This is a genomic window from Flavobacterium sp. Root901, from assembly GCF_001429765.1.
Taxonomy (GTDB): Bacteria; Bacteroidota; Bacteroidia; order Flavobacteriales; family Flavobacteriaceae; genus Flavobacterium.
Map to the genome: position 1 here is coordinate 115344 of NZ_LMJB01000009.1, position 57671 is coordinate 173014.

Sequence of the window (57671 nt, forward strand, 5' to 3'; positions counted from 1 at the left end):
ATGATGCCATGCATCTGCTGCAAGAGCTGAGCTGTTTGTTTCTTTGCTTCTTTTCATTACCAAACGATACGAGTATTCTTTCCAAAGAATTATAGCTCCCAGAACATATAAGGTCCAGGATTTTGGCAAATCATGTGAAGATTGAATGTTGGCAATACTTTCATAACCAATAATAGTAGCCGAAGTAATTAAGAACCCAACTACCAAAAAAGTAATTAAAGGTTCTGCCCGCCCGTGACCATACGGATGGTTTTCATCTGCAGGTTTATTGGAATATTTGATTCCGAATAAAACCAGACAGGATGAAAAAATATCAGCTGTCGATTCGATCGCATCTGCGATTAAGGCGTATGAATTGCCAAAAAAACCTGCCAAACCTTTTATCAAGGCTAAGCAGGTGTTTCCGGCTATACTAAATATAGTAGCTTTTATAGCTTTTTTTTCATCTGTCATTTAGACTATTTTTTTTGCCGCGATACACTAATTACATAATTTTTTACTGCAATTAGTGTAATCGCGGCTAACAATTATGCTCTGATAATTTTAGCTCCAATTGCTCTTAAACGCTCGTCGATACGTTCGTATCCACGGTCAATTTGTTCAATGTTTTGAATAGTGCTTGTTCCTTTTGCAGAAAGCGCAGCAATTAACAATGAGATTCCCGCACGTATATCAGGAGATGACATTGTGGTTGCTTTTAATTGAGATTCAAAATTATGTCCCATAACCACAGCTCTGTGCGGATCACACAACATGATTTTTGCTCCCATATCAATCAATTTATCCACGAAGAACAAACGGCTTTCGAACATTTTTTGGTGAATTAAAACATCGCCTTTTGCCTGCGTTGCCACAACTAAAACAATACTTAATAAATCCGGTGTAAATCCTGGCCATGGCGCATCGGCAATGGTTAAGATTGAACCGTCGATATCTGTTTTTACTTCATAACCATTGGTGTGTGCAGGAATGTAAATATCGTCGTTACGTTTTTCGATTGTAATTCCTAATTTTCTAAAAGTATTTGGAATTAAACCTAAATTTTCCCAGCTTACATTTTTAATCGTAATTTCGCTTTTTGTCATAGCTGCAAGACCAATCCAGGAACCAATTTCGATCATATCCGGAAGAATAGTATGCTCGCATCCGCCTAGGCTTTCAACACCTTCAATAGTCAATAAGTTAGAACCAACTCCAGTGATTTTTGCTCCCATAGAGTTTAACATTTTACATAACTGCTGTAAATAAGGCTCACAGGCAGCATTGTAAACTGTAGTTTTTCCTTTTGCTAAAACAGCAGCCATTACAATATTTGCTGTTCCGGTTACAGAAGCTTCGTCAAGAAGCATATCTGTTCCCTGAAGTCCTTCTTCAGGAGTTTCTACTCCGTAAAAATGATCTTCTCTGTTATATCTGAATTTTGCTCCAAGGTTAATAAACCCTTCAAAGTGTGTATCTAATCTGCGGCGTCCAATTTTGTCACCTCCCGGTTTCGGAATATATCCTTTTCCAAAACGGGCTAAAAGCGGTCCAACAATCATAATAGAGCCACGAAGCGCTCCGCCTTCTTTTTTGAAAGCTTCTGTTTCTAAGTATCCAACATTTACCTCATCGGCCTGAAACGTAATCGAACCCGGTTCATTGCGTTGAATTTTTACACCCAAATTACCCAGCAATGTGATTAATTTATTGATGTCTATAATATCAGGAATATTATTAATTTTTACTTTCTCACCGGTCAGCAGCACGGCGCATAAAATTTGTAATGCCTCATTTTTTGCTCCTTGCGGAGTGATTTCTCCTTTTAAAGGAGTTCCTCCTTCGATTTTAAAAATTCCCATAGATCTTGTTTAGGTTCTAAGGTTCTGAGATTCTAAGGTTCTGAGGTCTGAGCCAAAATCTTAGCATCTTAGTCCCTTAGCATCTTAGCTCCTTTTATTTTTGATTATTGTTTTTTTGAAAATTCTTTTGCTTACCGCCTTTGTTGTTATTGTTTTTGTTGTTTTGTGTTTTTGTCTGTCCGGCCGGTGTAATTTTATTTGAAACACGTTTATTGGTACGCATTAAATCTGTTGTGTTCAACAATTCTTCTGTACTGTGCAGCAAATTAATTTTCCCTCCTGACAATTCATATAAATGCTCAAAAATCACATCATCTTTTACGGTGTCTTTATTCCAGCTCAAAAATGATTTTTTCATGTGGTTGGCAATTACCATTACCAATGCATTTTTCATTTCGCCTTCTTCCCATTTATTGGCAACATCAATCATATATTTAATGTTATTGCCGTAAAATCTGTATTTTGGAAAATTCTGCGGATATTGCAAAACATCTGGTTTTAATTCTAAAACCTCTCTTGAAGGAATTGGATAAGGAGATTCTACATTCAATTTAAAATCAGACATGATAAACAGCTGATCCCATAATTTATGTTGAAAATCCGGCACATCGCGCAAATGCGGATTTAAGCTTCCCATAACCTGAATGATATATTTTGCGGCTTTGTTGCGCATTTCATCATCTTCGATTGCAGTAGCCTGATCGATCAGTTTTTGTAAATGACGACCATATTCCGGAATAATCAAACGCTGTCTTTCAGAATTGTATTCTAAATTGTAAACAACATCACTTGCGGCTTCTCTTTTATATTTTTCGTTCATAAGTTATAATGAAACTATACCTTCAATTGTAGAAACTTCTTTGTATTTACCAATTATCTCATCAGAGCTGTGCATGGTTACATCTACAGAAACGCTGGTAAATTTACCTGTTTTAGATTTTGTTGTTTTAATAACTGCGCCCATTCTGTCAAAAGCTTTTTCAACACGCTCCACATTATCTCCCACAGACGGCACAATAAACTTGTACAAATATTCTGCTGGCCAACTGTTTGCGTTATCTAGTTCGACTTTTAATCTTTCGTAAAATTCGGCTGTATTTTTTTCTTTATCGTTCTCCATTCGTAATTAAAAATAAACGCAAATATACGGTTTTGATTTCAGATTTCAGATTTTAGATTTTAGATTTTTTGACCCAAAAAAATTAGTGTTTTTTTGTCACTCCCGATAGCTATCGGGATCACGAATTTGCACTAATTTTTTTCAACTAAAATTCAATTTCCCGAATTTTATTTATCTTGGCTAATCAATACAATTAGAATTAGCGAAATTCGTGAAATTCGTGGCGAAAAAACTCTGCGTCTTTGCGACTTTGCGAGATTAAAACCTCTTTACAATGAAAAAAATCCTTTTACTTTTTATCGCACTTATAACCAATGCAATTCAGGCACAAGAAGTCAAAACCATAACCTATTTTCAAAACGACACTTTAAAATTAGATTTAGATTTGTATCTGCCAAAGAAAAAATCTAGCGAAAAAATTCCGCTGATTATGTTTGCTTTTGGCGGCGGATTTTCTGGCGGAGAACGCACAAGCGAAAAAAACTTTGGTTTGTTTATGGCCGAAAACGGCATTGCAGTTGCCAGCATTTCCTATAGTTTATATATGAAAGGAAAAGATTTTGGCTGTAAAGGAACATTGACAGAAAAAATAAAAGCGATTCAAATTGGTGTAAGCGATATGTGGCAGGCGACAGCTTTTTTGATTGAAAATGCCGATAAATATAATCTTGATACTTCAAAAATCTTTATTTCGGGAATTAGTGCCGGGGCTGAAATTGGTTTTCAGGCTTCGTTTTGGGATTATAAACTGATGAATTTATATAAAAATAACCTACCTGAAAGCTTTAAATACAAAGGCTTTATTGGAGGTTCGGGAGCGATTCAGGATATAAATCTGATTACAAAAGAAAAAGCGGTTCCGATGTTACTGGCTCACGGAAACAATGACGATACAGTTCCTTATAGCGCAGGATCTCATCGTTCGTGCCCGACTAACGCTTCAGGCTGGCTGATTTTGTTTGGATCTTATGCCGTTTACAATCAAATGAAGGATTTAAACAAAGATATTGAACTGATTACTTTCTGCGGCGGCGGACATGAATTTTCGGGTTATCTTTTTCATCAGGGGCAGCAATATGTTCTGGATTTTGTGAATGACGTTTTAAAAGGAAAGAAATTTGAATCGCATTTGATTGTTCCGACTAATAAAAAAGGAAATGGCAACTATTTGTTTTGTGATTGATTTTTTAAACAATTCAGGCTGGATTGAAATCCAGCCCTACAAAATATTTGTATTCCTTCGAAACTAAAAAAAAAGAGCTAAAAGCTCTCTAAATATTATAGAGCTGGATTTCAATCCAGTTTTCTACAAAACATGGTTTTATCCTTCAAAACTAAAAAAAAGAGCTAAAAGCTCTCTAAATATTGTAGAGCTGGATTTCAATCCAGAACACCTTAACCACCAAAAATGCCAAATTATTCGCTTATGATAAATATTCTTTTTAATTACGAATAAGTTTAGGTAAATTTGCGCTTTATTTTTAGAATAGTGCAAAAACAAATCATAGTACTCATTGGCGGTCCTGGTACGGGAAAATCTACGCTTATAAACGAATTAGTCGCTCGTGGCTATTGTTGTTACCCTGAAATTTCAAGAGAAGTTACACTCGAAGCCCAGAAAAGAGGCATCGAGCAATTGTTTCTGGAACAGCCATTATTGTTTAGCGAAATGCTGCTGGAAGGACGCATTCAGCAATTTGAAAATGCCAAAAATGAGCCTGATAATATCGTTTTCATAGATCGCGGTATTCCCGATGTTGTAGCCTATATGGACTATATTGGCGATAAATATCCAACACATTTTACAAAAGCGTGTGAGGAGTACAAATATTCTAAAACTTTTATTTTACCGCCTTGGGAAGAAATTTATCAGAGCGACACAGAGCGTTATGAAAATTTTGAACAGGCATTGGAAATCCAGGAACACTTAATTGAAACGTATAAGAAATACGGTTACGATTTAATTGAGGTTCCAAAAGATACGGTTGAAAACAGAATTCTTTATATCTTAGACAAAATTTAGCAGCCGGTTTTAAAGTTGCAAAACTAGAAACTGATTTCTAAATTTTTAACTTTAAAACACAGGCCATGCAGGACGCTCAGGAAATTCTTTTTAAATACTGGAAACATTCCGGTTTTAGACCTCTGCAAAAAGAAATTATTGATTCGGTTTTAGAAGGTCAGGATACATTTGCCCTGCTGCCAACCGGAGGCGGAAAATCAATATGTTTTCAGGTCCCGGCCATGATGCGAGAAGGGATTTGTCTGGTCATTTCTCCTTTAATTGCCCTGATGAAAGATCAGGTGATGAATCTTCAAAAAAGAGATATTAAAGCCATTGCACTTACGGGCGGCATTCATACAGAAGAAATCATTGACCTTTTGGACAACTGCCAATACGGAAATTATAAATTCCTTTATCTTTCTCCGGAACGCCTTCAGTCTGACTGGATTTTAGAACGCATTAAAAATCTTCCTATCAATTTAATCGCTATAGACGAAGCACATTGTGTTTCGCAATGGGGCCATGATTTCAGACCTGCTTATTTAAAAATTTCTGAACTTAAAAAATACTTTCCTAAAATTCCTTTTTTAGCTTTAACCGCTACTGCAACACCAAGAGTTGTAGAAGACATTAAAACCGAATTGGGATTAAAAGATACCAAACTTTTCCAGCAGTCTTTTGAAAGAAAAAATATTGCGTACATGGTTTTTGAAGTCGAAGATAAATTGTATCGCGTCGAGCAGATTTTGAAGAAAAATCCACAGCCTTCTATTATATATGTACGAAACAGAAAATCTTGTTTAAATATGTCAACCCAACTGCAATCGTTAGGTTTTAGAGCAACATATTATCATGGCGGACTTTCGGCACAGGAAAAAGATAAAAATATGCAGTTGTGGATGTCAGAACAAGCACAGGTTATTGTCGCGACAAATGCGTTTGGAATGGGCATTGACAAAGACAACGTTAAAACAGTTATTCATACACAGCTGCCGGAAAACCTGGAAAACTATTATCAGGAATCCGGACGCGCGGGAAGAAACGGCGAAAAAGCATTTTCGGTTTTATTGTTTAACAATTCAGATGCCAATCAAACAGAACAGCAATTTATAAATGTTCTTCCAGATAAAAAATTCCTTAAAACCATGTATGTTAAGCTCTGTAATTATTTTCAGATTGCTTATGGCGAAGGTTTAGACGATTCGTATTCTTTTAAAATGAATCATTTTTGCAATAAATACGATTTTCCTACTTTAAAGACATATAATGCTTTGCAGTTTTTAAACCAACAGGGAATAATTACGATGTCTCAGGAATTTTCAGAAAAAGTAATAATGCAGTTTTTAATTGAATCGAAAGAAGTAATTCGATATATGAGCCTGAATCCGAATGATGAGGAAATTATTCTGGCCATTTTGAGAACGTATCCCGGCGTTCATGAAATGAAAACTCCGCTAAATCTTACTTTAATTGCCAAAAAATCAAATCACACGGAAGAGCAGGTAACGGCTGTTTTAGAAAAATTAAAAGAAAAAGAAATTATAGAATATAAATCTAAAAATAACGATGCAACGATTTTATTCAACGAAGTCCGCGAAGACGATTTAACTATAAACAGGGTTTCTAAATATCTGGAAAAACAAAACAAATTAAAACGCGACCAGCTTTCGTCTGTGCTTTATTATATAAAAGAAGACAAAACCTGCAAGAACCGATTGGTTTTGGATTATTTTGGCGAAGAAACAAAATCAAATTGCGGGATCTGCTCCTATTGTATTACTCAAAAAGGGAAAATCACAGAAGCCGATTCGATTGCTGATAAAATTCTTCACTTATTAAAAGCAACTGCCTTAACTTCGCGGGAAATTCAAAATCAGATTAAATTAGATGCTAAAGATGTTGTTCTGGTTCTTCAGGAATTACTGGAAAACAATCACATCATTATTTTGGCAAATAATAAATATACTTTAAAATCATAATGGAAAAATTACGAATCATATTTATGGGAACTCCGGAGTTTGCAGTTGGCATTCTGGACACCATTATTAAAAACAATTACGAAGTTGTCGGCGTTATTACAGCTGCAGATAAACCGGCAGGACGCGGACAAAAAATAAAATATTCGGCTGTTAAAGAATATGCACTGGCAAACAATCTTACCTTATTACAGCCGACAAATTTAAAAGACGAAAGTTTTTTAGCCGAATTGAAAGCTCTAAATGCCAATTTACAAATTGTAGTTGCTTTTAGGATGCTTCCAAAAGTAGTTTGGGAAATGCCAAGCTTAGGAACTTTTAATCTTCATGCTTCCTTACTGCCAAACTATCGCGGTGCGGCGCCGATAAACTGGGCCATTATTAATGGTGAAACCAAAACCGGTGTTACTACATTTTTTATCGATGATAAAATCGATACCGGGGCAATGATCTTAAATTCTGAAATCGCGATTGAACCATCAGAAAATGCAGGACAGCTTCACGATCGGCTAATGCATTTAGGCAGCACAACTGTTATTGATACTTTAAAAGTAATTGAAAACGGAAATGTCAGCACAACTATTCAGGAAGACAACTCTGAGATTAAAACAGCCTACAAACTCAACAAGGAAAATTGCAAAATCGACTGGACAAAATCCGGAGAAGAAATCAATAACCTGATTCGTGGTTTATGCCCCTATCCTGCCGCGTGGTGTTTTCTAAAAGATAAGGATGAAGAATTAAATATTAAAATATACGAAGCTAAATTGGTTTCAGACAGCCATTCTTATGAAGCCGGAACCCTGATCAGCAGTAAAAAAGAAATAAAAATTGCAATAAAAAACGGCTTTATTCAGTTATTAAGTCTACAATTACCAGGAAAAAAGAGAATGCAGGTGGCAGAATTGTTAAACGGAATAACTTTTTCTGATAGCGCAAAGGTCTATTAAGGTCAGTAAAACAGGGGTTTCTACCTGATTTTGATCGATAAACAACACGCTTTATGAACAAAAAAAACAAGTTATCAACAATTATTGCTAAAATTAAAGAAAACACTTGCACGCAACGGATTTCCTACTAAATTTGTGTATTAACAATTTTTTTTAACCAACAATTAATAACTAATTATTATGAACAAATCAGAATTAATCGATGCTATCGCTGCTGATGCAGGAATTACAAAAGCTGCGGCAAAATTAGCTTTAGAGTCATTTTTAGGAAATGTAGGGACTACTTTGAAAAAAGGCGGAAGAATTTCATTAGTAGGTTTCGGATCTTGGTCAGTATCTGCGAGAGCTGCTAGAGACGGTAGAAATCCTCAAACAGGAAAAACTATCAAAATTGCTGCAAAAAATGTAGTAAAATTCAAAGCTGGAGCTGAATTAGAAGGTGCAGTGAACTAAGTAAGAAAGTTCTCTAAACTAAATAATATAATTAAAACCCTTCTTCTGAAGGGTTTTTTTGTACGGTTTAACGATTTTTTTTGTGAATTTAAAAATTTTATGATTAAATTTAATAAAAATTGTAACCGTATGATTTCAGAAAAATTAAAAAAAGGACACCTGCTTATTGCCGAGCCTTCAATAATTGGAGATTTATCATTTAACAGATCGGTAATTTTATTAGCAGACCATAACAAAGAAGGATCAATAGGTTTTATCATTAATAAACCATTAAAATACACCATTAATGATTTAATACCTGAAATTGATGCCAACTTCAAGATATATAACGGAGGCCCAGTTGAACAAGACAATCTGTACTTCATTCACAATATTCCTGACTTAATCCCAAATAGTGTTGAGATTTCAAATGGAATTTATTGGGGAGGCGATTTTGAATCAACCAAAGACTTAATAAACGACGGAGCGATCAGTAAGAATAATATTCGCTTTTTCTTAGGTTATACCGGTTGGGACGAAAATCAGCTTGAAAATGAAATGCAGGGCAATTCCTGGATCATTGCCGATAATAATTATAAAAATAAAATTATCGGAAAATCAACCACTCATTTCTGGAAAGAACAGATTATTGAGCTTGGAGGTGATTATGTAATTTGGTCAAATGCACCTGAAAATCCTTATCTGAATTAATTTTCAGATATGGATTCATTTAGTTTCTGCACTAATAAATGGGCCAGATTACTTGTAAACTCTTTTTTTCGATACTTGGTTATCGGCTGTATCCCTGTGATTACATTTGTCAGGAATAATTCATCTGCTTTTTGAAGATCAAACGGTGAAATTATTTCCTCAATTACTTCTATGCCCTCTGTTTTTTTAGCCAAAGCCAGGATTTGTTTGCGCATAATACCATTTAAACAGCCTTCAGAAATTGGGGGTGTAATTAGTTTTTTGCCTGTAAGCATAAATAAATTTCCCTGTAAAGCTTCTACAACATTTTTGGTGTCGTTTATTAAAATACAATTCGCCAGTCCGTTTTCGTGGGCAAAAATACTCCCGGTAACATTAATCATTTTATTAGTCGTTTTGATGGACGATAATAATTGTTTTGTTACATAGAAATCTTTATATAAATCTACTTCATATTCAGCTTTATTTAACACATAAAAAGTATTGTCCAGAGCTGCTGCATGAATTAAAAATGAAATATCATTTGTTTTGGGAAGGTATAAACCGCCGTCATTTCTAAAAACGGTTATTCTGGCTCTTGCCGAAGAAGTAATATTTTTTTGCTGAACCAGATTTAAAATCTGCTCTTCAAAATATTCCATTGTAAAATTCATCGGAATTTCCATTCTCACAACCCGCATCGAAGCCATTAACCTGAAATAATGATCTTCCAGAAACAAGATTTTATTGTTGATAATTTTTACCGTTTCAAAGACACCGTCGCCGTATAAAAAAGCACGATTTTGTGTTAGTAAATTTTCTTCTTGTGCAATGTTTCCGTTAAAATTGATCATAAAAAAACCCTGAATTTTGTTCAGGGCAAATATAAGGCATAAAATAGACTTTTACTAAACAGAACCTATAAGATGTTTTAGGTCTGAGATTTGATTCTCCCACAATTGTTTAGCCTCTCCTACTTCTTCTTTTTCAGCAAAATCAACTACCATTAATGAAACATCTTTAGTTAACTCATCAACTAAAATATGCAGTTCAAAAAAGTATTCAGTATCCTTACTGCTTTCATCAACCCATTTGAATTTTACTTTTTCACCTGTTTTTTTAGAAGCAAGACGTGCTTTTTCCTGCGAATCATTCCAGATGAAAGTAAAAAATTCACCTCTTGAGTTAACATTGTCAGCAAACCATTCTGATAAACCTGACGGAGTTGATATATATTGATACAATAATTGTGGCGAAGAATTGATCGGAAACTCGATTTCGTAACGTATTTTTGAATCCATGTGCTACTTTTAATTTTTTCGAAATATAAGAATATATGTCCAAAAACAATGCGTTTTTAAAAATATTTTTTTTTCTTCATTTTATTCTTGTAAGCTTTAATATTATTTCTATCTTTGCACCCGCAATCAGGAATTCATGATAGCAGTCCAGGCGAGGTAGCTCAGTTGGTTAGAGCGCAGGATTCATAACCCTGAGGTCACGGGTTCAACTCCCGTCCTCGCTACAAGGTAAAAAAAACATCACTTTATAAAGTGATGTTTTTTTATTTATAATACTTTGTAATTATACTAAAATTTGTGGTTTACATTTTATATAACTACTTTTAAAATAACATTTTACTAACGTAATTTATAACCAATAATGGATATAGTTAAATTTAAAATTACATCAAAAACGATAAAAGTAGAAGTACGCAATTCGAATAATTATGTTTTCAATTTCAATACGGCTTTAGACATTGCAAAAGAAGACAAAGATGTTTTATTAAAACTATACAATGCGTTAGATCTCCTTTTTAAAAAAGAAACACCAAGCGAAATAAAAAACTATATTTCGCCTAACCAGACCAATATTCTGGATCAGATTTCTGATATTGACAATTTAGAACCGGAAAAATAAATCAGTCCATAAGTCTGTACCATTATTATTTTTAAGTGGACATTGGCACTCGGTATTTAACGATCGGAATACGAACATTTATTGATCCAAATAATCCTAAAGATCTTCCAATTGTTGCTGCATTGCAAAATGCAATTAAAATTGATCAAAAAGAGAATTTTTACAATACCAAACCGGGATCAGGTCACCCAATACAAAGTTCGGGATTCGTTAATAGAAGCATCTAAAAAACCCTTAAATATTTCTATTTAAGGGTTTTCTTTTTTATATCAAATAAAAAAATTTCAGAATAGTTTTTAATCAAATCGCTCCTTGTACTTTTTAAATAAAGTATTCATTACTAAAAGCACTACTCCAACGCCAAGTAAAACCAATGCTCTGATAAGGAAATCGGCATTTGATAAGTCGAAAAACATCAGTCGGATGACACAGACACCAACTAAGGAAAGTGATACATAACGGAAGTATTTTTCTTTTAAAATAATTCCGAGTATTAATAACCCCAATGATTCCAGAATCCAGAAGAATGTTAAAATTCCTTTATCAAACGAAAGAAACAAAAACAATCCTATACTAAAAGTCGCTGGATAAATAATAATGCTGTTTCTAAACTTGAAATCTTCTATGTATTTGTAAATAATAAAAATGTACAATGCTAATAGTGCAAATATGATGATATAAACAAATTCAAATCTTGATTCGAAATAATTGAAACTCACAAACGCTAAATGAAAATTGGCCAGCAAATAGTAAACAATACTGATTTCTTTTTTGTTTCCAATTTTTTTATAATAAAGTAATAGGTTTACAATTGCCGTTGCTGCCCAAAATACCGGAAGCCATTTATGCTCTAATTGCGAGAACATAATAATAGAAAGCCAAATGTTTATGACAATCTGATAATCGATCTTTAGTGACTTAATAAACTCTTTTTTACGAATAAGAAAAACGAGAACGATCAATAGAACAATGGCCGAAAGTTGTAAAACCCAATCCATCAAAGTAAAATTGTTTTTTTGTTTGATGCTGTAAAAAACCGAAGCTAAAATAGATAAAGAACCAATCACTATAACTGATTCTGAAGCCAGTTCTATTTTTTTGTACAAAATCAGTACGAAATTCAGGATTGCCAAAAGCATAAATATCACCGGTAAATAAGACATCTCTACCTGAGCAAATAATAAAATGATGATCCATAAATTTTGAATGATAGGCAAAATGGCGCTATACATTTTCCCTTCTTCCTTTGAGCTTTTTAATTGCAGCCAGCTGTAAATAACAGATAATAAAATACTAATTGTTTCTGTAATATATAATGTATTTTTATTCAAAAGATAATCTTTTCCGGAAACAGCCAGGAAAACTGTCAGAAGCACAGAACCAATTAAAAATAAAAATGAGTAAACATTATAGCGTTTAATTCTTTCAACTTTTTGAAAAACCCAAAATGTTAATACTGCTAAAACTCCTAAATAAACCGAAATGTAATTGCTCTCGATACAAGAAAATCCAAATACTAATGCGTTGAAAAGTATAAATTCTGAATTTATACTATTATAATTTCCCCAGACAGGGATGACTTCATTTGTCTTATTTCTAATTGTATCTGCAAATAAGAAATACGTTTCGATAACAGAAATTCCAACAGCTATTAAACCAATTTCGGCAGTATTTAAAAACTGGGTTTTGTACGCAAACAAAAAGCTTCCTGCTATCGATAATCCCAGACAGAAAAGATAAAGCAAAGCCTGATTACCGGCAGCAAGCGTTTTTCGTTTAAACTGAATCCATAAAAATTCGTGATTTAATAACGCAATACCAAACAATCCGAAAATCAAAGCAATATGGTAATCACCCACATATCTATGCAAAACTGAAATAAATAATGCATTTATACCAACAATACCAATGGTTTTTATAATGCGTTCATTTGTATAAAATAATTTTACAAACCAGTTAAAAGTTATTACAGCGATGATCCCAAGAGCAAAAACAATGTCCAAATTAGATTTTTGCTTGTTAACGATTAATACTAAACCTGTAATAATAGTAATAATTAAAAAAGTAAATCTTCCTAAATCAAACGTATTGGTTTTGAATTTGAATCGTAAACCACACCACAATAAAGCCAAAAATATCAACGGATAATAAAACGAAAATTCGATGGTGTGATACCAGCTTACAAAAAACAATAGGGAGAAAAGAACTGAGAAAATTCCGTTTAAACTCAAATCTTTCTTCATCACAAAAGCATCTATTTCTAAAAACTCTTTTTTTACAGCACAGAAAACTGGAACTATCAGCGTTATCAAAGTCAGAACAATCAGCGTTGCAAAAGTATTTGTAATATTGATTTGAAGAGAATATGGACTGATATGCAAAGTAAAAAAGCCCAGGATTATTAAACCTAAAACATGATTAATACCTAAAAATATTTTATGCAGTAAAGTTTCGCCGCTTTTGTAAACGATAAATAAGCAAGCAATAACCAAAAAGTACAATATACAGGCAATAACATCAAAACCAACTTTCCAGTCATTTAGCATAACGGCCGTTAATGCAAAAAGCACGAACGAAACCATTCCGTCTAAATGATACAGCCAAAAAATCTTTTTCTTTCTGGCAAAAAGTGCGGCGAAAAGGCATAGAATTCCGGCTGCGAAGAGAACAAATATTTTAATTTTGCTTCCGGTTGAATGCAAAATTAAACCTGAAGCAAACAAAATCCAGTTAGTAAGATGCGTTATAAATGCAATTCGGTCAAAATGTGTATTCGCATAAATGCTGCGGTATTGCATATACATGCAGCTTACAGAAACGAGGATAATACCAAATATGGCAAACATATTCTGAGACGGACTTAAAACATGATTTCCTTGTGTAAACCAGAGATCAAATATGATAAAAGCCGAAATAACAATTAGTAAATGATATTCCCATTTTTCTTTAAAAGACAAAATAATTCCTGCTGTCGCGGTTAAAGATGCCAATAAAAAGGTAATTAAAAGTTTATCGGGAATGACGCATAAAACTAAAATGCTCAAAATAACATGCAGCGATAAAAAAGTTTGCTGCCTTATGATATAGCCTACAAATAAATTAATTGCAATTCCAATTCCCATCAGAGAATATGCAAGCGGAATACTTTCTACAAATGTAAGCGCCGGAATTTGTGATGCACCGAAACATCCAAACAAAAATAAACTTGCTCCGGCACTTCGAAGCCACAGTCCGGTTTTAAGCCATTTTTCTTTTTTCTTTAAGAAGTAATACGACCCGGCCAAAACTCCGGCATAAATCCAAAGAATTAAAACACGGAACATTGGTGAAACTTTTAAAGCTGTATAAATACTCAGATAACCAATTCCTAAAACCATAATTGCGGTTCCTAAAATACCAGTCCAGTTTTCGGCAAACTGCTGTTCTATTTTTTTTATAAAGATTGAAAAAGCACTTTCTACATAGATTTCTTCTTCTTTATACTGAGGTTCTGTTTGAGTTTCTGCCGGAAGAACAGAATGTTCAAAATCTGATGATTCTGAATCTTGTTCTTCGATATTTTTATTGGTATCGTAAACCGGAACTGCCGATGAATCGAAACTTAAAACAGGTTTTTCTGCAATTTCCTGATTTATAACAGGATCTTGAATAAACTCTTCAAGATCAACAACTGGATCCGAAATGATTTGAGGAGAAATTTCGGCAACGGGTTCTGAAACTATTTCAACTTCCTCTATTTTAGTTATTAAATCTTCCCGGCTTAAACCAGATTGAACAATGTGTTTTTTGATTTCATCAATTTGACTTTTTAATGAATTATAATCTTCCCTGCTTTTTCTGTAAAGAGAATCCAAATTGTCATTTTCTTCTTTTATTTTCGAAAAATTATTAAATAAGACTATAACACAAACAAATAAGATAAATAGAATAAAGTTCACCATAGTTTAATTTTATTTTACAAATGTAAGAATTTACACTTTTTTTTTACGCTGCCGAATTTTGTTCTAAAATAGAATAGATTTTTGGAATATTAAGTTTTTATCCCATTTGCTTTCAAATTAAAATTTATCAGATTTCTATAAGAAGAAAATCACCACATTTATTGTAACATTTTTCGATATCAGCGTCAAACTTTAAAATTAAATTACGGTTCTTTGTAACTTATTACATTCGGAATTTGAAATTGGTCATTTTTCCGATACAATAATATTGAACCCAGTGAGTTTTGACTAGATAAAACTAGCTGCGATATTTTCGTTATGGACAATAAAAAGTTTATTTTAAGTTTGAAAAAAGGTAATGAAGCAGCCTTCAAAGAGGTTTACTTCAGCTACTACGACAAACTGATAAATATTGCCAAACGTTTTGATCTTACTGTACTTACTCCGGAAGACTTCGTTCAGGAAAGTATTTTACGGTTATATAATAAAAGAGAATTGCTCAATGAAGATGTTTTGTTTGACAAACAATTATACACTATTTGCAAAAACATCCTCATCAATCATGTTAACAGAGAAAACAAAATAGTTCAGCTTAATCCTTCTCAGACTGAAATTGTACAGGAAGAATCTGACTCAGGAATATTTGAGGAAAGACAAGAAAAATTATATAATTTCATTAATCAGCTTCCTGAACAGCAGCAAAAAATATTTACTTTACACAAACTGGAAAACCTTAGCTATAAGGAGATTGCAGAAATTACGGATCTTTCTGAAAAGACCATTGCCAATCATATTTATCTCGCCAGTAAATTTATTCGAAAAAAAATCGCAGATCATTAGGAACTTTTTTGTTCTCGTTTGTTATATCTAAAAACGACGACAAAAAATGCATATTGAAGCGTATAAAACGAATATCAGAACAAAAAAAGACGCAAGTCATATTGTGGTTCTTTTACAGTTCATTATATCTGATTGTATTATAAATTTTGATTTTAAAAATCGGGAACGAATTTTAAAAATCGAAACCAACAGAGAAATCCAGGAAATGGTTTATAGTGTTTTTAATAAACAAGGATTTTATTGCAAAAAACTTTAAAACCGAAAGGTCATGGATAAAGAAAATTTAGACGAAGAATTAAAAAAATTATGGGATGAAATTCCGGTACCGCACTCAGAAAGCACAAAAGAAGCTTCCTGGGAAGAATTTCGCTCTAAAGCTTTTGTTCCGAAAAAACGGAAAATTAAAATCTGGCGCTATTGTGCCGCCGCTGCTGTTTTACTTTTTGTACTTATTGGAACAGGAATTTATTTTAATTCTGAATCTATTACAGAAAACGGGCTTGCTGCGGCCACAAACGTAATTAAAAATACTACTTCGAAAATAAAATTTGTAGTCTTACCCGATGATTCAAAACTAGAATTGAGTCCGAATGCTAAGATTTGCTACGGAGATAATTTTGCGGTAAACAGAAAAATTGAAGTAGACGGGCAAGTGTATTTTAAAGTTAAAAAAGACAAAAAACATCCTTTTCAGGTTTTTTCTAATGAAACTATCACGACAGTTTTAGGAACTTCATTTACCGTAAACGAAACTGAAAACGAGGAAGTAATGGTGGAACTTTTTGAAGGAAGTGTTCAAATGAATGTAAAAGGACAGGATCAAAAATGGATTTTGAAACCGGGACAAAAATTTACTTATGCCAACCAAACGATTTCAGTAACAGAATTCAGCCGTTTTATTGATTTTGAAAATGAAAACTTATCTGCCGTGAGTGCTTATATAGAGAAAAATTACGGTTATAAAGTAACGCTTCCGCAAAATTATCAGAATCAAAAAATTACTATTCGAATCAATAAAAAAGAAGATTTAAAAACAATTGTACAATTAATCTCAGAAATGTATAACCTAAACTTTGAAATAAATGAAGATTTAAAACAGATTGCTTTTCAATAAGAAAAGAAAAAGGATGTAAGCCGCGAAACTCCACATCCTCCTCATATTCAGGATAACACGAGGTTATTCCATATAATAATATTCAAAAATACAAAATTTCATGAAGCATATAATTTCGGCATGCTTTTTTTTATTCAGTTTATCTATGTCTGCCCAGGATGTTACGGTAACTGTAGATCAAAACGTAACCTTAAAAGAATTCTTTAAACAAATTGAAAATCAAACCGATTTTAAATTTGCCTTTACAGATCAAATCGATACAAGCCAAAAGTATTTTAACAAAAAAAGCACCTATAAGCAAATCGAAATTGAGAAACTTATTACGGAACTTAACAAAATTTCGACTGTACAATTCTCTATTGTCGGGAATAATATTTTTGTAAAACAGAAATCACAAGCCGTAAAAACTGCGAAAAAAAAAAGCAGGCTGACAGGTCAGATTTTTGATGATACCAAACAGCCCGTTATTGGCGCCAATGTGTTTATTAAAGAACTTGAAGTTGGCGCTGTAACGGATATAAACGGAAAGTTTAGCCTTGAAATCCCAAACGGAAAATATACCGTTTTAATCAGCTATGTTGGTTTTAAAAATCAGGAAGAATATATCACTATTTCTGATGATACCAGAATCAACTTCAATATGGATGCTGATAGTCGGGAACTAGAACAGGTCATTATTACAAATAACAAAGCGACGGATATTAAAACGACTCAAATGAGCGTTAACAGGCTTTCGATGCAGGAAATAAAAAGAATTCCGGTTGCAATGGGTGAGCCTGATCCGCTAAAATCGATATTAACGCTTCCGGGAGTTACAAACGCCGGAGAAGCTTCTTCCGGTTTTAATGTCCGCGGAGGTGCTGCAGATCAGAATCTGATTCTTTTAGATGGAGCTCCAGTATATGCAGATTCGCACATGTTTGGTTTTTTCTCCATTTTTAATGCTGATATCATCAATGGTCTGGATTTATACAAAGGCGGGATTCCGTCTAAATTTGGAGGACGTGTCTCTTCTGTTTTAGATGTAACACAGCAGACAGGAGATTTTGAAAACTTTAAGGTTAACGGAGGAATCGGAATTATTTCGAGCCGCCTTTTAGTTCAGGGACCTTTACAAAAAGAAAAAGGCTCTTTTATACTTTCAGGACGTACTTCGTATGCGCATTTATTTTTGAAACTGGCCGATAATAAAAACTCTGCTATGTTTTATGACTTAAATGCCAAATTAAATTACCGTTTTGATGCCAATAATAGTTTGTCTTTTTCCGGTTACTTCGGAAATGATTTATTTGATATCAATGATCGTTTTGCAAGTACTTACGGAAGTACAATGGGTATTTTAAGCTGGAAACACAAATTTTCTGATCGCTTAAACAGTAATTTATCTACTTTTTTCAGCGAGTATAGATTTAACCTCGAAATTCCGGTGGAGAGTTTTAAATGGAACAGCAACATTCAAAGCTATGGATTAAAATACAATTGGAATTATCAGCAGTCTGAAAAGTTTAAAATCAGTTACGGTATTGACGGATTGTATTATGATTTTAATCCGGGAGTTGTGCAGCCTACAGCTTCAGATTCTCAGTTTAATTACAAACAGCTGGATAAGAAATATGCTTTAGAAACTTCTGCTTATCTTGACTTTGAAAATCAAATTACAGAAAAGCTGAATTTTCGTTACGGACTTCGCTACAGTACATTTTACCGTTTGGGCGGAGAAGAAATCAGTACTTACGAAAATGGTCAGGCAGTTGTTTATAATCCGTTATATAAAATTTACGAAGAAGGAACACCAAACGGAACGATCAATTATAAAAAAGGTCAGGCAATCAGCACTTTTAATAATTTTGAACCAAGAGCGGCTTTGTCTTATTCTTTTAATGATAATACTTCTGTAAAAGCAAGTTATAACAGAATGGCACAGTACATTCATATTTTATCCAATACGCAGTCTCCGCTTCCAATGAGTATCTGGACGCCAAGCGGACCGTTTACAAAACCTCAGCTTCTGGATCAATATGCTTTGGGATATTTCAAAAATTTCAGAGACGGCGATTACTCTTTAGAAACCGAATTATTTTATAAAAATGTTCAAAACCGCATTGATTACATCGACGGTGCAGATGTTTTGGCGAATAACAATATTGAACAGGTCATTCTTAACGGAAAAGCCAGATCGTACGGAATGGAATTGTTATTCAGAAAAAATACCGGAATTTTTACCGGATGGATTTCCTATACTTTATCCAGAGCAGAACAAAAAACTCCGGGAAGAACTGCAGAAGAACCGGGAATTGCCAATGGGGACTGGTATTTATCCGGGTACGACAAACTGCATAATTTAAGTATTGTAGGAAGTTATGAATTTAGCCCGAAATGGTCTTTTAACGGAAATTTCTCTTTACAGTCGGGCCAGCCGGTTACTTATGCAAACGGATATTATGAAATTGGCGGAATCCATGTTCCCAATTATTCTTTGAGAAACGAAAACAGACTGCCTCTTTTTCATCACTTAGATCTTGCCGCAACGTATACGCCTAAACCCGATAAAAAGAAAGGATGGCAAAGCTATTGGACATTCAGTCTTTATAATGTCTATAACAGAAAAAATGCCGCTTCTATGACTTTTACAACCAATGAAGATACGGGAGCAAACGAAACCAGAAGACTTTCTATTTTCGGAATTGTACCCGGGGTTTCTTATAATTTTAAATTTTAATGCGATGAATAAATTGAAAAAATATATAGTAATGAACAGAATAATGGCATTAATAAGTTTTCTTTTTGTTTTTTCTTTTGTTTCGTGTGAAGATGTAGTAAATCTTGATCTGGAAACAGGCGAAACAAAATTGGTAATTGATGCAGAAATTATTTGGAAAAAAGGAACTGCCGGAAATGAACAAACCATAAAAATCAGTAAAACAGCATCTTATTACAGCGGTTCGACGCCTAAAGTTTCCGGAGCGCAGGTAAGGGTTGAAAACAGCAATGGAGACGTTTTTACTTTTAATGAAACAGAAGCAGGAGTTTATAAGTGTACCAATTTTGTTCCTGTTATTGATATGGATTATAAATTGTTTATCAATGCCGAAGGACAAACTTATACTGCTGCAGAAAAATTAACTTCTGCCGCTCCAATCAACAAAATTGAACAAAAAATTGTTCCCGATTTTGGAGGAGAAGATACTATAGAATTAACTTTTTATTACAGTGATCCGGCAGACGAAAAAAATTATTATGTAACCGATTATCAAAGTGAATTTTTAATTTATCCCGAATACGAAATCACAGATGATGAATTTTATAACGGAAATGAAATAAGTACAAGATATTCCCACGAAGACATGAAAGCCGGAAACACGGTAATAATTACACACAGAGGGGTTTCTAAAAACTTTTTTAATTACTGGAAATTAATTCTGGAAGCTTCAAGCTCAAATCCTTTTTCTGTGCCGCCCGGAAATATTCGGGGAAATATTGTAAATAACAGCGATGCATCTAATTATGCTTTGGGCTATTTTAGACTTTGCGAAGCTGATGTAAAATCTTATGTAGTACAGTAAAACCATTTTATATAAAAGACAAAATCTAGCCCCTAAAGTTTAATCTTCAGGGGTTTTTACTTATAAATATTTTCTCAATTTAATATTATATTAGCATTAATAAAAATAATGTACATGAATTAAAATTACCAACAGTCAAAAAAAATTGCAAATGTCAAAATTCATTACTGGAAAAGAACTTGAAGAAGTTGTATATGGCATTATTTGGGAAGCAAAAAATACAATTCTTATTGTTTCACCGTATATAAAGCTGGATGATTATTTTAAACGTTTGTTTGACAAACACGCAAATAATCCTAAAGTCAATATTTTGATAGTATTTGGAAAAAATGAAGGAGAAGTAAGCCGAAGTTTAAGTAAAGATGATTACGATTACTTCAAAAAATTCTTAAATGTAAGTATTGTTTATGCTCCAAAACTTCATGCTAAATATTATGGAAATGAAAGAAAAGGGGTTATTACATCTATTAATCTTTATGATTTTTCTTTTAAAAACAATATCGAATTTGGCGTTTATACGGAACAAAATATTTTGAGTAGTTTTAATAAATCGGCAGATTTAGAAGCTTGGAATGCTTGTTGGGAAATTGCACATAACCATGAAGCTGTTTTTATAAAGAGGCCTGTTTATGAAAAAAAACTCTTAAGTGCATTTCTTGGAAAAAGTTATATAAAATCTGATGTTCTACATGATGTTACTGATAATTTTTATCATAATTTTCGAAATTACAGACAACATATATTGGTGAAAAAACTGGGAGACTTTCCTGATGAATTGGAGTTAGGTTCCGAAGTATCAATACGACCAGAAAGAGATGAAGAAACTATTCGATTTGGTTTCTGTATCAGAACAGGAAATAAAATCCCATACAATCCGAAAAGACCTTTTAGCGATAAAGCTTATAAAAGCTGGGTACAATTTGGCAATGTAAATTATCCTGAGAACTTTTGTCATAAAACAGGAAAACCTTCCAATGGAAAAACATCAATGAGAAATCCAATTCTCTAAGATTAATATAATTGATATTTAACTAATACTTTTAATTTAAGCTTTATATTAGCAACTATAAAAATACCACCATGTCCATAACAACAGAAGCAGAATTAATCGGAATGAAAAAGGCAAGTGAAGCTGTGGCTTATGCTTTAAAAGAAATGAGAAATTATGCAAAACCTGGCATTTCAACAAAAGAACTAGACGAGTTTGGCGGAAAAATCCTGAAAGATTTTGGAGCAAAATCGGCACCATATGTAACGTATGGTTTTCCGGGATGGACTTGCATCAGTGTAAATAAAGAATTCTGTCACGGAATTCCTTCTGATAAAAGAATACTTAAAGATGGAGATTTAATTAATATCGATGTTTCGGCAGAATTAAACGGTTTCTTTTCAGATAATGGCGGTTCGTTTGTTATTGGAGAAGATGTAAACCAGCATAAAAAACTGATTGAGGCTTCTAAAGAAATTCTGCAAAAAGCAATTTATAATATAAAAGGCGGCGTTCGTATTTCTGATATTGGTTTTTTAATGGAAAACGAAGCTAAAAAAAGAGGTTACAAAGTCATCCGAAATTTAACCGGCCACGGAGTTGGAAGAAATCTCCACGAAGAACCGCACGAAATTGCCAATTACAGAGATCGATTTAACTTAACCAGATTTAAGAAAAACTCTGTTGTTGCAATCGAAACTTTTATTTCGACAACTTCTACAATCGCCGAAACTTTAAAAGACGGCTGGACAATGGTTGGCAACAAAGGCGGTTTTATGGCACAGCATGAACACACGATTGTTGTTACAGATGGCAAACCGATTATCTTGACAGAAATGAATGAAATTTGGAATTAAAATTTCTAACATAAATAACGAAAAACTCCAATATTACTAATGGAGTTTTTTATTGTTTTCAATATTAAAAAATAAGTTTAATCTAAATTCACCCATTTTTCAGATGCTTTGCACGAAGCCTGCTTAAAAATTCCGGTGTAATTCCGAGATATGAAGCAATGTACTGCTGCGAAACACGCTGCGAAATTGTCGGATACCGTGTAACAAATTCAATATACTGATCCATTGCTGTAGAAGAAACCGTTTTAAACAATCGCTTTTGTAATTTCGATAAATGCCTTTGAATCATCAGACGGAACATTCTTTCTAACTGCGGAACTTCATTAATCAGATTTTCTTTAGACTGACGTGTTAAAACCAGTAACTCACAATCTTCGAGAGTTTCTATATACATATCACTCGGAATCTGGTCTTCAAAACTTGTAATATCACTTACCCACCAGTCTTCGGTCGCAAACTGCAGCGTCAGTTCCATTCCTTCTCCATCAATAAAATATTCGCGGATACAGCCTTTGTTAATGTAAGCTTCAAAACTGCAAATTTCTCCGGCGCTCAATAAAATAGTCTTTTTGGGAACTATTCTCAATTCGAGACTGTTTTCAAAAATTTTAAGTTCCTTTTCCGAAAGACGGACAGTCCTTGAAAGATATTCCCGTATTTTATCAAACATTTTTCTATTGATTTATAAAGATTGCATCCAATTACAAAATGTAAATATAAGATGAATTATTTATTAATATTTCTTGATCTAGTTTAAGAAATGAGGAAACAAATTATTTCATCTTTGAAATCCCTAACATTTTACAAATCAAAATAATGAATGATCAAATTCTACACTTAAGAATTGCTTTGGCTCTATTGGCTATTGAAGATCTGATTCCCAGTTACATGGAGGTTCAGGAAGACAAAGTAATTTCAAACGGAAATGTAGCCGTATGTATTATTGACGAAGAAGGAACCGTTTATGGCCGTATGTACGGAAATGACAAAGCCCGAAAAAGACAATCGTATAAAATTGCCTGGACAAAAGCAAGTCAGGTCTGGCTTACCGGAGTAAAAACGGGAGATTATGAAAAATTGGTTTTTAATAATATTGTAGCAGAAAATGCTAACGGAATTGACGCTCCCGATCTTATAGGCTGGCAGGGCGGACAACCGCTCACTTTATCAGACGGAACAAAACTTTCTGTTGGTTTTAGCGGTTTTAGAGGAACTACCGATTTAGAAATTGTAATAAAAGCATTTAAAAAAATATAATCCAATTTCGTTTGGATGCTGCAAACGAATATTTTTTAAACATATAGAAACATAGGTTCATATTATTTTAATTAATAAGATTAAAATAAATGACAAATCATTTGCACATAGTCTACAGTTATCTATGTTTGTTAATGCAAGTGAAACGCCTTTATCAACAATAAAAATCTATGTTTCTATGTATTTCAATAAATTACATTCAAAAACAAAACATTTAAAATTAAAACATGAGCTATTTACCAGATTCAGACCGATATAAAAAAATGGAATACCGCCGCAGCGGTAAAAGCGGATTAATGCTGCCTGCCCTTTCTCTTGGTTTGTGGCACAACTTTGGCGCAATCGACAACATCGAAAACGCCCGAAATATTTTACACACCGCTTTTGACAACGGAATTTGTCATTTTGATCTGGCCAATAATTATGGTCCGCCGGCGGGATCTGCAGAACAAACTTTTGGACAATTATTCAAAGAAGATTTTAAACCCTTTCGTGATGAACTTGTGATTTCCAGCAAAGCCGGATGGCCTATGTGGGACGGGCCTTACGGAGACTGGGGATCAAAAAAACATTTAATTGCGAGTTTAGATCAAAGCCTTTCCCGTCTCGGATTAGATTATGTTGATATTTTTTATCATCACAGACCAGATCCAAATACTCCGCTGGAAGAAACTATAGCAGCACTTGATTTAATTGTACGTCAGGGAAAAGCGCTTTATGTGGGGATTTCAAGTTACGATCCGGAAGAAACTCAAAATGCAATTAAAATTTTAAACGATTTAGGAACGCCTTGTTTAATTCATCAGCCTAAATATTCTATGCTGGAACGTACAATTGAAAATGGTTTACTTGATGTTCTGGAACATAATGGAGTTGGCGGAATAGCTTTTTCTCCTTTGGCACAAGGACTTTTGACCAATAAATATTTAAACGGAATTCCGGAAAATTCCAGGGCAAATGCACATCGCGGTAACGGAGCAATCGAACAAGATGCTATTACGCCGGAGAATATTGCAAAAGTTCGACAGTTGAATGAAATGGCATTAGAACGCGGTCAGAGTCTGGCGCAAATGGCATTGTCATGGGTTTTAAAAGACAAACGCATCAGTTCAGTTATCATTGGCGCAAGCAAACCGGAACAGGTTCTGGATTCTGTCGGTTGTCTTCAGAATACGGTTTTTTCTGCGGATGAACTTCAGAAAATTGATACTATTCTGGCATAAAATGATATTAACTATTTAACCATAATTATGAAAACATACAAAATCAATGCATGCCTGACCATCATGCTGTCCGGATTTCTGGCGACAAGTTTAACAGCTCAGAAAAAGCAGACTAAAGCTGCTGATTATAAAAGCGTAACTGTTTTTTTAACGGCAAAAAACACGGACAATAAACTGACGAAAACTGAGACATTATCGTTTTTTGACAAACCTCAGCCTATAGAAAAAGAAATTTCTGTTTTTGTTGATCCTTCAAAAACCTATCAAACTTTACTGGGAATTGGCGGCGCACTTACAGATGCTTCCGCAGAAGTTTTTTACGCACTTCCAAAAGACAAACAGGAAGAAATCCTGACGGCTTATTACGATAAAGATAAAGGAATTGGTTATACTCTGGCACGTACAAATATGCAAAGCTGTGATTTCTCAAGCGATATTTACAGTTACATTGCCGAAGGCGACAAAGATTTAAAAACATTCGATATCAGTCACGACAGAAAATACAGAATTCCGTTAATAAAAGAAGCGATTGCCAAAGCCGGAGGAAAATTAACTTTATACGCTTCGCCGTGGAGTCCGCCGGCATGGATGAAAACTAATAATAATGTTTTGCAGGGCGGTGCTTTAAAACCGGAATATAACCAAAGCTGGGCTGACTTTTTTGTGAAATTTATTAATGAATACGAAAAAGAAGGAATTCCGATTTGGGGTTATACCGTTCAGAACGAACCAATGGCAGTTCAAAAATGGGAATCGTGCATTTTTACTGCTCAGGAAGAACGTGATTTTATTAAAAACTTTCTTGGCCCAACTATACAGAAAGCCGGATTATCTAAAAAGAAACTCATTATGTGGGATCACAATCGTGATCTAATGTATCAGCGTGTCAGCACGGTTTTAGAAGATAAAGATGCCGCAAAATATGTTTGGGGAGTTGGCTATCACTGGTACGAAGACTGGCATAAAAACGGAATGAACTTTGAAGCTGAACGCCGCGTTGCAGAAGCTTTTCCGGACAAACCGCTTATTCTGACAGAAGGATGCGCTGCCGATTTTGACCAAAAATTATTAACCGACTGGAGTTATGGTGAAAAATACGGAATGTCGATGATTAATGATTTCAACATTGGAACTGTGGCCTGGACAGACTGGAATATTTTACTGGATGAAAAAGGCGGGCCAAACCACGTTCAAAATTTCTGCATGTCTCCTATTCACGCTGATCTCAAAACCGGAAAATTAATTTATACCAACGGATATTACTATTTAGGGCATTTTTCTAAATTCATTAAACCTGGCGCAAAACGTGTAGCTTGTAATTCGAGCAGCAACAAACTTTTGTCTACTGCTTTTATAAATCAGGATAAAAATCTGGAAGTTGTCGTAATGAACCAATCTGATAATGACGTAGAATATTTTTTATGGATTAAAGGAAAAGCTTCCAAAATAACAAGTCCTGCGCATTCAATCGCAACTTTAGAAGTACGTTAATTTTAAAATCAATACTATGAAAAAAGTAGTATTTCTGAATGTTTTCATTCTGATAAACTGTATTTCGGCGTTTGCACAAACATCGGCTGAAAAGCCAAAACCTTTTAAGATTCAAAAGATTCCCGGAAAAATAGAATGCGAATTTTATGATTTAGGAGGCGAAGGAACAGCCTATCACGATACTGATGAGGTGAATAACGGAAGCGGAAAACTGAATCCGGTAAATGGAAATCCGTTAAACGAATTCAGAATAAAGGAAGGGGTTGATATTTCTTATACCAAAACAGACAGCATCGATGATACACCTTATACCAAAGTTCCCATAAAGATGAAACAGCTGTATGTAGGCTGGACACAGCCAACAGAATGGATTAATTATACCGTTGAGGTCAAAAAATCCGGAACTTATAAAATTGGTCTTTTGTATACCGCAAATGGAAACGGAGTAATTTCTATTGCCGTAAACGGAAAAGACGCAACCGGAAACATGAAAATTGTTTCTACACACGATGATAATGATTCTGTTGCCTGGAGACAATGGCATCACTGGAACAGTTCTGCAAATATTGGCAGTATTAAATTAGAAAAAGGAACACAGCTTCTTACTCTCCATATCGTCGAAAACGGCAATATGAATTTAGATTACCTGACCTTTACGCCCAATTAATATATGATTAGTTAACTTGAGATTTGGCCGCATAATACAAACTAAATTGTGCGGTCATTTTTTATTGCTTTTCAAAGTACAGATAATCAGTAGTAGTGTTTATATCACGCAATCGGATCTGTGAATTATTAAATTCAAACAATTTCCAGCCTTTATTCAGTTTGCTTAATAATGCTGAACTAAAAGTTAATTTTAATTCTCTTACGTTATTTTGTATTGTACTTTCCCATTGACCTGTTTCTGAAGTTCCTCCTTTTGTAGCCACAACTGAGTTATCACTTTTAAATACAAACGAATAACCACTGTAAGATGAGGTTTTTTCTGAATCATCAAAATAATACGGAATATCCCATGAACCTTTTGTAATTACTTCATTCAGGTTAAGGGTTACAATGTTATTTTCCGGACAATAATCAATCGCATATTTTATAGCATTTTCGAACTCTAAATTGCTGTTAATCGATTTTGTCTGACCATGGTAATCTACTATTGAAATTGGATATTTTAAAGAAATATACTGACTGGCATTCAAACCTTTTATAAAATTAAAAAATGCCTGATCGCTTATAATTGACTGAGAACTTCCAATCTGGCTGGCACTGTTATAAATGTTAATTGTGATAGGATAATTGATATTCAGTCCGTTAATTTTTGATAACAGATCCGGATACATATTCCAGTAATCAATCAAATCATTAAAATCAGATTCCTGCGGAATAAATTTCTCGATATAATTGTAATAAACCATCGTTACCGGAAAATCTATTTTTACAATATCATCGTCATAGTTATTAGCATTGATATTATCCACTACTTTTTGATAATCGGCTGCGTTATTAATCGCAATCTGATCATTGTTAACCGTAACCGTATAGGGGAATTTTATCATGCAGTAAGTAGAACCATCAATTACGTTATCCTGTACAGTCTGTACCATCGCAACCCTTTGCAGATACGATGTAAGAGGCGAAGCATTTGTAATGGTTCCCTGCGGATTATTGTCCTGTTGGTCTATATCGTCCTGACACGAAAACAGGAACAGGAAAACTGCTGCAATTGATAAATATTTTTGTAAACGAAGCATATTTATATTTTTACAAAGGTAATAAATTTAAGAAACTGTTTTTTAATAAATTCGGTACTGCAATTTTAGCTTTATTTTTTTAATTGCTTAATTATCAAAAGAAAATACCATTTTATTCTTCTATAAAACAATCTCGGCTGCTTTTACCCTACTTAAACTAAAAACAAATACTTTTGCATCATACCAATTGAAAATTTAAATGCCAACTCAAAACCAATCAAATACTTGCGACGAGATAATCTTTTCGTCTTTCTTTAAAAGTCATGTAAAAGCGCTTCGAAATTTTCTTTTTTACAAATTTGGCAATGCCGATCAGGCCCAAGATGCCGCGCAGGAAGCCTTTGTAAAACTTTGGCAGAATTGTGCTTCCGTACCGTTAGAGAAAGCAAAATCATATCTGTACACGATTGCAAACAACAGCAGTCTTAATCATGCTGCGCACCAGAAAGTGGTTTTGAAATATGAAAAAAACTTTACCGGTTTGGACAAAACCAATGAAAACCCGGAATATATCCTGGAAGAAAAACAGTTTCAGGCTAAACTTTTAAAAGCCATTGAAAACTTAAACGAAAAACAGCGCACCGCTTTCCTGATGCACAGAATCGATGGGAAAAAATACAGCGAAATTGCTGCTGATTTAAACATAAGCGTAAAGGCCGTAGAAAAACGTATTCATCTCGCTTTATTAAGCTTACGCAAAGAAATTGATATCTAAAAAGTAGGGTAAATTAAACTCTGATTGTTTTAATTATAATAGTACAATAAAATGAAAAAAGATCGCTTATTGGCAAAATGGCTTAATGATGATTTATCTCCGGATGAATTAGCAGAATTTGAGGCAGGTCCGGATTTTGAAAAATATCAAAAAATCAAAAATTACGCGGCTCGTCTGGAAGTTGGTGATTTGGATGAAAATGCTATGCTGTCGAATATTCTAAGTCAGAAAAAAGCGGCTCCAAAAATAGTTCCGCATTACAAAAAATGGGCGTTCAGAGCTGCTGCAATTTTTGTTCTGGCTTTGGGAATTACGTTTGTGATGAAGTTTTTTGTGCCTGAAATTCAGAAAGCAGATTTTGGAGAAAAAACTACTTTTTCATTACCGGATAATTCTGAAGTAGTATTGAATTCAGGTTCTGAAATAAACTATAAAAAATGGAACTGGGATAATAACAGACATCTCAAATTGCAGGGAGAAGCTTATTTCAGGGTAGCAAAAGGCCGAAAATTTGAAGTAGAAACAAATCTTGGAAAAGTAAGCGTTTTAGGAACTCAGTTTAATGTTAAAGCCAGAAAAAACAGGTTTGATGTTGTATGTTATGAAGGCCGCGTAAAAGTAAATTATGCCGGGACTCAAATTTTACTGACGCACGGACAAAGCGTAAGTTTTGAAAACGGAAAACAAATCAAAATGACTGTAAAATCAGTTAAACCAGAATGGCTGGACAATCAAATATGTTTTTATAAAGAAAACATCAGAAACATTCTGGACGAGGTTGAAAGACAGTACAATATTAAAATCGAATTAAAAACAAAAGATACAATTTCATTGTTTACAGGAAAATTACCATCTAAAGATTTAAATACAGCCTTGCAGATTATTAGTACAACGTATCATTTAGAGGCTAAACAAGTCTCAAAAAATAAAATAATTTTTGACGAAAAATAAATGTTGCTCCCCAAACAATTTCATTTTTTGTTTTTTTTGTTTTTCCTTGTCCTGAACGTTTTTGCTCAAGACAAAGGGAAAGCTATGCCTTTTAAAAAAATAATAACTGATATTGAAAAACAGCATGAAGTTAGTTTTAATTATACCGAAGACAATGTTGCCGGACTGAAATTAATTCCGCCCAAAAAATCATTTTCACTGGAAGAAAAACTGCAATATCTGGCTGAAAAAACCCATTTATCTTTTGAAAACATCGGCAATAAATTCATTAATATTTATAAAAAAGAAAATGAATCCCAAATAATCTGCGGCTATGTATTTTCCTCCGCAGACAAAAAACCTGTTGAAAATGCTAATATTAATTTATCTGACAAAACCCAGGTTACAACAAATTCAAACGGTTATTTTGAATTTAGTGAAAACAATGCAGTCGTATTTTTTGTCAGTCATGTTGGATTTGTAACCAGGAAAATCGCAGCTGTTAATCCTGAATCCAAAGATTGTCTTCAAATCATATTAGAACCTGAAATTACGATACTAAAGGAAATTAAGGCAAATGCTATTCTGGCTTCGGGAATTTCAAAAAACAAAGACGGATCATTTGAAATCAAACCTAAAAAATTTGGTATCCTGCCCGGACTAATAGAGCCCGATGCTTTGCAGACCATGCAGCAGATTCCGGGTGTAAACAGTATTGACGAAAGTGTTTCGAGCATTAATGTACGCGGAGGCACACATGACCAGAATTTGTTTTTGTGGAATGGAATACGGATGTTTCAAACGGGACATTTTTTTGGTTTAATATCGGCTTTCAATCCTAATTTGGCGCATACGATTTCTATTTACAAAAACGGAAGTTCTGCCTTTTACGGAGAAAGTGTATCGAGCGTGGTCGCGATTTCTTCGACTCCGGAAACAGCTGAAAAAAATTCGTACAGCGCCGGAATCAATATGATTAATGCTGATATTTATGCGAAGTATAATCTTTCGAAAAAAAGCTATATCGAAATTTCTGCCCGTAAATCCATAACCGATTTTGTAGAAACTCCTACTTATAAGGAATATTTTAATAAGGTATTTCAAAACACTACCATCACTGATTTTTCAGACAAACAAAATGTTGATTATAAAAGTGATAAAAAATTTGGTTTCTATGATGCAACACTAAAATATGCTCAAAAAATAGGCAACAGAGACCAAATTGTACTGGATTTGATTACTATTAAAGATAATTTGGAGGTTTTTCAGAGTGCTACTGTATATGATATCAATAAGTCTGAAAATAATATTTTGCGCCAGCAGAACTATGGCGGAAATTTAGCCTGGAAAAGAAACTGGAACAGCTTTAACACCACTAAAGTCAATATTTACAACTCTGCTTACAAACTTTTGGGCAACCAAAGTACCAGTGCAGGCCAGATTGTTATTCAGGAAAATTCAGTTAACAACAACGGAGTCAATTTAGAAAATAACCATATTATTACTTCTAAATTTACTTTTAACAACGGATATCAATTCAACGAAATAGGAATTACGAATCTGGAAGATGTAACGAATCCTGATTTCTTTCGTAAGGTAAAAGAAGTACTGAGAACCCATGCTTTAATTTTGGAAGGAAAATACAACGATACTATTTCCAGAATATATTTTAAGGCCGGAACACGCATTAATTATATCGAAAGATTCAAAAAATTTATTGCAGAACCGCGAATTCAGTTTAGTTACGGCTTCAGCAAAAGCTTAAATTTAGAATTGCTGGGCGAACTTAAAAGCCAGAATTCCCAGCAGATTATTGATTTACAGAAAGATTATTTCGGTATTGAAAAAAGACGCTGGATTATCTCTAATAATGCTGCAATTCCCATTCAGAAAAGCAGGCAGCTGTCATTAAATTTATCTTATGTAAAGAATGACTGGCTTTTTGATATCGAAAATTTTTATAAAAAAGTAGCCGGCATTACAACTTCCAGTCAGGGTTTTCAAAACCAGTTAGAATTTGTAAAAACAACCGGAGATTATGAGGTTTGGGGAGCAGAAATGCTGGTTCAGAAAAAAATGAATCACTTTCTTACCTGGTTAAGTTATACGTACAATCATAATAATTATCATTTTACTAATTACGAATATCCTGTTTTCCCTAACAACTTCGAAGTAATGCACACGGCATCGTGGGCTGGAATTTATGAGAAAAACAATTTTAAAATTGCTCTGGGTACAAAATGGACTTCCGGCAGACCCAAAACTTCTCCAAACACTGCTTTAATTAATCCCTCAAATCCCACACTGGTTTACAACAGACCTAATAATACGAATCTGCATATTTTTTCGCAGGTTAACTTCTCCTCTACTTATAAATGGGAAACAGATAATGGAATTCAATACAAATTAGGAATATCCATTTTAAATATTCTCAACAGAAAGAATGAAATCAACGAATATTACAGAATAACTACTTTGACAAATTCGATTGAGGAAGTCGAAACTTTTTCGCTGCAACGAACTCCAAATCTGAGCTTTAGAGTTTCATTTTAACATCTGCTTTGTATAAATTTTAACGCGGATAAAACAGACTTGCTACGCAAAAACGCGGATAAAAACGGATTTAGATATAAAACTAAAAGATCCGTCTTTATCCACGTCTTCGTGATAACGAATCCGTTTTATCCGCGTTAAAATATACTGATTTTTAATTGGTTATAATTTAAATTACCCGAGGTTCCAATAAACCTTATACTTCTTTTTAATTTTTTTTTCAGAAAATAACAATTCTTTGGTAGGGTAATCTGCATCAAAGGTGTTTTACTATTGAACTATACCAAAAAGAATAAAAGATGAATCCCTTACAAAACTTCATACTGTACCACGAGGGCTATTTTTTTTATGACAGTTCGTAGCTGAAACGAAATGCTTATAAAAATCCTTTGACAGACAATAATCAAAACAAACACTTTACTGATTGCTGTAAAGTTCATTTTCCCTTTCAATATAACTTAAATTAAAAAACGATGAAATTAAAACAACTTAAATTCGCTGCAGCACTTGTAATCACAACATTTTTTGTAAGCTGCAGCAGTGACGGCGGAGATAGTGGAGACAATGGAAATAATCCTCCAGCTCCGGAAGTTAAAAAAGCCGTTAGTCTTGCTACAAGTGCTACATTAGGTTCTTACCTTGTAGACAAGGACGGAAGATCATTATATTTTTTCTCAACAGATGCAAATGGCCAATCGTCTTGTACAGGAGGATGTGAAGTAGTATGGCCTGTATTTTATGTAGACAATTTAACCGCAGACAAATTAGGTACAGGATTAACATTATCAGATTTTGGAACTATTACTACTCCGTCTGCTAAAAAACAATTAACCTACAAAGGATGGCCTTTATATTATTACTCGCCAAGTTCCGGAGATGATGGATATGGAAATGTAACCAATACGCCAGAAGCTGCTGGAAAAACATCAGGAGATGGAATTGGAGGTATTTGGTTTATCGCAAAACCGGATTATTCTGTTATGATCGTGAGAAGCCAGCTTGTTGGACATGACGGTAAAAACTACAAATCAGATTATACCGTTGGAGATGGTGCTACAACTTATTTTACAGATGGTAAAGGCTTGACACTTTACGCTTTTAAAAACGATAATTTCAAGAAAAACAATTTTACAAAAGAAGATTTTTCAAACAACTCAGTTTGGCCAATATATGAAACAGACAAAATCGTAGTGCCTTCTGTACTTGATAAATCTAAATTTTCTGTTATAACGGTTTTTGGTAAATCACAATTGGTTTACAACGGATGGCCGCTATACTATTTTGGTCAGGATGCCAGTGTAAGAGGTGCTAATAAAGGAATTAGTTTCCCTGCTCCAGGTGTCTGGCCAGTTCCTGTAAAAGATATTCCGGCAGCAATTTAAAATTAAACATTTCTAAAATTGTAAATGTGTTTTGTAAACACAATCTATTTCAGATTAGTCCAATAGAAACTGGACTAATCTGAAATAATAAAAACGAAATTCTGGTACACTGCAGTAAAATTTAAATTAAAATTGACATGAGTAAAAGAAAAATCACAATTTTGGCAGTGCTGTTACTAGTAAGTTTTGGCCCCTACTACATCTACCAAAACATTCTTTATAAAGATGCCAGAGACATCGATAACGAAAAATCATTACTTACCATTTCTGCTAAAAATTTAGAAAATCAATATGCGCAAAACGCTTCTCAGGCAGATTCAAAATACTTAAATAAAACAATTGAGATTGAAGGAATAGTTTCAGAAGTCACTGATTCTTCAATGGTAATTGATGGAAAAGTATTTTGTAAAATGAATGAAAAGACAAAACTGAATTTCATGAATAAATCAATTAATATAAAAGGAAGATGTATTGGTTTTGATGATTTATTTGGAATAGTAAAATTTGACCAATGCAGTATACAACAACATTAAATATGAAAAAAATATTTTTATTAGCCAGTTTATTAATCTGTCTCTACGCAAATGCTCAGGAAGATTTACTTTCAACTCTGGATTCGACACAAGTAGTGGATAAAAATGCAACTGCTACTTTTAAAGGGCTTCAGATCATAACGCTGCAATCCACAAAATTAGCGGCAAAAAAAGAACTTTATATTGTGATATCACACCGGTTTGGTTCTGTAAAAGGCGGAATTTCGGAGTTTTTTGGTTTTGATGATGCAACAACAAAAATAGGCGGAATTTACGGTGTAACCGATTGGCTTTCGGTAAGTGCGTCCCGTCATACACTTTTAAAAATTTATGAAACATCTCTTAAATACAGACTGGCAAGACAAAACGACCAATTTCCGTTTGACATTGTTGGATATAATACAATAGATATCAACAGCGGATTAAAAAAAGATGATTATCCTAAAATAGAATTCTCTGACCGTCTGACATATGTGAATCAGCTTTTAATTTCAAGAAAATTCTCTGATAAATTATCGCTGGAATTAGCCCCTTCTTACATTCACAAAAATTTATACAATCCGGATAATGAAAACGATAATCAATTTACTTTAAGTGCCGGCGGAAGATTAAAACTGACCAAAAGACTTTCTTTAAATCTGGAATATGGAGAAAATTTCAATAAACCTGATTTTTATAATAATCCATTATCTGTTGGTTTGGACATAGAAACGGGCGGCCATATTTTTCAGTTAATTTTTACCAATTCGCAGTCTATGACCGAAAGCGGTTATTTAACAAATGCCACCGGAGATTGGGGAAAAGGCGACTTTTTCTTTGGATTTAATTTATATAGAGTTTTTTAAAAGTACATAATATGAAAAAATATATTTTCTTATCTGGCATTTTATTTTCCTTATTCAGCTGCGAATCTAACACTTATGAAAGTCTGGAAGAACAGGAAGTTGTTACAGGTCCCGTTACCTATAACGCAAATGCAAAAGCCATAATTGATGCCAACTGTATTGCCTGTCATGCTTCTGGCGGAACACTCAAACCTCTTGAAACGTATGCTGAAGTAAAGGATGCGGTATTAAATACAAATTTATTAGACAGGATTCAGCGTCAAAACGGAACGACAGGACAAATGCCAAAATCAGGAAGAATGTCTCAGGATAAAATAAACATCATTCTGCAATGGAGTGCAGATGGATTATTAGAAAATTAAATCGATACAAAATGAAAAAACAAATTGTAATTCTGCTCCTGTTTGCTGGAATATTTAGTGTTTCTGCTCAAAAATATGCGACAAAAACAGGGAATTTAAAGTTTGAAGCTTCGGTTGATTCTTTTGAGGAAGTAGCTGCAGAAAACAAAAATACATCTGCCATTCTCGATTCAGGAACAGGTGATTTCGCCGTTTTAACACTCCTGAAAGGATTTCGTTTTAAGGTTGCCTTAATGGAAGAACATTTTAATGAAAATTATGTAGAATCGGATAAATTTCCTAAAGCTTCATTTAAAGGAAAAATAGAAGATTTTGATGCTTCGAAACTTTCATCAACAGCGAAAACAGTTAAAATTTCCGGAGATTTAACTTTACATGGAAAAACAAAAAAAATTACCGCCAATGCTAAAATCATAAAATTAAATGACAAGATTACAGTAAGCGGAAATTTTGAGGTAATGGCAGCAGATTTTAATATTGAAATTCCAAAACTTGTCAGCAAAAAAGTCGCTGATAAAATAAAAGTAAGTTTCAGCCTTCCGCTTACCAAAATGTAATTTTTTTAGTTTATGGTTAGTTATTAGAGTGCTGCATATTTCAATGCAGCACTCTTATTTTTTTATTATTTACCTGTAGTTTGCTGCAATTTAGCAGGATAACGATCTCCTTGTATGGTAGTTTGTGCAAAAGCATCGTCTATTTTTTTAACATCTTCTGCTGATAAATTAATAGAGGCACCGCCAATATTTTCAGTTAACCGGTGAGATTTTGTTGTTCCCGGAATTGGAGCAATCCACGGTTTTTGTGCCAAAAGCCAGCCTAATGCAATTTGTGCCGGAGATGCTTGTTTTTGTGAAGCGATTGCTGATAATAAATCTACCAGTTTTTGATTTGCTTTTCTGTTTTCTTCACTAAAACGAGGCAGGTTGTTTCTAAAATCAGTCGCTTCAAAGCTTGTATTTGCGTTGATTGCGCCAGTTAAAAATCCTCTGCCTAAAGGGCTGAACGGGACAAAACCAATTCCTAATTCTTCCAGAACCGGTAAAACTTCCAACTCAGGTTCTCTCCACCAAATAGAATATTCACTTTGTAATGCTGATACCGGCTGCACTGCATGTGCTTTGCGAATTGACTCCGCGCCTGCTTCAGAAAGTCCAAAGTATTTTACTTTTCCTTCCTGTATAAGATCTTTAACGGTTCCGGCAACATCTTCAATTGGCACATTCTGATCTACTCTGTGCTGATAAAACAAATCGATAACATCTGTTTTCATACGTCGCAAAGATTCTTCGGCCACTGCCCTGATATTTTCCGGACGGCTGTCTTGTCCGTTAAATGCCTTTCCGTCTTTAAAACCAAACTTTGTAGCAATAACAACCTCTTTTCTAAACGGTGCCAAAGCCTCTCCTACCAATTCTTCATTGGCAATACCATACGCCTCTGCAGTATCAAAAAAAGTAATTCCCTGTTCGTATGCTTCTCTAATTAATTTAATTCCGTGTTGTTTGTCTACTGCTGTACCGTAAGCAAAACTTAACCCCATACAGCCCAAACCTAGTGCAGAAACTTCTAATCCTTGTGTTCCTAATATTCTCTTTTCCATAATTTAATTATATAAAAGTTTATTGTTATTTTTAATACTACAAATTTCTTTCAATAATCTTGTTCGGATATAATACAGATTACTGCTATTATTACCATTTTTACTGATTTGAATAATGACACTAAGTTATTAAGAATCTGAATAGTATATTTGTGTAAGATAATTTTATAAACAGATCATGGAACACATAAAACTCGAAAAAGTTACGCAGTACAATCAGTTAAAAGGTGTCGAAACGCAGCACCCTTTAATCAGTGTTTTTGATAATTCTAATAGTAAGCCGCTTCCAAACAATACTCGTTTACATTTTAGTTTTTATGCGATATTATTAAAAGCCGGAAATTGCGGCGAATTAAAATACGGACGCAATAATTACGATTATAATGATGGCACAATGGTTTTTGTAGCGCCCGGCCAGGTACTCGAAGTTAATAATACAGACAATTATAAATCGACGGGCTTAACATTGCTTTTTCATCCTGATCTCATAAAAGGAACTTCACTTTTTAGAAATATAAATCAATATTCCTTCTTTTCGTATGATTCGCACGAAGCGCTTCATTTATCTCTGAAAGAACAGCAGATTATAAAAGATTTATTTAATAAATTAGAATACGAATTAAGCCAGTCTATTGACAAACACAGTAAAAGCATTATAAGCAATACGATAGAACTGCTTTTAAATCATTGTGTGCGTTTTTATGACAGGCAGTTTATTACCCGCGATGTAATCAATACCGATATTCTGTCAAAATTTGAGCATTTATTAAATGATTATTTCCTGTCTGAAAATGCACAGGATGAGGGTTTACCTTCTGTTGGATATTTTGCAGCTCTTTTACATCTGTCTTCTAATTATTTTGGAGATTTAATTAAGAAAGAAACCGGAAAATCTGCTCAGGAACATATTCAGCTTAAATTAATAAATCTGGCGAAAGAACGAATTTTCGATACCGAAAAATCGGTTAGCCAGATTGCTTTTGAATTAGGATTTAAATATCCGCAGCATTTTAATCGAATGTTTAAAAAGAATACCGGCTATACGCCAATTGAATATAGAAACCTAAACTAGAAGAATGCTGGACAATTTCCCTTTTTATCTTGGTCTTTTGATTATTATTTTATTGCTGATCATGGTCGCCAATAAAATAAAAGTAGCTTATCCGATACTGCTCGTACTGGCAGGATTAATTATCAGTTTTATTCCGGGAGTTCCCGCGATAAACATCGAACCAGAACTTATATTTTTTATTTTTCTGCCTCCGTTATTATATGAAGCCGCGTGGACCGTTTCATGGAAAGAATTATGGCGATGGCGCCGTATCATTACCAGTTTTGCTTTTATCGTTGTTTTTGTTTCGGCACTTTCTGTTGCGGTTGTCGCCAATTATTTTATTCCGGGCTTTTCGTTAGCGTTGGGTTTTGTGCTGGGCGGAATAGTTTCTCCTCCTGATGCCGTAAGTGCGGGTGCAATTCTAAAATTTGTGAAAGTTCCTAAAACACTTTCTTCCATATTAGAAGGCGAAAGTCTATTAAATGACGCTTCTTCTCTAATTATTTTCAGGTTTGCCATGGTTGCAGTAGCAACTGAGCAATTTATATTTTATAAAGCTGCAATTAGTTTTAGCTGGATGGTTTTGGGCGGTGTCGCGATTGGTCTATTAATTGGATGGCTTTTTATGAAAGCACACAAATATCTCCCGACTGACTCTAATGCCGATATTGTTTTATCATTATTAACACCATATATTATTTACCTGGCTGCCGAAGAAGTTCACAGTTCCGGAGTACTGGCCGTCGTAAGCTGCGGATTGCTTTTATCGAATAACAGACATCGTTTTCTGAGCAGCAAATCACGATTGCAGGGCGTCAATGTATGGGAAAGTTTTTGCTTTATATTAAACGGATTGGTTTTTATGCTAATCGGATTAGACTTGCCTCAAATTACCAAAGGACTTGAAGGCACCAGTCTTTTAATGGCAATTGTGTATGGTGTCCTGATCACTTTAGTTTTAATTATAAGCAGAATATTATCTTCTTACGGTGCCGTTATAGTGACACTAATTGCCCGAAATTTTATCACGGTTGCAGATACCAGAAATCCCGGTTATAAAACACCTTTTATATTGGGCTGGACCGGAATGCGTGGTGTTGTATCTCTGGCAGCGGCATTGTCTATTCCTGTTTATTTGAACAATGGCAATGGATTTCCGCAGCGAAATCTCATTTTATTTATCACTTTTATCGTAATTCTTTTGACCTTATTAATTCAGGGATTAACGCTTCCGTATTTTATCAGAAAAATTAAACTTCCAAATATTTATGATCCTGTGCCTCGCGAAGAAGCCTATAATCAGGTGCGGCAAGAGCTTGCTGAGTTTGCTTTGCATTATTTAAAAACCAATTATGAAGGCCAGTTAGACAATAATACGACGTTACAGCATCTTATTCAAAAATGGGAACAGCACATTAAAGGAATCGACAATGAAGCTATAAGTCAGGATTTAAAACATATTTATCTTGATTTATTAAACCAGCAGCGACAATGGCTGATTAATAAAAACAAAGAAGATCAAACTTTAGACGAATCGATTATACGCAGACAGATGCATTATCTGGATATTGAAGAAGAAAAACTGCGGTATCTTTAGCAATGTACCGGCAATACAAATAAGTACTTTGAAAGAATTTAATAAAAAATTAAGCTTTTTTCTTTAACAAAATTATTAACTTGTTGTAGAAATAGAAAGACATTTGAGTATCTCCCTGATTAAAAAAAGGCATATTATTTTTTTTATCAGCCAATTAAGTTCAAACTGACATACTAATTTGTGACACATAAAATGAATTTCTTTTTTTATTGTAATTAAAACCCAAAACTATGCGTGTACCCGTTGTTCGAAAAAGTATAAAATTTACCCCGGATTCAAGAAGGGTTGTTGCCCGATATTTTATGAATGGTTATGAACGAACCCAGCAGATGGTTCTTCGGATTATGACTCTGGATGAAAAACAAGTTTTAGAAACCTTAGAACAAACACTTCGTGAATTTGCCAGAAGACATCGAAATATTTCTGCCGTGTTTTTTAGACACTGCGAAAAAATCAGACCTATAATCGAATCCATGCAGATTGATTATGAAGGCATGACATTAAATCGAAAAATGCTGATTGGTTCGTATTGTACAATGGAATATGCGATAGAATCTGCCGCTATTTTCAATCCGTCTATTGTAGAAGATTTTGATCAGTCGGGTTTGGAAATGGGCGAAAAACGTGTTATTATTTCTTTTCGCGCTACAGGTGAAGGTCACATTTCTTCAATTGTTTTTAGAAGAGGAATTCTTGACAGAGACAATAATCTCCAAATAATGAAAATCGGCCATCATATTGACAAGGCCGAAATCGAGCATAAAACTTTATTCAACAAAGAGCGTTTTTTAACCAAGCTGCTCGAAATGCATACGCAGGACAAATACATTGACCAGATTATGCAGGATCTTCCAAATGAATTTGAATTTGCCATTTTAAAAAACACTTTAAAAACCGCTTTAAGCGATCCGTCGATCATTCAGGAAAGAAGAGTTGCATTAGAAGAAATACTCTGGCTTGCCAATTCTTTTTATGACTTACAGTTTAAACATGATTCTGATATTACAGAACGTGTTATTTTCCCTATTTCTGATTCGGAAAGCCGTGGAATTGAAGACGCTCGTTTCGTTCGTTTTGTTGATGATGATAATTCGGTACGCGTTATGGCTACTTACACCGCATATAATGGCCACGCTATATTACCAAAATTAATTTCTACTGAGGATTTTTATTCTTTCAGAGTAATGCCATTACACGGAGAAGGTGCTCAAAATAAAAATCTTGCTTTGTTTCCAAGAAAAATTAAAGGAAAATACGCCATGCTTGCCCGAATTGATGGTGTAAACAATTACATTATGTATTCGAACAGAGTTACACAATGGAATAATCCTGTTTTATTACAGCAGCCGCGTTACACCTGGGAACTTACGCAAATAGGAAACTGCGGATCGCCTCTTTGGACAGAAGAAGGCTGGCTTGTCATTACGCACGGTGTTGGAACAATGCGACGCTACTGCATTGGAGCCTCATTATTTGATCTTGATGATCCTTCAAAAGAAATTGGAAGGCTAAGCGAACCTTTACTTTCTCCATTAGAAGACGAACGCGAAGGTTATGTTCCGAATGTTGTGTATTCCTGCGGAGCAATTATTCACAATAATAGTTTGATATTGCCTTATGCCGTTTCGGATTATTCGTCTACTTACGGTGTTGTCGATATGGTTGAATTGCTGGATGCTTTGAAGAAGAGTAAGTAATAAGAATAACAAAACCCTTAAACAAATAAATGTTTAAGGGTTTTTAGTTTTCAAATTAAAACAGTTAATCTAAACCGGGAATGGTAATATCCCAAAATTTCCCTGAATTTGTATTTGAAAGAATCGCATCGTAAATCCCGTCAGCAGAATCTTTTGTTGTAAATGGTGCTTGGTTTCCGCCTAATTTAGTCTGCACCCAGCCCGGGTGAATTGGCGTTACAATAATTTGTCTGTCAATTACTCTTGAAGCCAGCATTGCTGCATACATGTTAATTGCGTTTTTTGATAATCTGTACGCTGTTCCGTTTGGTGCTGCATTTTTTAACAATCCCATACTGCTGGAAATAAAAGCGATCTTTCCGCCTGTTTTAATATGTTTTAACAATAATTCTGTAAAGAATATCACACTAGTTACATTCGTATTTATTGTAGCTGTAAAAGATTCAAAATCTGGTTCGATTGAAAAAACGTCCGGCGCAATTCCGGCATTATTTACCAGCAGATCGATACTTTCTGTAATGGCTAAAATAGCATTAACGGCGTTATCCCTGCTTTCCTGACTGGTTGCTTCCAAGGGAACTATTTTTAAATTAGAATGCGAAAAATCATCTAAACTTCCCGACCTTGTTGTTCCAATTACATTATAATTTTCGTTCAGTAATTTTTGGGTAAGCGCCAAACCTATCCCGCTGCTTATTCCTGTTACTACAGCTGTTTTATATAATTTGTTCATTTGATTTTTATCTTACATTAATTATTTGCTTTAAATCCGCCGCTTTGCATTAGTAAACCAAACCAATCTTCTAAATGCCAGGTATGCGTTATTTTTCCATCTTTTAAATAATGAAATTCATGTATGGCAATTGAAACTTTTTTGTCCGTTGCCGGTATGCCGATTAATTCTTTATTGTGCGTAAATACAATCTCAGCTCGTACTGCCGCACGTTCATGCGTTCCGAATATTTCTAAAATATTAATTTCAATATCCGGAAAATCAGCCGTAAAACCTTTAATAATATCTTGTAAGCCTTTTGGACCTTGGGCCTGATCAGGCAAAAGCGGGATATCTTTCCAGTCCGGCGTGCAGATTTCATCTAATAATTCGGGTTGTTTTGTTCCCCAAAGTGCATAAAAGGTTTTAATTGATTGGATTTCGGATGTTGTTAATCCTTTTACCATTCCTTCTTTATTTGTATTCATAATTTCATGTTTTTGAGTCTCTTTTTCTGCAGAAAAAATGGCTTTTAGTATTTCTTAATTACTTTTGTTTCCAATAGTTCAACAAATAAACTATCAATAGTTTATATTTGCAACTAATGAGAATTGATTTAAGAAAAATTGCGGTAACCGAAAAGTAACTTATGGGAAGAAAAATAATTGAGAACAAAGATTTTTGTTCCATGCTGCACACAATGAATAATATTGGCAATAAATGGAAACCTATTATTTTATATTTACTGGCTAATAAAAGTGTACGTTTTGGAAAATTACTTTTCTTTATGGAAGGCGTTTCGAGAAAAGTATTAACAGATCAGCTTCGTGAACTTGAAGACGATGGTTTTATCATCAGGCAGAAATTTGGAGAAGTTCCGCCAAGAGTAGAATATTCTCTATCAGAAAAAGGAAAATCTTTTCTTCCCATTTTAAAACAAATGTGCGAATGGACTATTAAATGGAATCCTGAAATTTCATTTATGGATTGCAAAATAGTATTAGAAGCAGAAGATTAAATTTACTGCAATCGTTATCTCTTTAAATTCGGAATTTTCTCTGTTAAATTCTTCCAGTAACGTTTCGGCATGTGCTGCAAATGCAGTTTAGTGTTTTTTCTGGATTCGATATTGACACTTTTAAAAAACTGCCGCCAAAGATTCTGGAAAAACTCTTCATTATCATCGCTTATTTCAGCTAAAAATTTAGAAGAATTAGAATCGGAATTAAATTCCAGTTGCACTGTTGTTGTATTTTGGAGATCATAATAAATGCCGTATTTGCGTTTGGCGTCATAAATGAGCCAGCGCTGATCTGCATAACGGTTTTTAAAATGATTTTCTATTAAAGGCAGCACATCACAATCGGGTTCGACAATTGCGTAGTACAAATTGTCTTTGGTCAGTTTAAACCTGACAAAAGCTTTCATTCGGTGACTTTCTCTTCTCGTTAAATGAGTTGCCTTTCTAATTTCTAAAACTGCCCAATTAGTCAAATCTCCTTCAACATTTACAGTATTTGCAAAAATATGTTTTACATACTGAAATAAGGTTTCATCTATTTTATCAATTTCAGATAAAAATGACCTGTAAATATTCTCAAAACCCTCTTTTGAAAGTTTTTGTTTTAATCCTTTTAAAACACGTTTTGCCTTTAATAAGTCTGTCGTAACCAAATGAGTATCCGAAAAAAGCAATGCATTTGAAACTTCACTTTTAGCAAAAACAACATCGTCGAGTTTAAGCTCGTAAATTTCAAATACGGCCGAAAGCCAGCCTTCAAAAGTACTATCGTAGATTACTTGTGTCATTTAGATTTAAAATAAAGCAAGCTGATTCGAAAAATCATTTTTGTATTTACTATTCTGCATTTTTAAAATATGATCCTTTATTTGGATAGAAGTCAAATCCCGCTGTAATTGAAACGGCGAAGCAAAAGCCAGAAAATATTTTGATCTGCTGTAAGCAATTCCTAATTTCTGTAAATCTTCAGGTTTAAGTTTTTTAAACTTTCTGGCCGCGACAATCTTTTTGGCACTTGAAACCCCAATTCCGGGAATTCGGAGAATCAATTGTAAATCTGCGGTATTGACATCAACCGGAAACTGCTCCAGATTTCGCAAAGCCCAGCCCAGTTTGGGATCAATATCCAAATCAAGATTCGGCTGATTGAAACCTACAATTTCATTTACATTGAATCCGTAAAAACGAATCAGCCAGTCGGCCTGATACAAACGATTTTCCCGAATCATCGGCACAGGCGTTCCAATTGCCGGAAGCCGATTATCGTAGCTTATGGGCACATATCCGGAATAATAAACACGTTTCATATTCATCTGCTCATAAAAATAATTTGCCATTCCAAGAATTTCGAGATCATTTTCTTTTGTTGCGCCAATAACCATCTGGGTACTTTGTCCTGCCGGAGCAAAAAGCGGAGCTTTGTAATTTAGCTTCTTTTCTTCTTTGTAACCAACGATTTCATTTTTCAGATATTCCATTGGTTTAATTACGTCAATATGATTTTTGTCCGGAGCCAGTAATTTAAGACTTTGTTCTGTTGGCATTTCGACATTTACACTTAAACGGTCGGCATAAAGTCCGGCTTCTTTAAGTAATTCAGCGCTTGCACCCGGAATCGCTTTTAAATGAATATAACCGTTGAAGTTTTCTTCTAACCGAAGTTTCTTTGCAATTCTAACCAGACGTTCCATTGTATAATCGGGATTATCAAAAATACCCGAACTCAAAAACAAACCTTCAATATAATTTCTTCGGTAAAAACCAATCGTGAGATCTACCACTTCCTGAACCGTAAAAGCGGCGCGTTTTATATCGTTGCTTTTTCTGCTGACACAATAAGCACAGTCGAAAATACAATGGTTGGTCAATAAAATTTTAAGCAATGAAACACATCGTCCATCTTCCGTATAAGCGTGACAAATTCCGTTTCCCGAAGCATCACCCAGACCTTTTCCTTTATTTTTTCGTGTGCTGTTACTAGACGAACACGAAACATCATATTTTGCTGCATCGGCTAAAATTGCCAGTTTCTCCATTACTCTTTCCTGTACCATTTTGATCTTTTTTATTTGATTTTGGAATGAAATTTTATCCTTTCAAAATTAAGAATTTGACCGCTAGGAGTACTGAAAATTAATGTTCTAAATTGTATCAAATTTTCATCAAAAACCCAACAATAACAAAGCTTTTCCTAATAATTAAATACTTAAAAATAAAACACTTATAATTCAAAAACAGGTATAAATACGTGGTGCAGAATTTTTGAATCTTTCTACATTGCGCTAACAGTTTAGAAGAATTTTTTAGCCCCCTTATAATTATTTTTCAACTCTCTTTTTTAACAGAATTGAGATACTGTATTAGCAAATAATATTAAAATAACTAAAAGCTAAGACAATGAGTTTTTTAAAAGGACAAGATGTATCCTACACTGCAATTAGTGGGAGATCTTACAGGGCTATCGTATTAGAAAGAAAAATAGATTTTAAAAAAGGACTTATCAAAAAATCTGCAATAAAGGAAATGACTTATCATTACTTAATTGAAGTCCAAAAAACTGGTTTTACACAAAGAATACTCTGCACAGCGGAACAAATTAAGCTTTTGGAGAAAAAGGAATGTGCGCAGAATGCGGCTTAGTAAATAATTTAATTTATTGAGATAATATTACTTAAAACAAATAATCAATCTTTAACTAAGTTAAAAACATTCTTTTAATATAATTACGGAAAATCCTTTTTCTATAAAACAACTTCGTTATAGTTTTGAAGAAATTTAGTTTCAAAATTAATAATTAATTATGCGATATATTGATTGTTAACAAAAATAAGTATTCATGAAAAAGGTGATATTAATATTGTTTTTATTGTTTATGAACAATATTCATGCGCAAGATTGCCCAAACAGAATTGGAGATTTTATTATAAATGAATCAACCACTGATGTCTTTGAAAAAATTTGCAATTATTGCTCTGGCCACTACTACATTCCAATTTCAAATGGCATAGATTATTTATCTCATGAAGTTGCAAATGAAGATAGTGATTATGATTATTCATTAACCACAACTATTTATGAACTTAAGCCAGACCTTGATAATATTACAAGCTGGTATAATTTTGATTATGCTAATTTGAGTGATTCGACAAGAGTTTTCTTTATACCAAATTATGAAACGGATGGAATATCTATAAAAAATTTATTGCTAAAGTTTAATAATGATAAATTGTTTTATATGAAAGCCAGTTTATCTCAAAGCCACTTAGATATTATTATTGAAAAATATAAAGGAAAAGGAATTATATCGGAAACTAAAAAAACAAAAAACAAATGCAAATTATTAAAATTTCAGAAATACATGAATGAGCATTCTGAAATTAATTTTTTATCGAGTTTTGATAAAATTAGAGCTAAAATTACCTTGGATTTCAAAGTTAATTCTAATTGTAGAGCTGTAAGAGATGATACTATAGAAATTTATAATTTCGATGAACTTGTGGTTAATTTAAAAAGTCTTAATTATAATGCAAAAATATTAATAGAAGAGGATAAAATAAGTAAGCAAAAAGCTAAGGAAGAAAAATTAAGCAGGTTCTAAGCACTTATTTATATATAAGAATGTTTAAGAAGTTTAAATTGAACACTTTTCGATATTTTTTTATTATTCATGTTTTTTAAGTCTTTAGAAAACTGCTTTTGATAAAATTACACCAAAACATCTTCTTTATTCAATCCTAAAATCTTACCATAAGCAACAGCAGCTTTATGTACCTGAATAAACCAGTCTTCCGCTGCATTATCATCTGCGCCGTCTGAAATATATTTAAGACATAAAAACGGAATATTCTCTTTCATGGCAATCATGGCTAAAACATAACCTTCCATATCGACAACATTATAGGCATCAGAACAATGTCCCATTTCAAAATTATCTCCTGTTCCGCAGATTCCTTCTTTTAGTCCATCCATTTTTAAACCGTATTCCAAAAGCGGAGGCAGCCCGGATAAAGGAGTTTCATATTGTGCATAACCTAATGCCTGAACATCCATATCTCTTTGTACAAATTTAGTACAGCAGATTACTTCTCCTTTTTGAAAAAAACTGCTTCCTGCAGATCCTAAATTAACTATTAAGGAAGGCTTTTTAAGCTGAATTACTTTAGACAATTCATATGCAGCATTCACTTTTCCAATTCCCGTAATCAATTTATTATGACTTTTAAAAACTTCTGCTGCTTCAGATTCAAGAGCAAATGTGAATAAGATATCGTCAATAGCAAAAGATTGGTTTTTGTTGATTTGTATCATTGTTAATTTTAGTTTTCTGTCAGCAAAAATACGTTTAAAAACTTTTTTAATTTAACGTATTTCTTCTAATTCTAAAAACCACGTTAAAATCCCAATCAAATAGTGGTTTTTCCATATAAAAAAATATATTTGTCAAAAGCAGTTTCCCCAGAAACCGAAAAGACATTTGTATGGATAATGAAAAATTTATTTTCTGCCTCGAAGGCGTTCAGGACGTAGATACCGTTATAACTACTGATGTGGTTAAAAATCTGGAAGAAATTGCTTTTGACCAGGGTATTGCGAGCATCTATAAAACCTGCGATACGATTGAAGGCTTAGAAGAAAGCCTAAACACGCTGCTTTATGACGATCATAATTTTAAGGATTATGAAATTATTTATCTCGTTATGCCGGGGCAGGAAAACAATATCTGTCTTCACGATTATTATTACAGCCTCGAAGAAATAGCCGAACTTTTTGAGGGAAAAATGAAAGGTAAAATCATTCATTTTGCCAATAAAAAAAGACTCGACCTCAACGAAGAAGAAGCACAGTATTTCCTTGATATTACAGGAGCGCGCGCCATTTCCGGTTATGGCTCTACCTATAATAAAATTGCCAGCTCGAGTACAATCGACAAAGCGTTTTTCAGTTTGTATCAGGAAAACGATGATCTTACCGAAGTTGTAGAAGATTTATACCAAAAACATTATGCACTTTGCAAATTACTTGATTTTAGATTGTATTATTAAGTATGGGCGCAAAGACGATCGAAAAAATAAAAACCTATAATCCTTCGGGTTTTCGGGAAAAGTTTCTGGGAGAGGATAATCCAATTCATTTGCTTTTCAAGTCGAATTCTGATCACTTTTTTTGTCTTGAAATTGAAGAAATAATGCAGATGCAGCATCCTGTGCCGCCTTGCAAGCATTCTTGCCATACCTTAATTTTTATTTCTTCGGGCCAGCATGTGATGAAATTGGGATCTCAGGAATACATCACGACGGATAATGAAATTATTGTGGTTCCGGCGGGACAGATTTTTTCTCTTGATAATGTTAACAATATACACAAAGGCTATATCTGCCAGTTTCATCCTGATATTTTAATTGGTAAATACGGAAGCCGCGAAATGCTGAACGAATTTGATTTCATGAAAATTTCGGGCAATCCAAAAATTACTTTAGCGTCTGAAGATGTTTTGAATGTTTCGGCTGTTTTAAAACGTCTTCATAAAGAATATTCAGAAACAACAACGGCAAACCTCAACATTGTACAATCGTATTTGATTGCTTTGTTTTATGAAATGAATAAAAATTCGGTTAAGAGTGCTAAAAGTATTTCGGCAGCTGAGGTTATTACAAATAAATTTAAAGAACTAATTCATCAAAATATCAAAACCCATCATTTGGTTCATTATTACGCTTCGCTGCTCAATGTTACGCCAAATCATTTGAATAAATCGGTTCGAACTGTTACAGGAAAATCTGCAGCAAAATGGATTGACGAAACCATATTATTAGAAGCCAAATATTTACTATTTCAAACTACACTTTCTGTAAGTGAAATCGCAGTACAGGTAGGACATGAAGATCAATCGTACTTTAGTCGTTTCTTTAAAAAACACGAAGGAATTAGTCCTGTTCAATATCGAAAAATGATTGATAAATCCTAATCATTGATTATTGAATCCTAATAAACAGCGAAACATTTTTTAGAAATTTGCATCTCAAAAATGCATACTATGATTTATGTTTTTAAAACTTCTGTTGACAGCCGGTCTAAATTTGAGTCGGCCTCTGTCCTGCTTCGCGAATTACTCCCCAATACTTTATGGAATTTTGACCTTGAAGATTGTGATAATATTTTACGTATTGACAGTGAGCTTGACATTCCTGCCTTAATTCAAAACAACGGTATTTTTGAGTGTATCGAATTAGAATAATTTTTTTAGTCTCAGTTTTCAGTTTTGATTTGCGCTGAGACGTTACCAAAGTTCAAATACAAAAAGGGATGCAGACTGCATCCCTTTTTTAACTAACTATGAAAAATGAAACTTGTTAATCTAACCAGCGCGGATCTCCAATGTGATTGTCGATCAGGGTTTGATTTTTTACTGTAAAATCGCTTCCTACAGCGTTTACAAACTGTGGATCTGCAGTAGTTCCCGAAGCATCGATTTTATTTAAATTAATCGCTGCATCCATAAAACCCTGAGCGTTGTAATAATAATTTTTACTGAATACAGGAGCTGTAGTTCCTGCCTGATTTGTGTAAATTGCCGTTGTTGATGCTATCAAAGTATTTTTTACTGTTGATGTATTACTTACAAAACGAACATATAAAATTCTTTTTGGTGCTGCCGTACTCGAAACGTTATACAAAGTACAGCTGTCAATTAATACATTTGTTGTTAATCCAGTTCCGGAAGAGCCATTTGGTGCTGCAGCTGCATCTGCCCTGACAAAATCACGTCCGGTTGAACAAGTATCAAATGTGCTGTTTTTAAGAACAATACTAGCCGCATAGGTATTTCTGAAATCGATAAAATCTGCTCCGGCATTTGTATTTACGTTTTTAATAATGCTGTTGTCTACTGTAAATGACATTACTTTTGATCCGCTTGCATTTGCTGCAATTAACGCACGTGTATAATCATGAACTGTACTGCTGCTTACTAAAATATCACCATAAGTTGTTCCTGTTCCTGAAATTGTTATTACTGCCGCGTTATCCATTCCTGTTCCGTCTAAATCTAAATCAATTAATAACAGATTAGAAGTTCCGGCATTTACTGTAAATTTAACATGCAGTTTTGGTTTGTCTCCCGGACGTAAACCTCGTATTGTAATAGATTTGCTCAAAGCGATTTCTCCTTTAAACGCCTGATAATCTCCCGGCATTAAAACCAATACAGCGCCTGAAGCCGCTTCGGTTATTTTTGCATTTAAGTCATCTTCGGGTTTTATTAAAATTCCGGTTCCAATATCAATTCCGGTTGTAAATGTTATAATACCTCTTTTCTTTGCTCCGTTTAATAACGTAGCTGTATAAGCAGTTTCTCCGGTCAGGCCTGTTACAATTGCAGCACCCGCCGTTTTTTCTGCGGCTGTAATAGTATGTGTAATTCCGTCCGGCGCAATTGAAATTTGTGTTACAGCACTGTTTGGTGTCCATCTCAGCGTTACTTGTTTTGCTTCAATATCGGCATCCTGAACGGCAGAAAAAAGCTGTTCTGACAACGTTGTTGCTGTTACAACTGACCATTTAGAATCTGATAAACCTGTCGAGCTTACCGCTTTTACTCTAATAGAATAAACTGTTTCTCCTTCTAATGGAACCTGAACAGGTAATTCTGCTGCAGTTACGTTTATTGTTTTATAGATGGTTTTGAACTCTGTGTCATCTGCACTGAATTCTACCACATAATGATCTGCATCATTATTTTCTTTAATGGTCCAGTTTAATTCAACTGTAGTTTGATTTCTCACTTTTGCAGTCAAACCAATTGGAGAAAATTCTCTGCTTACATTCAGCGTATCTATAACGCCTTCATTATAACTTTCACAGCCCGAAATAACAGCTGTCAATAGTATTGAAGCTATTAATCCTTTTATTATATATTTTGTTTTCATAAACATAATGCCTTATAATTAATAAATAATTGTATGAGATTAATAACCGTAATCGTTAACTATTTTACCGTTACTTCCGTCAATAAATACTTGCCAGATTGGCCAGAATTGTCTGTTATCGGGATTCACTCCGGCTTTGTACAACGAATTGATTTTGGTATCCGCCGCCGCGCCAGTCCATGTCCATGCAAAAGAAGTATAATCTGCACCCGGATTTGCAGTCTCTCCACGATTTAATCCGTAAATATCCAAACTAACATTGTCTGCTTTAAATTTATAATATAAGGTTGTTGGTACTGTTGCATATTCGCCCGCACGCTGGGATAAATTTGCCATTTTAACTTTCGCTTCGTCTAATTTTGTTTTAAGAAGATTCCAGCGAATAAGTGCCTGTTTACGCTCCATTTCGCCGGTAAATTCAAATTTATTTTCTTCTACAATAGCGTTAAACATAGCGGCTTTGCTGGTTAAGGCATTAACGTAAGCATCAACTTTTACTGCATGAACAGCTGAAGGAAATGCTCTTTGGCGAATTTCTTTTAAATATGGCGCCGCTGCACTTGGACCTTCTAATTCGTTTGCCGCTTCTGCAGCAATTAAAAGAACCTCTGCATAACGCATATAAATTTTATTTACACCATCGTCGTTGGTTGAGGTTACAAAACGAGTCATCCATTCGTAACGATATTTCCCAAAATACCATGTGTTTAGAGCACCTAGTTCTTGTTTTGCAACATTGTTTACTGCTGTTCCATATTTGTACGGAACACAGGTTACATCTCTGCGCGTATCTGCCTGATCATAATCATAGAATACAAAAGGCAGCGGTCCGGCAGTTCCTCCGCGGTTTGCGCCATTTGCATGGAACTGATCGTTTGTAGTATGGCGAACTGCAAATGTAAACAGCATACGGCCTCTTCCTTCTGAAAATGGAATTTCCCAAAGAGATTCGCCGCCTGCCACTAAATATTCCTGATTGTATTTTCTCCAGAATGTTTCAAATGAAGATTCTAAATGTGCAGATCCGCTTGCAATTACCGAACGACATTCTGACAAAGCCAATGCGTACATATTGGCTACAGAAAGCTGCGGATCTGTACTTCTTCTAACTCCGTCAGGATATTGCTGATAACCGCTGGCAGCCATTGCCAAACGGGCACGAAATCCTTTTACAAAAGCTTTATTGATTCTTTCCACACTGCTTGTTGCTGTCGTTTCGCCAGGCCATGGCACTAATGTTGCAGCTTCTCCTAAATCAGCAAGAAGCTGTTTGTAAATTTCGTCACGGCTCGTTTTCAGTACGTACAAATTACCATTGTTTAAAGGCTCAAATCGGTATGGAACATCTCCCCAGGCTTTAATTAAATCGGCATAATAAATTGCTCTTAATGTTAATGCCTCTCCAAGTAAATATCCTAACTGAGATCCCGGTGTCGGGTTTCCGTAAGCACGTAAACCGCGGATACAAATATTAGCACGCTCAATTCCTGAATACATCATGGCCCAGGCATTGTTTGTTGTATTCATTTGAGAGTTATTTGCTTTTGCATCATACGTACATAAATCTGATGCATCACTTACAGTTTGTGAAGAGTTATACCATTCTGTATCTGTATTCAATCCGTAGAAAGGAAGAAAACGGCCTCTGTAAGAGTTAGTTTCAGCAAACGGAATCTTAATTCCGTCTATTGCTCCTTCGGCTAATCCCGGACTCGAAAAAATAACCGATTCATCTAAGGTCGATTGTGCCGGAGCATCTAAATAATCATCTGAACAGGAAGTAAAAAGACTTGCTAAAATAAATCCTGCTATTAATATTTTATGTTTCATCTTGTGAAAGTTTTACTGAATTAAAAATTAAGGTTTAAACCAAATATCAACTGTCTGCTTCTCGGATAAGCTGAATAATCAACTCCCGGAGTAAGCGGCGTATTTCTTCTTGTTGAAGATTCAGGATCAGGACCTGTGTATTTAGTCCATACAAAAACATTACTTGCAGTCAGATAAAATCTTAACTTCGAAACTCCTAATGCAGAAGTTAAATTATTTGGTGTAGTATAACCTAAACTTAATGTGTTAAGTCTCAGAAAAGATCCGTCTTCAACAGCCCAGTCACTAAAAACATAACGCGGCATATAAGGAGACCACATGGTTGTGTTTGCATTTAAAGCCGCAAGTGCCGCAGGATCGGTTACTAATTGTCCTGTATTAGGATCCAGGTTTGTCCATCTTGTTCCGTCAGCCATTTCAGAATTTAAATTTCTATACTGCCCATTCGGAACTGAAGTTGAGAACTCCACTTTATTTGCATTATAAACATCATTTCCAATACTGTAATTAAATGCTGCAGAAAGATCAAATCCGTATGCATTGGCATTCAGCACAAATCCTCCCGTACTTTTTGGATTGGCATTTCCGATAACAGTCAGGTCGCTGGCATCTACTTTGCCGTCATCTGTAATATCTTTTAACTTCATTGCTCCCGGTTTCATAGGTCCCACAATTGTAGTTGCATCTGCCACTCCCGGTTTTAAAGTATAAGTTCCTGCATTGTAATTAAAGTCAGATACTTCGTAGCGCCCGTCACTTTTATATCCGTACATAATACCTATTGGCTGACCAACGTTTACTAAAAAATCATTTCCAATAGCTGTAGAAGCCCATCCTGAACTTGCACCAAAATTATTCATTACACCAAGAGAATTAATTCTGTTGGTATTGAAACCAGCATTAAAAGAAATACTTACACCATATTTATCCCTTTCAATAAGATTAAGATTTAAAGTTGCTTCAAGACCACTGTTTTCAACTTCTCCCATATTTCTGTACTGAAAATCATATCCTCCAGAAATCGGGAAGTTGATTAACAAATCTTTGGTGGTATTTTTATAGTATTCTACAGATCCTGTTACGCGGTTTTTGAATAAATCAAAATCTAAACCTATATTTTGGGTTACAGTCGTTTCCCATTTCAAATCAGGGTTTGCCATTGTTTTAGAGGCTGCCCAGTAATTGTCTACGCCATTAATCCAGGTAGAAGTAGAAGAAATAAAACTCTGAACCATCTGCCCTGTCGGAATATTATTGTTTCCGGCTTCTCCATAACTTACTCTTAATTTAAGCAGGTTGATCCACGAAGCATTTTTCATAAATTCCTCACCAGAGATTTTCCATGCTGCAGCAGCAGCCGGAAAAAAGCCCCATTTGTTATCTCCTAAGAATTTACTGGAGCCATCAGCACGGTATGTTGCAGTAAAAAGGTAACGGTCTTTATAATCATAATTAACACGACCAAAGAAAGAAAGCAGTTTGTCATCCGGAAAATAGAAATTATCAACCGCAACCGGCGTACCCTGAGTTGTTAGTTTTTTTGCCTGGTCTAAACCAAAAGACAAGGGATAACCATGGATAGCCGTATTTACATCATTTCTTTTATACTCAATAGATTCCTCACCAAAAAGAAGTTTTAAATTATGATTTTCTCCAACTATCTTTTTTAAATCATAGTTCAGCGTATTTGCATTTCTAAAACGAGTGTCTTTTCTGTCTCCTAAAATCATGGCCGGCATACCTTGTCTTTCTGCCGCAGGATTATTTTTTACATAATAAGTAGAGCGTCCAAAATAACGGTAATCTAAATAATTGTAATTATCTAAACCTAATTCTGTTTTAAAAACTAAATCACTAGTAAGTTTCCATGAAAAACTGCCTAACATATTAAAGTTTTTTCTAAACTGCTGACGATCTGTATCTGCAATCGCCACAAAAGGATGTGTTAGATTTTCTGAAACCGCTTCGTCTGTATCATCTGTTGTTAAGCCCGGAACCGGAATTGGAGCATATCCTACAATATTTTTTAAACGAGAATCTGCAGAAGAAACCTCATTTTGTTCATTCATTCCACCTCCGTTAATTTCAGTATCAGAATAACGCATTGTAAAACTCAAATCTACCTTATCAGAAGCTTTACTGTTTAAAGCAAGAGACAAGTTGTTTCTATTAAAATCTGAACCCAGCATAATTGCTTTTTCATCATAATGAGCATAATTGAAATTGTAATTCATTTTTTCAGAACCACCACGAATCGATAAGTCACGGCTCTGAACCTCACCTTTACGTCCAAAAACCTGTCTCTGCCAGTTATTGCCTTTCATGCCTTTGTACATATCATAATCCTGCCATGCCCCAAAATATTTTTCGTAAGAACTTAAATCTGTATTGTCTTTAAGCAAAGCGTACTCATACTGCCATTTGACATAATCTTCAGGAGAAGTTACACCAATGGTATTGGCAATTTTTTTCATACCATAAAACATGTTATAGTTTACTGATATTTTTCCGTCTTTGCCTTTTTTGGTTGTAACAATCACCACACCGTATGCTCCTCTGGAACCGTAAATTGCCGTAGATGATGCATCTTTTAATATAGTCATCGTTTCAATATCAGAAGAAGAAATATCATTAATGTTATTTACCGGAAATCCATCTACAATATATAATGGCGAAGCATCTTGCGTTAAAGATCCGTTTCCACGAATTCTAATCTGAACATTTGAATCTGGCGAACCTTCAGAAGAGGTTACCTGAACTCCTGCAATACGGCCTGTTAAAGCCTCAGCCACATTGGGTACCGGAATTTTACGCATATCATTTCCAGAAAATGTAGCCACAGCACCCGTTAAATCAGATTTTTTTGAAGTACCATATCCAATTACAACAACTTCATTCAAATTATTAGCATCCTCAGACATCGTTGCATTGACTTTGCTTTTGCCTTCTGTAGAAATCTCAATAGTTTTAAATCCTATAAAAGAAAAATTTAAAACCGCTTTTGGATTGGTTAATTTCAATTTATAGTGTCCATCAAAATCGGTAGAAGTCCCGTTCTTTGTTCCTTTTTCCAGAACATTAACTCCTGGCAAAGAAAGTCCGGCTGCGTCTTTAACGGTTCCTTCTATTGTTACTCCCTGAGCATGCGCTCGATTGCTTAGAAGCAAACACAATAAGAAAACAACTGCAAAGCAGCGATTTGCTCCTTTGTTTAATAAATCTTTAAAATTCATGGTTGATTGTTTAAGTTATTAATTGTTTAAAGTGGTTTTTGTGGTTTAATTTTTTGTATTATGATTTCGCTTTTAGTCCCATCAGCTATTATGTTTTTCCTGTAAAGCTTTGTGATTTCTTATCGTGCTTTTTTGTAAGAATTAAATTTTAAATTTAACATTTACAAAAAGTTGTAATCGATTACACAAACATAGATATTTTTTTTATATAAAAAATTTAAATTCATAAAAATTTCATAATTAAAATTATAAATCAAAAATAAATCAGCTTTTTTATACGACATGTGTAATTTTATTGAGATATAAATATTAAATATATTATTGAATTTTATCAATTTGATGTGATTTTATTAAAAAAACAATCGATTACAAGCTTACAATTTAGAAAATTTTTAAGTGTTATTTTAACATTTAATTTTGACGCAAAAATCATAGAATTAAATGTAGACCTTGTTTTTTAACAAGTTTTTCTTTTAAAATGAAATTCATAACTAAATCCAAAACAACAATTTGAATCCAAAAATTAGTTTACAAAACATTAAACAACTCTAAAAAACAATAAGGCACAAAAAAAACCCTTAGATACTCTCTAAGGGTTAATTTAAATTATTGAGCTATAAAACGTTATGTACTTTGAAGCTGTAAATCGTTTTTACGAATTCGGATTAATGTTATCGTTATGAGCATTCCAATAACTGACATTCCAACTCCAATAAGGTTTGGCGATGCATAACTATATCCTGCGGTTAAAGGTAATCCGCCCAGAAAAGCTCCAAGTGCGTTTCCGATATTAAAACTTCCCTGAAGAGAAGCAGAAGCAATCATCTCTGCTCCTTTTGCAGTGCGAATCATCAGCATTTGAATTGGAGCAATAACAGAAAATGAAATAGCACCAGTTAAAAAAGTTAAAAATAACGATACATATTGATTGTATGAGAAGAAATAAACCAAAACCAAATCGACAGCCATTATAAATAATAATGACAATGTTGTAGGTGCAGGCGAATATTTGTCTGCCAGTTTTCCTCCGGCAAAATTTCCAACGACCATACCCAGTCCGGCCAGAATTAAAATATACGAAACATCGCCCTCTGCAAATTTTGAGACATTCGTTAATAAAGGCGCGATATAACTAATCCAGGCAAATAATCCACCAAAACCAATTGCAGTTATCCCGATAATTAACCAGGCTTCGGTTCTTTTAAAAAATTCTAATTGTTTTTTCATATTCACGGTTTCGCCTTTTTCCAGCTGCGGCATCCACAATGAAATAAATAAAAAAGTAAGAAGACCAACAATGGCAATTAAAACAAAAGTATAACGCCAGATAAAATTATGACCAATATAAGTACCAATAGGAACTCCAATTAAATTGGCCAGCGTTAAACCAGAAAACATAATTGCAATTGCCTGTGCTTCTTTTCCTTTATCGGCCAAACGACTTGCAACTACAGCACCAACTCCAAAAAATGCTCCGTGCGGCAGTCCCGATAAAAATCGCGATGCAAATAAAAAATTATAAGAAGGCGCAATAATAGAAAGCGCATTAAAAACCGTTAACATTAATGCTAAAATTAAAAGCATTTTTTTTGGAGCAAAATTTCTTCCGAGAATTACCAATAAAGGAGCACCAATAACAACTCCAAGTGCATAGGCCGAAATTAAATATCCGGCAACAGGAATACTAACTTTCATATCTGAAGCAATATCAGGAAGAAGA

The 57671-nt window shown here is 34.2% G+C and carries 53 protein-coding genes and 1 tRNA gene (2 of these 54 cut by a window edge); 35 read left to right on the top strand and 19 right to left on the bottom strand.

From position 1 onward, the window contains the following. The 4 genes from ASE21_RS17860 to ASE21_RS17875 all read right to left on the bottom strand — a co-directional run. Positions 1–453, bottom strand: the 5' portion of a protein-coding gene (locus ASE21_RS17860) for a cation diffusion facilitator family transporter (protein WP_057124084.1). The gene continues 426 nt to the left of window position 1, outside the view; the window shows 453 of its 879 coding nt (coding positions 1–453); the start codon lies at positions 451–453; its stop codon lies beyond the left edge, outside the window. Between the two features lie 74 nt (positions 454–527). Next, positions 528–1841, bottom strand: coding sequence for a UDP-N-acetylglucosamine 1-carboxyvinyltransferase (gene murA / locus ASE21_RS17865; protein WP_057124085.1), 1314 nt, complete (start codon positions 1839–1841; stop codon positions 528–530). Between the two features lie 94 nt (positions 1842–1935). Beyond that, positions 1936–2661 carry a DUF4290 domain-containing protein gene (locus ASE21_RS17870; protein WP_057124086.1) on the bottom strand — a complete coding sequence of 242 codons (726 nt, stop codon included), beginning with the start codon at positions 2659–2661 and terminating at the stop codon, positions 1936–1938. A gap of 3 nt (positions 2662–2664) precedes the next feature. Continuing rightward, complete coding sequence (locus ASE21_RS17875; RefSeq protein WP_057124087.1) at positions 2665–2961, bottom strand: DUF493 family protein; 297 nt, start codon at positions 2959–2961, stop codon at positions 2665–2667. Between the two features lie 274 nt (positions 2962–3235). Here ASE21_RS17875 and ASE21_RS17880 point away from each other — a divergent pair, with 274 nt between their 5' ends. The 6 genes from ASE21_RS17880 (at position 3236) to ASE21_RS17905 (ending at position 9035) form a co-directional block, all read left to right on the top strand. Then, positions 3236–4144 (top strand): alpha/beta hydrolase family protein, encoded by a 909-nt coding sequence (locus ASE21_RS17880; RefSeq protein ID WP_057124088.1) that lies wholly within the window; start codon positions 3236–3238, stop codon positions 4142–4144. Between the two features lie 306 nt (positions 4145–4450). Further along, on the top strand, positions 4451–4984 hold the full coding sequence (locus ASE21_RS17885; RefSeq protein WP_057124089.1) for an AAA family ATPase: 534 nt from the start codon (positions 4451–4453) through the stop codon (positions 4982–4984). Positions 4985–5049: 65 nt separating this feature from the next. Then, positions 5050–6945, top strand: a complete 1896-nt coding sequence (locus ASE21_RS17890) for an ATP-dependent DNA helicase RecQ (RefSeq protein ID WP_057124090.1) — start codon at positions 5050–5052, stop codon at positions 6943–6945. Next, positions 6945–7892, top strand: a complete 948-nt coding sequence (gene fmt / locus ASE21_RS17895; RefSeq protein WP_057124091.1) for a methionyl-tRNA formyltransferase — start codon at positions 6945–6947, stop codon at positions 7890–7892. Before ASE21_RS17890 ends, fmt begins: the two co-directional genes overlap by 1 nt. A gap of 180 nt (positions 7893–8072) precedes the next feature. Then, positions 8073–8345, top strand: coding sequence for an HU family DNA-binding protein (locus ASE21_RS17900; protein ID WP_012022249.1), 273 nt, complete (start codon positions 8073–8075; stop codon positions 8343–8345). Positions 8346–8474: 129 nt separating this feature from the next. After that, positions 8475–9035, top strand: a complete 561-nt coding sequence (locus ASE21_RS17905) for a YqgE/AlgH family protein (RefSeq protein ID WP_057124364.1) — start codon at positions 8475–8477, stop codon at positions 9033–9035. Here the strand turns inward: ASE21_RS17905 and ASE21_RS17910 are convergent. After that, on the bottom strand, positions 9032–9868 hold the full coding sequence (locus ASE21_RS17910) for an aminotransferase class IV (RefSeq protein ID WP_057124092.1): 837 nt from the start codon (positions 9866–9868) through the stop codon (positions 9032–9034). The two genes, ASE21_RS17905 and ASE21_RS17910, sit on opposite strands and share 4 nt — an antisense overlap. Before the next feature lie 54 nt (positions 9869–9922). Continuing rightward, complete coding sequence (locus tag ASE21_RS17915) at positions 9923–10315, bottom strand: START-like domain-containing protein (protein ID WP_026727620.1); 393 nt, start codon at positions 10313–10315, stop codon at positions 9923–9925. A 150-nt stretch (positions 10316–10465) separates the two neighbouring features. Between ASE21_RS17915 and ASE21_RS17920 the strand changes: the two genes are divergently transcribed. Beyond that, positions 10466–10539: transfer RNA gene (locus ASE21_RS17920), tRNA-Met, on the top strand. 137 nt (positions 10540–10676) lie between these two features. Then, entirely contained in the window at positions 10677–10934 is a 258-nt protein-coding gene (locus tag ASE21_RS17925) for a hypothetical protein (RefSeq protein ID WP_057124093.1), read from the top strand. Between the two features lie 296 nt (positions 10935–11230). Here ASE21_RS17925 and ASE21_RS17935 read toward each other — a convergent pair whose 3' ends face one another. After that, positions 11231–14788 carry a DUF2339 domain-containing protein gene (locus ASE21_RS17935; protein WP_157848787.1) on the bottom strand — a complete coding sequence of 1186 codons (3558 nt, stop codon included), beginning with the start codon at positions 14786–14788 and terminating at the stop codon, positions 11231–11233. Positions 14789–15193: 405 nt separating this feature from the next. Between ASE21_RS17935 and ASE21_RS17940 the strand changes: the two genes are divergently transcribed. The 6 genes from ASE21_RS17940 (at position 15194) to map (ending at position 22237) form a co-directional block, all read left to right on the top strand. After that, on the top strand, positions 15194–15715 hold the full coding sequence (locus ASE21_RS17940) for an RNA polymerase sigma factor (RefSeq protein ID WP_057124096.1): 522 nt from the start codon (positions 15194–15196) through the stop codon (positions 15713–15715). Between the two features lie 268 nt (positions 15716–15983). Further along, complete coding sequence (locus ASE21_RS17950) at positions 15984–16829, top strand: FecR family protein (RefSeq protein WP_057124098.1); 846 nt, start codon at positions 15984–15986, stop codon at positions 16827–16829. Between the two features lie 100 nt (positions 16830–16929). Then, the gene (locus ASE21_RS17955; protein ID WP_057124099.1) at positions 16930–19548 is read left to right on the top strand and encodes a TonB-dependent receptor; all 2619 of its coding nucleotides are present in this window, start codon (positions 16930–16932) and stop codon (positions 19546–19548) included. Between the two features lie 4 nt (positions 19549–19552). Beyond that, positions 19553–20392 carry a DUF4249 domain-containing protein gene (locus tag ASE21_RS17960; protein WP_057124365.1) on the top strand — a complete coding sequence of 280 codons (840 nt, stop codon included), beginning with the start codon at positions 19553–19555 and terminating at the stop codon, positions 20390–20392. Positions 20393–20543: 151 nt separating this feature from the next. Further along, positions 20544–21401: a phospholipase D family protein gene (locus ASE21_RS17965; RefSeq protein WP_057124100.1), complete on the top strand. Its 858-nt coding sequence runs from the start codon at positions 20544–20546 to the stop codon at positions 21399–21401. Positions 21402–21472: 71 nt separating this feature from the next. Beyond that, a complete protein-coding gene (gene map, locus ASE21_RS17970) occupies positions 21473–22237 on the top strand; it encodes a type I methionyl aminopeptidase (protein WP_057124101.1) in 765 nt (254 codons plus the stop codon). A gap of 88 nt (positions 22238–22325) precedes the next feature. Here map and ASE21_RS17975 read toward each other — a convergent pair whose 3' ends face one another. Beyond that, positions 22326–22907, bottom strand: a complete 582-nt coding sequence (locus tag ASE21_RS17975) for a Crp/Fnr family transcriptional regulator (protein ID WP_057124102.1) — start codon at positions 22905–22907, stop codon at positions 22326–22328. Between the two features lie 146 nt (positions 22908–23053). Here ASE21_RS17975 and ASE21_RS17980 point away from each other — a divergent pair, with 146 nt between their 5' ends. The 4 genes from ASE21_RS17980 to ASE21_RS17995 all read left to right on the top strand — a co-directional run bounded on the left by ASE21_RS17980 (position 23054) and on the right by ASE21_RS17995 (position 26875). Beyond that, positions 23054–23494 (top strand): GlcG/HbpS family heme-binding protein, encoded by a 441-nt coding sequence (locus ASE21_RS17980; RefSeq protein WP_128414722.1) that lies wholly within the window; start codon positions 23054–23056, stop codon positions 23492–23494. A 227-nt stretch (positions 23495–23721) separates the two neighbouring features. Then, positions 23722–24717, top strand: coding sequence for an L-glyceraldehyde 3-phosphate reductase (gene mgrA, locus ASE21_RS17985; protein WP_057124104.1), 996 nt, complete (start codon positions 23722–23724; stop codon positions 24715–24717). A gap of 27 nt (positions 24718–24744) precedes the next feature. Beyond that, positions 24745–26208 (top strand): glycoside hydrolase family 30 protein, encoded by a 1464-nt coding sequence (locus tag ASE21_RS17990; protein ID WP_057124105.1) that lies wholly within the window; start codon positions 24745–24747, stop codon positions 26206–26208. Positions 26209–26224: 16 nt separating this feature from the next. After that, entirely contained in the window at positions 26225–26875 is a 651-nt protein-coding gene (locus ASE21_RS17995; protein ID WP_057124106.1) for a delta endotoxin C-terminal domain-containing protein, read from the top strand. Between the two features lie 61 nt (positions 26876–26936). Here the strand turns inward: ASE21_RS17995 and ASE21_RS18000 are convergent, their stop codons facing one another. After that, the gene (locus ASE21_RS18000) at positions 26937–27959 is read right to left on the bottom strand and encodes a hypothetical protein (protein ID WP_057124107.1); all 1023 of its coding nucleotides are present in this window, start codon (positions 27957–27959) and stop codon (positions 26937–26939) included. A gap of 199 nt (positions 27960–28158) precedes the next feature. Here ASE21_RS18000 and ASE21_RS18005 point away from each other — a divergent pair, with 199 nt between their 5' ends. The 8 genes from ASE21_RS18005 to ASE21_RS18040 all read left to right on the top strand — a co-directional run bounded on the left by ASE21_RS18005 (position 28159) and on the right by ASE21_RS18040 (position 35836). Beyond that, positions 28159–28674: an RNA polymerase sigma factor gene (locus ASE21_RS18005; RefSeq protein ID WP_057124108.1), complete on the top strand. Its 516-nt coding sequence runs from the start codon at positions 28159–28161 to the stop codon at positions 28672–28674. 51 nt (positions 28675–28725) lie between these two features. After that, a complete protein-coding gene (locus tag ASE21_RS18010; protein WP_057124109.1) occupies positions 28726–29625 on the top strand; it encodes a FecR family protein in 900 nt (299 codons plus the stop codon). A gap of 84 nt (positions 29626–29709) precedes the next feature. Then, positions 29710–32157, top strand: coding sequence for a carboxypeptidase-like regulatory domain-containing protein (locus ASE21_RS18015; RefSeq protein ID WP_242410301.1), 2448 nt, complete (start codon positions 29710–29712; stop codon positions 32155–32157). Between the two features lie 473 nt (positions 32158–32630). Next, the gene (locus ASE21_RS18020) at positions 32631–33539 is read left to right on the top strand and encodes a hypothetical protein (protein WP_057124111.1); all 909 of its coding nucleotides are present in this window, start codon (positions 32631–32633) and stop codon (positions 33537–33539) included. A 137-nt stretch (positions 33540–33676) separates the two neighbouring features. Continuing rightward, positions 33677–34072 carry an OB-fold protein gene (locus ASE21_RS18025; RefSeq protein WP_057124112.1) on the top strand — a complete coding sequence of 132 codons (396 nt, stop codon included), beginning with the start codon at positions 33677–33679 and terminating at the stop codon, positions 34070–34072. A gap of 2 nt (positions 34073–34074) precedes the next feature. Next, a complete protein-coding gene (locus tag ASE21_RS18030) occupies positions 34075–34917 on the top strand; it encodes a DUF5777 family beta-barrel protein (RefSeq protein ID WP_057124366.1) in 843 nt (280 codons plus the stop codon). Positions 34918–34928: 11 nt separating this feature from the next. Continuing rightward, on the top strand, positions 34929–35279 hold the full coding sequence (locus ASE21_RS18035; protein ID WP_057124113.1) for a cytochrome c: 351 nt from the start codon (positions 34929–34931) through the stop codon (positions 35277–35279). Positions 35280–35290: 11 nt separating this feature from the next. Then, positions 35291–35836 carry a YceI family protein gene (locus tag ASE21_RS18040; RefSeq protein WP_057124114.1) on the top strand — a complete coding sequence of 182 codons (546 nt, stop codon included), beginning with the start codon at positions 35291–35293 and terminating at the stop codon, positions 35834–35836. A gap of 65 nt (positions 35837–35901) precedes the next feature. On the opposite strand, the gene ASE21_RS18045 is transcribed toward ASE21_RS18040, so the two are convergent. Then, the gene (locus ASE21_RS18045) at positions 35902–36882 is read right to left on the bottom strand and encodes an aldo/keto reductase (RefSeq protein ID WP_057124115.1); all 981 of its coding nucleotides are present in this window, start codon (positions 36880–36882) and stop codon (positions 35902–35904) included. Positions 36883–37060: 178 nt separating this feature from the next. Here ASE21_RS18045 and ASE21_RS18050 point away from each other — a divergent pair, with 178 nt between their 5' ends. The 3 genes from ASE21_RS18050 (at position 37061) to ASE21_RS18060 (ending at position 41230) form a co-directional block, all read left to right on the top strand. Beyond that, entirely contained in the window at positions 37061–37954 is an 894-nt protein-coding gene (locus ASE21_RS18050) for a helix-turn-helix domain-containing protein (protein WP_057124116.1), read from the top strand. Positions 37955–37958: 4 nt separating this feature from the next. Next, positions 37959–39533 carry a Na+/H+ antiporter gene (locus ASE21_RS18055; protein WP_057124117.1) on the top strand — a complete coding sequence of 525 codons (1575 nt, stop codon included), beginning with the start codon at positions 37959–37961 and terminating at the stop codon, positions 39531–39533. Between the two features lie 230 nt (positions 39534–39763). Then, positions 39764–41230 carry a glycoside hydrolase family 130 protein gene (locus ASE21_RS18060; RefSeq protein ID WP_057124118.1) on the top strand — a complete coding sequence of 489 codons (1467 nt, stop codon included), beginning with the start codon at positions 39764–39766 and terminating at the stop codon, positions 41228–41230. 64 nt (positions 41231–41294) lie between these two features. On the opposite strand, the gene ASE21_RS18065 is transcribed toward ASE21_RS18060, so the two are convergent. Continuing rightward, the gene (locus ASE21_RS18065; RefSeq protein WP_057124119.1) at positions 41295–41963 is read right to left on the bottom strand and encodes an SDR family NAD(P)-dependent oxidoreductase; all 669 of its coding nucleotides are present in this window, start codon (positions 41961–41963) and stop codon (positions 41295–41297) included. 17 nt (positions 41964–41980) lie between these two features. After that, a complete protein-coding gene (locus ASE21_RS18070; protein ID WP_057124120.1) occupies positions 41981–42430 on the bottom strand; it encodes an ester cyclase in 450 nt (149 codons plus the stop codon). A 161-nt stretch (positions 42431–42591) separates the two neighbouring features. Here ASE21_RS18070 and ASE21_RS18075 point away from each other — a divergent pair, with 161 nt between their 5' ends. Next, complete coding sequence (locus ASE21_RS18075) at positions 42592–42960, top strand: winged helix-turn-helix transcriptional regulator (RefSeq protein WP_057124121.1); 369 nt, start codon at positions 42592–42594, stop codon at positions 42958–42960. Between the two features lie 14 nt (positions 42961–42974). On the opposite strand, the gene ASE21_RS18080 is transcribed toward ASE21_RS18075, so the two are convergent. Together ASE21_RS18080 and ASE21_RS18085 are read right to left on the bottom strand one after the other, a co-directional pair. Then, positions 42975–43751, bottom strand: a complete 777-nt coding sequence (locus ASE21_RS18080) for a TIGR03915 family putative DNA repair protein (RefSeq protein ID WP_057124122.1) — start codon at positions 43749–43751, stop codon at positions 42975–42977. A 6-nt stretch (positions 43752–43757) separates the two neighbouring features. After that, positions 43758–45017, bottom strand: a complete 1260-nt coding sequence (locus ASE21_RS18085) for a putative DNA modification/repair radical SAM protein (RefSeq protein ID WP_057124123.1) — start codon at positions 45015–45017, stop codon at positions 43758–43760. Between the two features lie 343 nt (positions 45018–45360). Between ASE21_RS18085 and ASE21_RS18090 the strand changes: the two genes are divergently transcribed. Together ASE21_RS18090 and ASE21_RS18095 are read left to right on the top strand one after the other, a co-directional pair. Continuing rightward, positions 45361–45603, top strand: coding sequence for a hypothetical protein (locus ASE21_RS18090; RefSeq protein WP_057124124.1), 243 nt, complete (start codon positions 45361–45363; stop codon positions 45601–45603). A gap of 196 nt (positions 45604–45799) precedes the next feature. After that, positions 45800–46561 (top strand): hypothetical protein, encoded by a 762-nt coding sequence (locus ASE21_RS18095; RefSeq protein WP_128414723.1) that lies wholly within the window; start codon positions 45800–45802, stop codon positions 46559–46561. Between the two features lie 107 nt (positions 46562–46668). Here the strand turns inward: ASE21_RS18095 and ASE21_RS18100 are convergent, their stop codons facing one another. Beyond that, a complete protein-coding gene (locus ASE21_RS18100; protein WP_057124126.1) occupies positions 46669–47271 on the bottom strand; it encodes a nucleosidase in 603 nt (200 codons plus the stop codon). Positions 47272–47441: 170 nt separating this feature from the next. Between ASE21_RS18100 and ASE21_RS18105 the strand changes: the two genes are divergently transcribed. From ASE21_RS18105 to ASE21_RS18115, 3 genes are all read left to right on the top strand, one after another. After that, positions 47442–48005 (top strand): DUF6642 family protein, encoded by a 564-nt coding sequence (locus tag ASE21_RS18105; protein ID WP_057124127.1) that lies wholly within the window; start codon positions 47442–47444, stop codon positions 48003–48005. Positions 48006–48007: 2 nt separating this feature from the next. Continuing rightward, positions 48008–48928 (top strand): AraC family transcriptional regulator, encoded by a 921-nt coding sequence (locus tag ASE21_RS18110; RefSeq protein WP_057124128.1) that lies wholly within the window; start codon positions 48008–48010, stop codon positions 48926–48928. A 69-nt stretch (positions 48929–48997) separates the two neighbouring features. Further along, complete coding sequence (locus ASE21_RS18115; RefSeq protein WP_057124129.1) at positions 48998–49198, top strand: hypothetical protein; 201 nt, start codon at positions 48998–49000, stop codon at positions 49196–49198. A 115-nt stretch (positions 49199–49313) separates the two neighbouring features. Here the strand turns inward: ASE21_RS18115 and ASE21_RS18120 are convergent, their stop codons facing one another. From ASE21_RS18120 to ASE21_RS18135, 4 genes are all read right to left on the bottom strand, one after another. Further along, complete coding sequence (locus ASE21_RS18120) at positions 49314–50888, bottom strand: DUF5123 domain-containing protein (RefSeq protein ID WP_242410302.1); 1575 nt, start codon at positions 50886–50888, stop codon at positions 49314–49316. Between the two features lie 39 nt (positions 50889–50927). Continuing rightward, positions 50928–52718 carry a RagB/SusD family nutrient uptake outer membrane protein gene (locus ASE21_RS18125; RefSeq protein ID WP_057124131.1) on the bottom strand — a complete coding sequence of 597 codons (1791 nt, stop codon included), beginning with the start codon at positions 52716–52718 and terminating at the stop codon, positions 50928–50930. A 20-nt stretch (positions 52719–52738) separates the two neighbouring features. Beyond that, the gene (locus ASE21_RS18130) at positions 52739–55951 is read right to left on the bottom strand and encodes a SusC/RagA family TonB-linked outer membrane protein (protein WP_057124132.1); all 3213 of its coding nucleotides are present in this window, start codon (positions 55949–55951) and stop codon (positions 52739–52741) included. Between the two features lie 624 nt (positions 55952–56575). Beyond that, a protein-coding gene (locus tag ASE21_RS18135) for an MFS transporter (protein ID WP_057124133.1) crosses the window boundary here: on the bottom strand, positions 56576–57671 show its 3' portion. The gene runs 71 nt beyond the window's last position; only the last 1096 of its 1167 coding nucleotides appear in the window; its start codon lies beyond the right edge, outside the window; it ends in the stop codon at positions 56576–56578.

Bases quoted from the DNA above. Each gene is read 5' to 3' on its own strand.
- ASE21_RS17905 (WP_057124364.1), top strand. From the start codon at position 8,475: ATGATTTCAGAAAAATTAAAAAAAGGACACCTGCTTATTGCCGAGCCT.
- ASE21_RS18005 (WP_057124108.1), top strand. From the start codon at position 28,159: ATGCCAACTCAAAACCAATCAAATACTTGCGACGAGATAATCTTTTCG.
- mgrA (WP_057124104.1), top strand. From the start codon at position 23,722: ATGAGCTATTTACCAGATTCAGACCGATATAAAAAAATGGAATACCGC.
- ASE21_RS17910 (WP_057124092.1), bottom strand. From the start codon at position 9,868: ATGATCAATTTTAACGGAAACATTGCACAAGAAGAAAATTTACTAACA.
- ASE21_RS17995 (WP_057124106.1), top strand. From the start codon at position 26,225: ATGAAAAAAGTAGTATTTCTGAATGTTTTCATTCTGATAAACTGTATT.
- ASE21_RS18120 (WP_242410302.1), bottom strand. From the start codon at position 50,888: ATGAAAACAAAATATATAATAAAAGGATTAATAGCTTCAATACTATTG.
- ASE21_RS18050 (WP_057124116.1), top strand. From the start codon at position 37,061: ATGGAACACATAAAACTCGAAAAAGTTACGCAGTACAATCAGTTAAAA.
- ASE21_RS17950 (WP_057124098.1), top strand. From the start codon at position 15,984: ATGGATAAAGAAAATTTAGACGAAGAATTAAAAAAATTATGGGATGAA.
- ASE21_RS18035 (WP_057124113.1), top strand. From the start codon at position 34,929: ATGAAAAAATATATTTTCTTATCTGGCATTTTATTTTCCTTATTCAGC.
- ASE21_RS17975 (WP_057124102.1), bottom strand. From the start codon at position 22,907: ATGTTTGATAAAATACGGGAATATCTTTCAAGGACTGTCCGTCTTTCG.
- ASE21_RS18010 (WP_057124109.1), top strand. From the start codon at position 28,726: ATGAAAAAAGATCGCTTATTGGCAAAATGGCTTAATGATGATTTATCT.
- ASE21_RS17880 (WP_057124088.1), top strand. From the start codon at position 3,236: ATGAAAAAAATCCTTTTACTTTTTATCGCACTTATAACCAATGCAATT.
- fmt (WP_057124091.1), top strand. From the start codon at position 6,945: ATGGAAAAATTACGAATCATATTTATGGGAACTCCGGAGTTTGCAGTT.
- ASE21_RS17960 (WP_057124365.1), top strand. From the start codon at position 19,553: ATGAATAAATTGAAAAAATATATAGTAATGAACAGAATAATGGCATTA.
- ASE21_RS17890 (WP_057124090.1), top strand. From the start codon at position 5,050: ATGCAGGACGCTCAGGAAATTCTTTTTAAATACTGGAAACATTCCGGT.
- ASE21_RS17875 (WP_057124087.1), bottom strand. From the start codon at position 2,961: ATGGAGAACGATAAAGAAAAAAATACAGCCGAATTTTACGAAAGATTA.
- ASE21_RS18055 (WP_057124117.1), top strand. From the start codon at position 37,959: ATGCTGGACAATTTCCCTTTTTATCTTGGTCTTTTGATTATTATTTTA.
- ASE21_RS17965 (WP_057124100.1), top strand. From the start codon at position 20,544: ATGTCAAAATTCATTACTGGAAAAGAACTTGAAGAAGTTGTATATGGC.
- ASE21_RS18130 (WP_057124132.1), bottom strand. From the start codon at position 55,951: ATGAATTTTAAAGATTTATTAAACAAAGGAGCAAATCGCTGCTTTGCA.
- map (WP_057124101.1), top strand. From the start codon at position 21,473: ATGTCCATAACAACAGAAGCAGAATTAATCGGAATGAAAAAGGCAAGT.
- ASE21_RS18045 (WP_057124115.1), bottom strand. From the start codon at position 36,882: ATGGAAAAGAGAATATTAGGAACACAAGGATTAGAAGTTTCTGCACTA.
- ASE21_RS17990 (WP_057124105.1), top strand. From the start codon at position 24,745: ATGAAAACATACAAAATCAATGCATGCCTGACCATCATGCTGTCCGGA.
- ASE21_RS17870 (WP_057124086.1), bottom strand. From the start codon at position 2,661: ATGAACGAAAAATATAAAAGAGAAGCCGCAAGTGATGTTGTTTACAAT.
- ASE21_RS17915 (WP_026727620.1), bottom strand. From the start codon at position 10,315: ATGGATTCAAAAATACGTTACGAAATCGAGTTTCCGATCAATTCTTCG.
- ASE21_RS18125 (WP_057124131.1), bottom strand. From the start codon at position 52,718: ATGAAACATAAAATATTAATAGCAGGATTTATTTTAGCAAGTCTTTTT.
- ASE21_RS18040 (WP_057124114.1), top strand. From the start codon at position 35,291: ATGAAAAAACAAATTGTAATTCTGCTCCTGTTTGCTGGAATATTTAGT.
- ASE21_RS17940 (WP_057124096.1), top strand. From the start codon at position 15,194: ATGGACAATAAAAAGTTTATTTTAAGTTTGAAAAAAGGTAATGAAGCA.
- ASE21_RS18030 (WP_057124366.1), top strand. From the start codon at position 34,075: ATGAAAAAAATATTTTTATTAGCCAGTTTATTAATCTGTCTCTACGCA.
- ASE21_RS18000 (WP_057124107.1), bottom strand. From the start codon at position 27,959: ATGCTTCGTTTACAAAAATATTTATCAATTGCAGCAGTTTTCCTGTTC.
- ASE21_RS18025 (WP_057124112.1), top strand. From the start codon at position 33,677: ATGAGTAAAAGAAAAATCACAATTTTGGCAGTGCTGTTACTAGTAAGT.
- ASE21_RS17900 (WP_012022249.1), top strand. From the start codon at position 8,073: ATGAACAAATCAGAATTAATCGATGCTATCGCTGCTGATGCAGGAATT.
- murA (WP_057124085.1), bottom strand. From the start codon at position 1,841: ATGGGAATTTTTAAAATCGAAGGAGGAACTCCTTTAAAAGGAGAAATC.
- ASE21_RS18100 (WP_057124126.1), bottom strand. From the start codon at position 47,271: ATGATACAAATCAACAAAAACCAATCTTTTGCTATTGACGATATCTTA.
- ASE21_RS18105 (WP_057124127.1), top strand. From the start codon at position 47,442: ATGGATAATGAAAAATTTATTTTCTGCCTCGAAGGCGTTCAGGACGTA.
- ASE21_RS18115 (WP_057124129.1), top strand. From the start codon at position 48,998: ATGATTTATGTTTTTAAAACTTCTGTTGACAGCCGGTCTAAATTTGAG.
- ASE21_RS18075 (WP_057124121.1), top strand. From the start codon at position 42,592: ATGGGAAGAAAAATAATTGAGAACAAAGATTTTTGTTCCATGCTGCAC.
- ASE21_RS18110 (WP_057124128.1), top strand. From the start codon at position 48,008: ATGGGCGCAAAGACGATCGAAAAAATAAAAACCTATAATCCTTCGGGT.
- ASE21_RS18065 (WP_057124119.1), bottom strand. From the start codon at position 41,963: ATGAACAAATTATATAAAACAGCTGTAGTAACAGGAATAAGCAGCGGG.
- ASE21_RS18070 (WP_057124120.1), bottom strand. From the start codon at position 42,430: ATGAATACAAATAAAGAAGGAATGGTAAAAGGATTAACAACATCCGAA.
- ASE21_RS18090 (WP_057124124.1), top strand. From the start codon at position 45,361: ATGAGTTTTTTAAAAGGACAAGATGTATCCTACACTGCAATTAGTGGG.
- ASE21_RS17925 (WP_057124093.1), top strand. From the start codon at position 10,677: ATGGATATAGTTAAATTTAAAATTACATCAAAAACGATAAAAGTAGAA.
- ASE21_RS18020 (WP_057124111.1), top strand. From the start codon at position 32,631: ATGAAATTAAAACAACTTAAATTCGCTGCAGCACTTGTAATCACAACA.
- ASE21_RS18085 (WP_057124123.1), bottom strand. From the start codon at position 45,017: ATGGTACAGGAAAGAGTAATGGAGAAACTGGCAATTTTAGCCGATGCA.
- ASE21_RS17980 (WP_128414722.1), top strand. From the start codon at position 23,054: ATGAATGATCAAATTCTACACTTAAGAATTGCTTTGGCTCTATTGGCT.
- ASE21_RS18080 (WP_057124122.1), bottom strand. From the start codon at position 43,751: ATGACACAAGTAATCTACGATAGTACTTTTGAAGGCTGGCTTTCGGCC.
- ASE21_RS17955 (WP_057124099.1), top strand. From the start codon at position 16,930: ATGAAGCATATAATTTCGGCATGCTTTTTTTTATTCAGTTTATCTATG.
- ASE21_RS18060 (WP_057124118.1), top strand. From the start codon at position 39,764: ATGCGTGTACCCGTTGTTCGAAAAAGTATAAAATTTACCCCGGATTCA.
- ASE21_RS18095 (WP_128414723.1), top strand. From the start codon at position 45,800: ATGAAAAAGGTGATATTAATATTGTTTTTATTGTTTATGAACAATATT.
- ASE21_RS18015 (WP_242410301.1), top strand. From the start codon at position 29,710: ATGCCTTTTAAAAAAATAATAACTGATATTGAAAAACAGCATGAAGTT.